This is a genomic window from Actinophytocola oryzae, assembly GCF_004364325.1.
Taxonomy (GTDB): Bacteria; Actinomycetota; Actinomycetes; order Mycobacteriales; family Pseudonocardiaceae; genus Actinophytocola; species Actinophytocola oryzae.
The window spans coordinates 1-57,671 of record NZ_SOCP01000016.1; the positions used below are offsets into that span (position 1 = coordinate 1).

The 57,671-nt window shown below is 71.6% G+C and carries 45 protein-coding genes and 1 riboswitch (1 of these 46 running past the window's edge); of the genes, 23 read left to right on the forward strand and 22 right to left on the reverse strand.

The window, feature by feature from the left end; genetic code table 11:
* The 6 genes from CLV71_RS33885 to CLV71_RS33910 all read right to left on the reverse strand — a co-directional run.
* On the reverse strand, positions 1-10,960 hold a 10,960-nt coding region (locus tag CLV71_RS33885), incomplete at its 3' end, for a non-ribosomal peptide synthetase (protein WP_133906983.1).
* A gap of 37 nt (positions 10,961-10,997) precedes the next feature.
* Positions 10,998-12,524, reverse strand: coding sequence for an AMP-binding protein (locus CLV71_RS33890; protein WP_133906984.1), 1,527 nt, complete (start codon positions 12,522-12,524; stop codon positions 10,998-11,000).
* Between the two features lie 36 nt (positions 12,525-12,560).
* Entirely contained in the window at positions 12,561-14,153 is a 1,593-nt protein-coding gene (locus CLV71_RS33895; protein WP_133906985.1) for a tryptophan halogenase family protein, read from the reverse strand.
* Between the two features lie 475 nt (positions 14,154-14,628).
* A complete protein-coding gene (locus CLV71_RS33900) occupies positions 14,629-15,288 on the reverse strand; it encodes a hypothetical protein (RefSeq protein ID WP_133906986.1) in 660 nt (219 codons plus the stop codon).
* Positions 15,288-16,172, reverse strand: coding sequence for an ABC transporter ATP-binding protein (locus CLV71_RS33905; protein ID WP_133906987.1), 885 nt, complete (start codon positions 16,170-16,172; stop codon positions 15,288-15,290). The genes CLV71_RS33900 and CLV71_RS33905 overlap by 1 nt, the downstream gene beginning before the upstream one ends.
* 149 nt (positions 16,173-16,321) lie before the next feature.
* Positions 16,322-16,555, reverse strand: a complete 234-nt coding sequence (locus CLV71_RS33910) for an MbtH family protein (RefSeq protein WP_133906988.1) — start codon at positions 16,553-16,555, stop codon at positions 16,322-16,324.
* A gap of 161 nt (positions 16,556-16,716) precedes the next feature.
* Between CLV71_RS33910 and CLV71_RS33915 the strand changes: the two genes are divergently transcribed.
* Positions 16,717-18,069 (forward strand): cysteate synthase, encoded by a 1,353-nt coding sequence (locus tag CLV71_RS33915; protein ID WP_133906989.1) that lies wholly within the window; start codon positions 16,717-16,719, stop codon positions 18,067-18,069.
* Positions 18,070-18,090: 21 nt separating this feature from the next.
* Here CLV71_RS33915 and CLV71_RS33920 read toward each other — a convergent pair whose 3' ends face one another.
* The 6 genes from CLV71_RS33920 to CLV71_RS33945 are packed head-to-tail and all read right to left on the reverse strand — an operon-like array spanning position 18,091 to position 23,916.
* Positions 18,091-18,735: a hypothetical protein gene (locus CLV71_RS33920; RefSeq protein WP_133906990.1), complete on the reverse strand. Its 645-nt coding sequence runs from the start codon at positions 18,733-18,735 to the stop codon at positions 18,091-18,093.
* An 8-nt stretch (positions 18,736-18,743) separates the two neighbouring features.
* Positions 18,744-19,520, reverse strand: coding sequence for a hypothetical protein (locus CLV71_RS33925; RefSeq protein ID WP_133906991.1), 777 nt, complete (start codon positions 19,518-19,520; stop codon positions 18,744-18,746).
* Positions 19,517-20,377, reverse strand: coding sequence for an ABC transporter ATP-binding protein (locus CLV71_RS33930; RefSeq protein WP_133906992.1), 861 nt, complete (start codon positions 20,375-20,377; stop codon positions 19,517-19,519). The genes CLV71_RS33925 and CLV71_RS33930 overlap by 4 nt, the downstream gene beginning before the upstream one ends.
* Entirely contained in the window at positions 20,374-21,192 is an 819-nt protein-coding gene (locus tag CLV71_RS33935; protein ID WP_133906993.1) for a cupin domain-containing protein, read from the reverse strand. The genes CLV71_RS33930 and CLV71_RS33935 overlap by 4 nt, the downstream gene beginning before the upstream one ends.
* A 13-nt stretch (positions 21,193-21,205) precedes the next feature.
* The gene (locus CLV71_RS33940) at positions 21,206-21,745 is read right to left on the reverse strand and encodes an RNA polymerase sigma factor (protein ID WP_133906994.1); all 540 of its coding nucleotides are present in this window, start codon (positions 21,743-21,745) and stop codon (positions 21,206-21,208) included.
* Between the two features lie 50 nt (positions 21,746-21,795).
* A complete protein-coding gene (locus CLV71_RS33945) occupies positions 21,796-23,916 on the reverse strand; it encodes an MMPL family transporter (protein ID WP_133906995.1) in 2,121 nt (706 codons plus the stop codon).
* Between the two features lie 203 nt (positions 23,917-24,119).
* On the opposite strand from CLV71_RS33945, the gene CLV71_RS33950 reads away from it, so the two are divergent.
* From CLV71_RS33950 to CLV71_RS33975, 6 genes are all read left to right on the forward strand, one after another.
* Positions 24,120-25,211, forward strand: a complete 1,092-nt coding sequence (locus CLV71_RS33950; RefSeq protein ID WP_133906996.1) for a PKD domain-containing protein — start codon at positions 24,120-24,122, stop codon at positions 25,209-25,211.
* Between the two features lie 2 nt (positions 25,212-25,213).
* Complete coding sequence (locus CLV71_RS33955; RefSeq protein WP_133906997.1) at positions 25,214-26,665, forward strand: PKD domain-containing protein; 1,452 nt, start codon at positions 25,214-25,216, stop codon at positions 26,663-26,665.
* A gap of 139 nt (positions 26,666-26,804) precedes the next feature.
* Positions 26,805-27,266 carry a hypothetical protein gene (locus CLV71_RS33960; protein WP_133906998.1) on the forward strand — a complete coding sequence of 154 codons (462 nt, stop codon included), beginning with the start codon at positions 26,805-26,807 and terminating at the stop codon, positions 27,264-27,266.
* Positions 27,267-27,331: 65 nt separating this feature from the next.
* Positions 27,332-27,676, forward strand: coding sequence for a hypothetical protein (locus tag CLV71_RS33965; RefSeq protein WP_133906999.1), 345 nt, complete (start codon positions 27,332-27,334; stop codon positions 27,674-27,676).
* A gap of 492 nt (positions 27,677-28,168) precedes the next feature.
* A complete protein-coding gene (locus tag CLV71_RS33970) occupies positions 28,169-31,285 on the forward strand; it encodes an NACHT domain-containing protein (RefSeq protein ID WP_133907000.1) in 3,117 nt (1,038 codons plus the stop codon).
* Positions 31,286-31,517: 232 nt separating this feature from the next.
* The gene (locus CLV71_RS33975; protein WP_133907001.1) at positions 31,518-34,313 is read left to right on the forward strand and encodes an alpha/beta hydrolase; all 2,796 of its coding nucleotides are present in this window, start codon (positions 31,518-31,520) and stop codon (positions 34,311-34,313) included.
* 49 nt (positions 34,314-34,362) lie between these two features.
* Here CLV71_RS33975 and CLV71_RS33980 read toward each other — a convergent pair whose 3' ends face one another.
* Complete coding sequence (locus CLV71_RS33980) at positions 34,363-36,957, reverse strand: BTAD domain-containing putative transcriptional regulator (RefSeq protein WP_166664376.1); 2,595 nt, start codon at positions 36,955-36,957, stop codon at positions 34,363-34,365.
* Positions 36,958-37,114: 157 nt separating this feature from the next.
* Between CLV71_RS33980 and CLV71_RS33985 the strand changes: the two genes are divergently transcribed.
* Genes CLV71_RS33985 through CLV71_RS33995 form a run of 3 tightly spaced genes read left to right on the forward strand, consistent with a single transcriptional unit; the run spans position 37,115 to position 38,657 of the window.
* A complete protein-coding gene (locus tag CLV71_RS33985) occupies positions 37,115-37,444 on the forward strand; it encodes a hypothetical protein (RefSeq protein WP_133907003.1) in 330 nt (109 codons plus the stop codon).
* Positions 37,441-38,313, forward strand: coding sequence for a hypothetical protein (locus CLV71_RS33990; protein ID WP_133907004.1), 873 nt, complete (start codon positions 37,441-37,443; stop codon positions 38,311-38,313). Before CLV71_RS33985 ends, CLV71_RS33990 begins: the two co-directional genes overlap by 4 nt.
* A complete protein-coding gene (locus tag CLV71_RS33995; protein ID WP_133907005.1) occupies positions 38,310-38,657 on the forward strand; it encodes a hypothetical protein in 348 nt (115 codons plus the stop codon). Before CLV71_RS33990 ends, CLV71_RS33995 begins: the two co-directional genes overlap by 4 nt.
* A gap of 31 nt (positions 38,658-38,688) precedes the next feature.
* Here CLV71_RS33995 and CLV71_RS48825 read toward each other — a convergent pair whose 3' ends face one another.
* Positions 38,689-39,588, reverse strand: coding sequence for a DinB family protein (locus CLV71_RS48825; RefSeq protein ID WP_208297885.1), 900 nt, complete (start codon positions 39,586-39,588; stop codon positions 38,689-38,691).
* 22 nt (positions 39,589-39,610) lie between these two features.
* Complete coding sequence (locus CLV71_RS34005; RefSeq protein WP_133907007.1) at positions 39,611-40,402, reverse strand: Fpg/Nei family DNA glycosylase; 792 nt, start codon at positions 40,400-40,402, stop codon at positions 39,611-39,613.
* 74 nt (positions 40,403-40,476) lie between these two features.
* Between CLV71_RS34005 and ligD the strand changes: the two genes are divergently transcribed.
* Complete coding sequence (gene ligD, locus CLV71_RS34010) at positions 40,477-41,391, forward strand: non-homologous end-joining DNA ligase (RefSeq protein WP_166664377.1); 915 nt, start codon at positions 40,477-40,479, stop codon at positions 41,389-41,391.
* Between the two features lie 215 nt (positions 41,392-41,606).
* Here ligD and CLV71_RS34015 read toward each other — a convergent pair whose 3' ends face one another.
* Complete coding sequence (locus tag CLV71_RS34015; protein ID WP_133907008.1) at positions 41,607-42,383, reverse strand: GAF and ANTAR domain-containing protein; 777 nt, start codon at positions 42,381-42,383, stop codon at positions 41,607-41,609.
* 160 nt (positions 42,384-42,543) lie between these two features.
* Here CLV71_RS34015 and CLV71_RS34020 point away from each other — a divergent pair, with 160 nt between their 5' ends.
* From CLV71_RS34020 to CLV71_RS34070, 11 genes are all read left to right on the forward strand, one after another.
* The gene (locus tag CLV71_RS34020) at positions 42,544-43,356 is read left to right on the forward strand and encodes a GAF and ANTAR domain-containing protein (protein WP_243866954.1); all 813 of its coding nucleotides are present in this window, start codon (positions 42,544-42,546) and stop codon (positions 43,354-43,356) included.
* Positions 43,357-43,443: 87 nt separating this feature from the next.
* Positions 43,444-44,145, forward strand: coding sequence for a GAF and ANTAR domain-containing protein (locus CLV71_RS34025; RefSeq protein WP_243866956.1), 702 nt, complete (start codon positions 43,444-43,446; stop codon positions 44,143-44,145).
* Positions 44,146-44,455: 310 nt separating this feature from the next.
* Positions 44,456-44,884: an Hsp20/alpha crystallin family protein gene (locus tag CLV71_RS34030; protein ID WP_133907010.1), complete on the forward strand. Its 429-nt coding sequence runs from the start codon at positions 44,456-44,458 to the stop codon at positions 44,882-44,884.
* Between the two features lie 110 nt (positions 44,885-44,994).
* Positions 44,995-45,351, forward strand: a complete 357-nt coding sequence (locus CLV71_RS34035) for an STAS domain-containing protein (protein WP_133907011.1) — start codon at positions 44,995-44,997, stop codon at positions 45,349-45,351.
* Positions 45,348-45,602 (forward strand): hypothetical protein, encoded by a 255-nt coding sequence (locus tag CLV71_RS49645; RefSeq protein WP_243866958.1) that lies wholly within the window; start codon positions 45,348-45,350, stop codon positions 45,600-45,602. Before CLV71_RS34035 ends, CLV71_RS49645 begins: the two co-directional genes overlap by 4 nt.
* Before the next feature lie 79 nt (positions 45,603-45,681).
* Positions 45,682-45,799, forward strand: a riboswitch (cobalamin riboswitch).
* Between the two features lie 34 nt (positions 45,800-45,833).
* The gene (locus CLV71_RS34045; RefSeq protein ID WP_133907012.1) at positions 45,834-46,043 is read left to right on the forward strand and encodes a CbtB domain-containing protein; all 210 of its coding nucleotides are present in this window, start codon (positions 45,834-45,836) and stop codon (positions 46,041-46,043) included.
* Positions 46,044-46,065: 22 nt separating this feature from the next.
* The gene (locus CLV71_RS34050; RefSeq protein WP_133907013.1) at positions 46,066-46,917 is read left to right on the forward strand and encodes a CbtA family protein; all 852 of its coding nucleotides are present in this window, start codon (positions 46,066-46,068) and stop codon (positions 46,915-46,917) included.
* Positions 46,914-47,633, forward strand: a complete 720-nt coding sequence (locus CLV71_RS34055) for a (2Fe-2S)-binding protein (protein WP_243866960.1) — start codon at positions 46,914-46,916, stop codon at positions 47,631-47,633. The genes CLV71_RS34050 and CLV71_RS34055 overlap by 4 nt, the downstream gene beginning before the upstream one ends.
* Positions 47,630-48,379 carry a cobalt-precorrin-6A reductase gene (locus CLV71_RS34060; RefSeq protein WP_133907014.1) on the forward strand — a complete coding sequence of 250 codons (750 nt, stop codon included), beginning with the start codon at positions 47,630-47,632 and terminating at the stop codon, positions 48,377-48,379. Before CLV71_RS34055 ends, CLV71_RS34060 begins: the two co-directional genes overlap by 4 nt.
* 26 nt (positions 48,380-48,405) lie before the next feature.
* Positions 48,406-51,987, forward strand: a complete 3,582-nt coding sequence (gene cobN / locus CLV71_RS34065) for a cobaltochelatase subunit CobN (RefSeq protein WP_133907128.1) — start codon at positions 48,406-48,408, stop codon at positions 51,985-51,987.
* Between the two features lie 141 nt (positions 51,988-52,128).
* Positions 52,129-53,553: a xylulokinase gene (locus CLV71_RS34070; protein ID WP_133907015.1), complete on the forward strand. Its 1,425-nt coding sequence runs from the start codon at positions 52,129-52,131 to the stop codon at positions 53,551-53,553.
* A gap of 15 nt (positions 53,554-53,568) precedes the next feature.
* On the opposite strand, the gene CLV71_RS34075 is transcribed toward CLV71_RS34070, so the two are convergent.
* Genes CLV71_RS34075 through CLV71_RS34085 form a run of 3 tightly spaced genes read right to left on the reverse strand, consistent with a single transcriptional unit; the run spans position 53,569 to position 55,689 of the window.
* On the reverse strand, positions 53,569-53,997 hold the full coding sequence (locus CLV71_RS34075; RefSeq protein WP_133907016.1) for a hypothetical protein: 429 nt from the start codon (positions 53,995-53,997) through the stop codon (positions 53,569-53,571).
* Position 53,998: 1 nt separating this feature from the next.
* Positions 53,999-54,823, reverse strand: coding sequence for a heavy metal-binding domain-containing protein (locus CLV71_RS34080; protein WP_243866962.1), 825 nt, complete (start codon positions 54,821-54,823; stop codon positions 53,999-54,001).
* Entirely contained in the window at positions 54,820-55,689 is an 870-nt protein-coding gene (locus CLV71_RS34085; protein WP_133907017.1) for a heavy metal-binding domain-containing protein, read from the reverse strand. Before CLV71_RS34085 ends, CLV71_RS34080 begins: the two co-directional genes overlap by 4 nt.
* A 231-nt stretch (positions 55,690-55,920) precedes the next feature.
* Here CLV71_RS34085 and CLV71_RS34090 point away from each other — a divergent pair, with 231 nt between their 5' ends.
* The gene (locus CLV71_RS34090) at positions 55,921-56,289 is read left to right on the forward strand and encodes a metallopeptidase family protein (RefSeq protein WP_166664378.1); all 369 of its coding nucleotides are present in this window, start codon (positions 55,921-55,923) and stop codon (positions 56,287-56,289) included.
* Here CLV71_RS34090 and CLV71_RS34095 read toward each other — a convergent pair.
* From CLV71_RS34095 to CLV71_RS34105, 3 genes are all read right to left on the reverse strand, one after another.
* Positions 56,286-56,531 (reverse strand): hypothetical protein, encoded by a 246-nt coding sequence (locus tag CLV71_RS34095; protein ID WP_133907019.1) that lies wholly within the window; start codon positions 56,529-56,531, stop codon positions 56,286-56,288. The genes CLV71_RS34090 and CLV71_RS34095 overlap by 4 nt on opposite strands.
* 94 nt (positions 56,532-56,625) lie before the next feature.
* Positions 56,626-57,243, reverse strand: coding sequence for a response regulator transcription factor (locus CLV71_RS34100; RefSeq protein WP_243866964.1), 618 nt, complete (start codon positions 57,241-57,243; stop codon positions 56,626-56,628).
* Positions 57,236-57,671 carry the end of a sensor histidine kinase gene (locus CLV71_RS34105; RefSeq protein WP_166664379.1) on the reverse strand. It continues 656 nt past the right edge of the window, so the window shows 436 of its 1,092 coding nt (coding positions 657-1,092); its start codon lies off the right edge, out of view — the gene reads right to left on this strand; the stop codon is at positions 57,236-57,238. The genes CLV71_RS34100 and CLV71_RS34105 overlap by 8 nt, the downstream gene beginning before the upstream one ends.

Below are 57,671 nucleotides of genomic sequence, written 5' to 3' on the forward strand. Positions count from 1 at the left end.
CCCCGGCCGTGTCGTTCCACGACGCCAACAACCCACACTCGGACTCGCTCAACAGGTCCACACGACACACTGGGACGTCAGAATCGGCCGTGACGACCCGCAGCAGCTGTGACCAGCGGCGCACGAGCGACTCGATGGTGCCCTGGTCGTACAGGTCGGTGGTGAAGGTGACCCGGCCGGTGATCCCGGCGGGACGGCCGTCGGGGGCACGCCGTTCCCTGAGGTTGAAGGTCAGGTCGAAACGGGCGTTGGGGCGGGACAGGCGCTCCCGGGTGACGGTCAGCCCGGGCAGCTCGATCGCGGTGTCCACGTTGTTCTGCAACACCAACATGACCTGGAACAACGGGTGATGCGCCAACGACCGGTGCGGGTTCAGCACGTCCACCAACCGCTCGAACGGCACATCCTGATTGGCATACGCCGACAACGCCGTCTCCCGCACCCGACCCAGCAGCTCCGCGAACGACGGATCACCACCGGTATCCATCCGCAACACCAACGTGTTCACGAAGAACCCCACCAGGTCATCCAACGCCTCGTCGGTACGACCAGCCACCGGCGTGCCCACCGGGATGTCCGAGCCCGCACCCAACCTGCTCAACACCCCGGCCAAACCCGCCAGCAACACCATGAACACACTCGTCCCACTGCGGCGGGCGAGGTCGACGACGGCCTCGTGTGCGGCGGCGTCGAGCCGCACGTCCACGCTGCCACCCCGATGCGAGGCCACCACCGGGCGCGGCCGGTCGCCGGGCAGGCCGGCCTGTTCCGGCAGTCCTGCCAACGCCGTCGTCCAGTAGTCGAGCTGACCGGCGACCTGGCTGTCCGAATCGGACAGATCGCCGAGCAGCTCCCGCTGCCACACCGCGTAGTCCGCGTACCGCACCGGCAACGGCGACCAGTCCGGTGCCACACCGGCCACCCGCGCCGTGTAGGCCAGCGACAGGTCCCGCGACAACGGCGCCATCGACCAGCCGTCGGTCGCGGCGTGGTGTACCACGAGCACGAGAACCCAGTCGCCCGTATCGGTCACGCGGAACAGTGACGCCCGTAGCGGCAGGTCCGCCGCGAGGTCGAACCGGTGGCCCACGACCTCGGTGACCGCGGCCTCGAGCCTTCCGGAGTCCAGATCCGCGATCGGTAGGAACACCCGCACGCCATCCCGGATCGTCTGCGCGGGGTCGCCGTCGACGTCGGTGAACGTGGTGCGCAGTGGTTCGTGCCGTGCCACGACGTCGTCCAGCGCCGACCGCAGCGACCCGACGTCGAGATCACCGGACATCCGCAGCACGAGCGGAATGTTGTAGACCGGGTTCGGGCCCTCCAGCTGCTGAAGGAACCACAGCCGCTGCTGCGCGAACGACAGCGGAATCCGCTCGGGTGAGTCCACCGGCCGCAAAGCCGGGCGCACCAGGCCAGTGGCGTCGCGTACCCGTCGCGCCAGGCCCGCGACCGTGGGCGCCTCGAACACCGCCCGCACCGACAGCTCCACACCCATGACCACACGCACCCGCGACACCAACCGCGTCGCCAACAGCGAATGCCCACCCAGATCGAAGAACCCGTCCGCCACACCGACCTCGGGCAACCCCAGCACCTCGGCGAACAACCCGCACAACAGCTCCTCCCGCGGATCCCGCGGGCCGCCGCCACTGCCGGCCTGTGCCGTGTAGTCCGGTGTGGGCAGTGCCCGGCGGTCGACCTTGCCGTTGGCCGACAACGGAATTCGGTCCAGCGGCACGAACGCGGCGGGCACCAGGTAGTCCGGCAGGCGCTCACGCAGATACTCGCGCAGTTCGCCGGTCAGTCCGGTGGAGTCGCCGTGTGCGACCACATAGGCGACCAGCCGCGGCTCGCCGGGACGGTCCTCCCTGGCCACCACGACCGACTGCGCCGTCCTCGAATGCCCGGCGAGCACGGCCTCGACCTCGGCCGGTTCGACGCGAAACCCGCGGATCTTCACCTGGTCGTCGGTGCGCCCGAGGTACTCGAGGTTCCCGTCGTACCGCCACCGCACGACATCCCCGGTGCGGTACATCCGTTCACCGGCACCGAACGGGCAGGCCACGAACCGGTCCGCGGTCAGGCCGGGGCGGCGCAGGTAACCACGCGCCAGAGGTGTTCCGGCCAGGTACAGCTCCCCGGCCACACCGGGAGGAACCGGCCGCAGACGCCCGTCGAGCACGTAGACCCGCGTGTTGGTGATCGGTGCGCCGATCGGCGGTGCCTGTCCGTCCCCGTGCCCGCAGTCCCAGGCGGTGACGTCGATCGACGCCTCGGTCGGACCGTACAGGTTGTGCAGTCCGGCGGGCACCTTCGCGACGAACTCGTCCCGCAGGTCGCCGGACAGCGCCTCCCCGCTGCAGAACACCTGGCGCAGCGTCGGCACGGCCCCGGCGTCGAGGTTGCGGAGGAACTCCCGCAGCATCGAGGGGACGAAGTGGAGGATGGTGATCCGTTCCCGGCGGATGACGTCGACCAGGTACCCAGGCTCGCGGTGGCCGCCGGGCCGCGCCATGACGAGGGTGGCGCCGGAGGTCAGGGTGGCCAGGAACTCCCACACCGAGACGTCGAACCCGTACGGCGTCTTCTGGAGCACGCGGTCCGTGCCGGAGAAGCCGTACCGCCCGGTCATCCACGTGACCCGGTTGGCCAGGCCGGCATGGGTGACCACGGCACCCTTCGGCACGCCCGTCGTGCCCGACGTGTAGATCACGTACGCCGGGCCTGCCACGGTCAGCGGGCCGACGCGCTCCGCGTCCGTGACGTCGGTGCCGGACAGGCCGGCGGGTGCCGCGTGCACGTCCTCGGCCGTGACCACGCACACCGGCCGGGCGTCGGACTCCATGAACCGGACCCGTTCGGCCGGGTACTCCGGGTCGACCGGCACGTACGCGGCTCCCGACTTCAGCACGGCCAGGATCGCCACGACCATCTCGACGGACCGGGACAGCCGCAACGCGACCAGCCGCTCCGGCCCTGCCCCCCGGCCGATCAGGTGTCTCGCCAGCCGGTTGGCCCTCGCGTTCAGCTCGGCGTAGGTGACCGGTTCGCCGTCGGACACCACCGCCACCGCGTCGGGTGTCCGCGCCGCCTGCCGCTCGAACAACGCCGGCACCGGCACCACCGGCGGCTCACCCGCCGTGTCGTTCCAGTCGGCCAGCACCCGGCGGCGCTCGGCGTCGGACATCACGTCCACGCCGCCCGGACGGCGGCCCGTGTCGCCGGTCACCGCGTCCAGCAGCCGCAGCCACCGCGCCACCAGCGTCTCGACCGTGCCGCGGTCGTACAGGTCCGTGCTGTACTCGACCCGCCCGGACATCCCTGCCGGACCGCCGTCGGTGCCGCGGTGCTCCCGCAGGCTGAACGTCAGGTCGAACCGCGAGCCCCGGGCACGGACCCGCTCGCGAACGGCCCGCACACCGGGCAGATCCAGCGTCACGTCCTCGTTGTTCTGCAACACCAGCATGATCTGGAACAGCGGGTGGTGCGCCAGTGACCGCTGTGGGCTCACCACGTCCACGAGGCGTTCGAACGGCACGTCCTGGTTGGCGTAGGCCGACAGCGCCGTCTCCCGCACCCTCGCCACCAGCTCCGCGAAGGTCGGGTCGCCGCTGGTGTCGTTGCGCAGCACCAGCGTGTTGACGAAGAACCCCACCAGGGCGTCGAGTGACTCGTCGGTCCGGCCTGCGACCGGCACGCCGACCGGGATGTCCGTGCCGGCACCCAGCCGTGTCAGCAGTCCCGCGAGTGCTGCCTGCAACACCATGAACACGCTGGCGCCGCAGTCACGGGCCACGTCCGCCACCTGTGCGTGCATGGCCGGGGTGAGGTCGAAACCGAGGCTCGCGCCCTCGTAGGTCGCGACCGAGGGCCTCGGCCGGTCGCCCGGCAGGCTGACCTGTTCGGGTAGCCCGGCCAACGCGCTCGTCCAGTAGTCGAGCTGTCCGGCGATCCGACTGTCCGGATCGGACAGGTCGCCGAGCAGCTCCCGCTGCCACACCGCGTAGTCCGCGTACTGCACCGGCAACGGCGGCCAGTCCGGCTCGGCGCCCGCGACCCTGGCCGCGTACGCCCGCGACAGGTCCCGCGACAACGGCGCCATCGACCAGCCGTCGGTCGCGACGTGGTGCACGACGAGCACGAAAACCCATCCGTCGCCGGTGCGGGACAGCGACGCCCGCACGGGCAGTTCGGTGGCGAGGTCGAAGCTGTGGTGCACGGCCTCGGCGACGAGGTCGGGCCCCCGGTCGTCCACGACCGGAACCGGCACAGTGACCTTCGCCAGGATCTGCTGCACCGGCGTGCCATCGACCTCGGCGAGGACCGTACGCAACGGCTCGTGCCGATCGACGACGTCGTTCAGTGCCGCCGCGAAGGCGTCGGTGTCCAGGTCGCCGGTCATGCGGATCACCAGCGGGACGTTGTACAGCGGGTTCGGGCCCCGCAGGCGGTACAGGAACCACAGGCGCTGCTGCGCGAACGACAACGGCACCTGCCCGGGACGCGTGACCGGGGCCAGTGCCGGCCTGCGTACCCCCGCCGCTCGCCCTACCCGTCCGGCGAGACCGGCCACGGTCGGCGCCTCGAACACCGCCCGCACCGAAAGCTCCACGCCGAACACCGCACGCACCCGCGACACCAACCGCGTCGCCAGCAACGAATGCCCACCCAGGTCGAAGAAGCTGTCCGCCACCCCGACCTCGGGCAGCCCCAGCACCTCGGCGAACAAGCCGCACAGCAGCTCCTCCTGCGGGTTGCGCGGCAGCATCCGGCCTGCCTCGGCGAACTCCGGTGCAGGCAGTGCGGCGCGGTCCACCTTCCCGCTCGACGTCAGGGGCAGGGCGGGAAGTGTCACGACAGCGGCAGGCACCAGGTAGTCGGGCAGCCGTTCCCGCAGGTACTCGCGCAGGTCGCCGAGAGGAGCGGCCGGAACGACGTAGGCGACCAGCTGGTGCTCGCCGGACCGGTCCTGCCTGGCGACCGCGGCGACGTGTGCCACCGCCTCGTGCCTGGCGAGCACCACTTCCACCTCGGCGGGTTCCACCCGGACCCCGCGGATCTTCACCTGGTCGTCGGCCCGGCCCAGGTACTCGAGGTTCCCGTCGGCACGCCACCGCGCCACGTCACCGGTGCGGTACATCCGCTCACCCGAACCGAACGGGCACGCCACGAACCGGTTGGCCGTCAGCCTGACACGGCCGAGGTAGCCCCTGGCGACACCGGTACCGGCGACGTACAGCTCGCCGGAGACACCGGGTGGCACGAGCCGCAGGCGGTCGTCGAGGACGAACACCCGCACGTTGTCCTGTGGCCTCCCGATCGGCACCGGCCGGCCGTCGCTGACCTCGCCGTCCGGGATCACGTAGTCCGTGCACCCGACCGTGGTCTCGGTGGGGCCGTAGTGGTTCACGACCGAGACACCGGGATGTGCCGCGCGCCAGCGGTCCAGGTCGGCGCCGCGTGCGGCCGAGCCGCCGACCATCAACTGTGACGTCGGCGCGACCTGGGCCGAGTGCTCGGTCATCGCGAACGCCAGGTGGGTCGGGGTCAGCTTCAGGAACGTGTAGGGGAGGCCGTGTCCGGCGGTCCGTTCGTCGAGGTCGCCGACATGCAGCAGCCCGCCGACGAGCAGCGGGCCGTACAGCGGCGGCACGGCGCCGTCGAACGTCACCGACGCGTGCAGCAGCGTCGCGCCGCCAAGGGCCGGGTACGCCGACCTGGCACGGACCAGGTAGTTGGTCAGCGACCGGTGCTCCACCACGACGCCCTTGGGGTGGCCGGTGGTGCCGGAGGTGTAGATGACGTAGGCGGGGTTGTGGGGTCGCAGCGGGCGGACCCGCTCGGCGTCGGTGATGTCGGCCGAGGAGTGACCCGTGGTGACCATGTCGTCCGGCGTGACCACGCACACCGGTCGTGCGTCCTCGATCAGGAACCGGATCCGTTCGGCGGGGTGGTCCGGATCGATCGGCACGTAAGCAGCGCCCGCCTTGGCCACGGCCAGCAGCGCGACGATCAGCTCGGTCGACCTCGGCAGCGCGACCGCGACGTGGTCCTCGGGCCCGACGCCACGGGCGATGAGCTGCCGGGCGAACCGGTTCGCGCGGGCGTTGAGTTCGGTGTAGCTGACCGACTCGTTCCCGGACCGGACGGCGACGGCGTCCGGGGTCCGCTCGACCTGCTGTTCGAACAGTGCGGGCAGCGGCGAGGACGGTACCGCCGCCGCCGTGTCGTTCCACTGGGTCAGCAGCAGGTGGCGCTCGGCGTCGGTCAGCAGCGGGACGGCACCGAGCCGCTGGTCCGGCGCCGCGGTGACGCTGTCGAGAAGGCGCAGCCAGCGCCGCACCAGCGACTCGATCGTGCCCCGGTCGTAGAGGTCGGTGCTGTACTCGACCCGCCCGGTCATGCCCGCGGTGTCCGGCCGCTCGCGCACGCTGACCGTGAGATCGAACCGCGCGCTTCGTCCCAGCGCGCGTTCCCGAGTGGCACGAACACCGGGCAGTTCCAGGCTCGCCTCGACGTTGTTCTGCAACACCAGCATGACCTGGAACAACGGGTGGTGCGCCAACGACCGGTGCGGGTTCAGCACGTCCACCAACCGCTCGAACGGCACATCCTGATTGGCATACGCCGACAACGCCGTCTCCCGCACCCGACCCAGCAGCTCCGCGAACGACGGATCACCACCGGTATCCGTCCGCAACACCAACGTGTTCACGAAGAACCCGACCAGGTCATCCAACGCCTCGTCGGTACGACCAGCCACGGGCGAACCGATCGGCACGTCCGTGCCCGCCCCCGACCGCGTCAGCAACCCGGCCAAACCCGCCAGCAACACCATGAACACACTCGCGCCCGCGTCACGCGCCACCGCCACGATCCGCGCGTGCACCACCGGATCGACCTCGAACCCGACCACGGCGCCGCGATGCGACGCCACGGCCGGACGAGGACGGTCACCCAGCAGGCTCACCTGCTCCGGCAACCCGGCGAGCCGGTGCGACCAGAACTCCACCTGCCGCGCCACCGCACTACCGGGATCGTCGAGACTCCCCAGCAGCTCCCGCTGCCACACCGCGTAGTCCGCGTACTGCACCGGCAACGGCGACCAACCCGGCGCCGCCCCAACGGCCCTGGCCGCATAGGCACGCGACAGGTCCCGCAACAACGGCGCCAACGACCAGCCATCGCCCGCGATGTGGTGCAACACCAGCACCAGCACGCATTCGTCTGCCGTGGCCCGCACCAGCGACGCCCGCAGCGGCGGCCCGGCCGCCAGGTCGAACGGATGCCACACCACGTCGGCGACGGCGTCGGACACCCCGTCGGCGGCCACCTCCGCGATGGACATCTCGACGCCGCCACCGGCCGGCCGGATCCGCTGCATGGGGACGCCGTCGACCTCGGTGTACACGGTGCGCAGCGCTTCGTGGCGGTCCACCACGTCCGCCAGGGCCGCTTTCAGCGCGTCCGGGTCAAGCTCCCCGGCTAGGCGCAGCACCAGCGGCACGTTGTAGACGGGACTGGCACCCTCCAGCTGGTCGATGAACCACAGCCGCTGCTGCGCGAAGGACACCGGCAGGTACTCGGCACGCCGTACCGGCCGCAGGACGGGCCTGCGGGCGTCGGACACGGCAGGCAACCGCCGGGCGAGCCCCGCCACCGTCGGCGACTCGAACACCGCACGCACCGGCAGCTCCACGCCCAGCGCCGTGCGCAACCGGGACACGAGCCGGGTCGCCAGCAGCGAGTGCCCGCCCAGGTCGAAGAACCCGTCGTCGACACCGACCCCTGGCAACCCCAGCACCTCGGCGAACAGCCCGCACAGCAGCTCCTCCCGCTGGTCACGCGGAGCGCCGCCGCTGCCCGCGAGTGCCGCGAAGTCGGGTGCGGGCAACGCACGCACGTCGATCTTGCCGACGGCCGTCAGCGGCATGGCCGCGAGCAGGACGATCGCCGACGGGACGAGGTAGTCCGGCAGCCGCTCCGCCAGGTGGTCGCGCAGCGGCGCCGGGTCCACCAGCTCCGGGTCCTCCGGCACGACGTAGGCGACGAGCCGCTGCTCACCCGGACGGTCCGCCCGTGCGGTGACCACGGCCTGCGCCACGAGGTGGTGCGCCGCGAGGACGGACTCGACCTCGCCCGGCTCGACGCGGAACCCGCGGATCTTGACCTGGTCGTCGGCCCGGCCCCGGTACTCGATCACCCCGTCCCGCCACCGCACCACGTCCCCGGTGCGGTACATCCGCTCCCCCGGACCGAACGGGCACGCCACGAACCGGTTCGCCGTCAGCCCGGCACGGCCGAGGTAACCCCTGGCCACGCCGGTCCCGGCAACGTACAGCTCGCCGATCGCGCCGGGCGGCACCGGCCGCAGCCGGTCATCGAGCACGTAGGCCCGCATGTGGGTGATCGGGGCGCCGACCGGCACCGGGTCGGGCACCTCGTCCGGCGCCGCCATCGGATGGCTGGTGACGAACGTCGTGGTCTCGGTCGGACCGTACCCGTCGACCACGACGAGCCCCGGGCACGCCCGCAGGACCCGCCGGACCGCGCCCGCGGGCACGACGCCGCCACCCGCCCACACCTCCCGCAGCCCCGCGAAGCACTCCGGGTCCTCGTCCGCCAGCACCCGGAACAGGCCCGACGTCGCCCACATCGCCGTCACGCCGTGGTCGGCGACGGCACGCCGCACGGTCCGCGCGTCGACGTCGCCCGACGCGATGACCACCGTGCCGCCGGACAGCAGTGGCACCCACAGCTCGTAGGTCGACGCGTCGAACACGTACGGGGAGTGCAGCAGCACGCGCTCGTGCGCGCCGCCCGCGAAACAGGACGCCGACACCAGGCCGGCCACGTCCGCGTGCGTGACGACGACCCCTTTCGGCGCACCGGTCGTGCCCGAGGTGTACATGACGTAGGCCGTGTTTCCCGCGGTCGGCCGGGTGCGCCGTTCCCCGGGGGCCGCGCCGGGCAGGGCCGTGAGCTGGTCGAGCGCGTCGAGCACCAGTACCGGCCGCGCGTCGTCGATCATGAACCGGACGCGCTCGGCGGGATACGCGGGATCGATCGGCAGGTAGCCCGCGCCTGCCCTGAGCACGGCGATGATCGCCACGACCATGTCCACCGAACGCGGCAACACCAGCGCCACCAGCCGCTCCGGTCCGGCGCCCCGGTCGGCCAACCGCCGGGCCAGCCGGCCGGCACGCGCGTTCAGCTCGGCGTAGGTGACCGATCCGCCGTCCCACTCGACGGCGACGGCGTCCGGCGTGGCGGCGGCCCGCTGCTCGAACAGCACCGGGAGCGGCAGTGTCGAGGGCGTGCCGGAGGTGACGTTCCACCCGGTCAGCACCTGGTGGCGTTCGGTGTCGGTGAGGATGTCCACATCGGCGACCCGGCGCCCGAGGTCGGCCGTCACCGCGTCCAGCAGCCGGACCCAGCGGTCGGCCAGTGCCACGACGGTCGCGTGGTCGTAGAGGTCCACGGCGTACTCCACGCGGCCGGTGCCGTCGTCGCGCACGGTGAAGGTGAGGTCGAACCGGGCGTTGCGCCCGGACACGCGGTCCCGCACGGCGGTGACGCCCGGCAGGTCGACCGTTGTCCCGGCGTTGTTCTGGAGCACCAGGGCGATCTGGAACAGCGGGTGGTGGGCCAGCGACCGGGCCGGGTTGAGCGCGTCCACGATCCGCTCGAACGGCATGTCCTGGTGCGCGTAGGCGGCCAGTGCCGTCTCCCGCACCTGGGCCAGCAGGTCCGCGAACGTGGGGTCGCCCGAGGTGTCGGTCCGCAGGACCAGTGTGTTGACGAAGAACCCGACGAGGTCGTCCAGCGCCTCGTCGGCCCGGCCGGCCACCGGCGTGCCGATCGGGATGTCCGTCCCGGCGCCCAGCCGGGTCAGCAGTGCCGCCAGCGCGGCGTGCAGCACCATGAACACACTCGCCCTGGCCTCGCGGGCGACCCGGTCCACACGGGCGTAGAGCTCCGGGTCGATCTCGAATGCCACGGTGGCACCGCGATGCGACGCGACGGCGGGCCGCGGCCGGTCGCCCGGCAGGCCGACCTGGTCGGGCAGGCCTGCCAGCCGGGCGGACCAGTAGCCGACCTGCCGGGCCGCGATGCTGTCCGGGTCGTCGAGGTCGCCGAGCAGTTCCCGTTGCCACGCCGCGTAGTCCGCGTACCGCACCGGCAGCGGCTGCCATGCCGGTGCGTTGCCCGCCAGCCGGGCGGTGTACGCCTCCGACAGGTCACGCGACAGCGGCGCCATCGACCAGCCGTCGCCGGCGATGTGGTGCATCAGCACGGCCAGCACCCACGACCCGTCGTCGACGACCCGGCACAGCCAGGCTCGCAGCGGCGGCTCGGTGGCGAGGTCGAAGCAGTGCTCGACGACGCCGGAGAGCAGCCCCGGCAGCCGGTCCGACGCGGTGTCCACAAGGGACATCCGCACCGGGGTGTGGGCGGGCAGGATGCGTTGCACCGGAACGCCGTCCGACTCGCCGAACACGGTCCGCAGTGCCTCGTGGCGCGCCATCACGTCGGACAGTGCCGCGCGCATGGCCGCCGGGTCGACCTCGCCCGCCAGCCGGAACACGATGGGAAGGTTGTAGACCGCGCTCGGTCCGTCCAGCTGGTGGAGGAACCACAGCCGCTGCTGGGCGAACGACACCGGCGCCGAGTCGCCGTGCGGTGTCGGGCGCAGCGGCGGTCGTACCGTGCCGGTGACCTCCTCGACCTCCCGGGCGAGGCCCGCCGCTGTCGGCGCCTCGAACACCGAGAGCACCGGCACCTCGATCCCCAGCACCGCACGCATCCGCGACACCAGCCGCGTCGCCAGCAGCGAATGTCCGCCGAGTGCGAAGAAGTCGTCGGCAGGGGTCACGTGCGGCAGCCCGAGCACCTCGGCGAACAGCTCGCACAGCAGTTGTTCGTGTCGGCCACGATCAGCGGCACCGAGCACCATCTGTTGGCAACCCTCCAGGAATCGGCCGGCGTGTGCCTCAGCCGGCTGCGAGTTGGTCGGCGCAGAGCGCGGCGACGTCGGCGCGGCGCAGCTTGCCCTGCGGGCTGCGGGGCAGCGCGTCGACGACCAGGACCCGCTTCGGCACCTTGCTGGGGGTGAGCCGGTCGCGTGCGTAGCCGCGGACCTCGTCCGGTGTGGTGGCGTGGCCGTCCCGCAGCACGACGGCCGTGTGGACGTCCTCGCCGAGCAGCGCGTCGGGTGCGGCGAACGTCGCGCAGTCCACGACGTCCGGATGGCCGAGCAGCACGGAGTCCACCTCGGCCGGCGAGATCTTCTCACCGCCCCGGTTGATGATGTCCTTGATCCGCCCGGTGATCCACACGTAGCCGTCGGCGTCGACACGGCCGAGGTCGCCGGTGCGCAGCCATCCGTCGACGAAGGTGGCGTCCGGGTCCGGGTCGGCCCAGTAGCCGGTCATCACGTTCGGTCCCGCGATCAGCAGCTCGCCTTCGACGTCCGGCTCCCGCACGGGCCGTCCGGACCGCTCGACCGCGACCTGCGATCCGGTGGCCACCCCGACGCTGCCCGGACGGCGCCGCCCGGGCGGCAGCGGGCTGGACGCGATCTGGTGTGCCTCGGTCATGCCGTAGGAGGTCACCACCGGCACGTCGAACGACCGCTCCACCCGTGCCAGCAGGTCCTCGGCCGCCGGGCCGGAGCCCGCCCTGATGAACCGGAGCGCCGGGCCCGGCACCAGGTCGTCCGGCGCGCTCGCGAGCAGCGCGGCCAGCATGGCGCTGCTACCGGAGTACCAGGTGACCCGGGGACCGGCGAGATGCGCCAGGACCAGGTCCGGGTCGAAGTGCGGCAGCACCAGGCACGACGATCCCGAGACCAGGGCCGCGACCACCGCACCCACCAGGCCCTGCACGTGGAACAACGGCATGGCCGACAGCCGGCAGTCGGCAGGGCCGAGCCCGTAGGCCGTCGCGGTGGCCCTGGCCGCCGCGACGATGTTGTCCCGGGACAACTGCACGATCTTCGGACGGTCCGTGGAACCGGACGTGGCCAGCATCAGTCCGCGGTCGACGGCAGGCACGGGAGACGTCCTGCCACCCTCGCCCAGCGCGGCGCCGGTCAGCTCACCCCGTGCGGGCACGAGGTCGAACACCGGCAGCGACAGCTCGGCGCACACCGCGCGGAGCCGACCGCTGAGGCGACGCTGCAGCACCACCGCCCTCGGGGTCAGCAGCCGGAACAACCGCCGGTACTCGGCGGGTGCGAGCGTGGGGTTCAACGGCAGGCAGACCGCGACGTCGGTGACCGCCAGCATCGCGACCGCCGACACCGGTGCGTCCGGCAACGCGACGCAGACCACCTCCGACGGGCGGACCCCCAGGCGCACCAGGGAGTCCCGCAGTGCGCCGATCAACTCGCCGACCTGGCCGTAGGTCACCGTCTCGCCCCGGTGGTCCATCAGTGCGGGACGGTCCCGCGCATCGCCTGCCGCTGTGCCTGCCGGCTCGGTCCAGTTCGTGGTGGTTCCGGACAGGTCCACCGTCATCGCGACACCCCCGTGGTCGTCCGACGTGTGCCCGCGTCACTTGCCGTGTAACTGGCGCAGGTAGTCGTAGCAGGTCGGCACCGTGTCCAGGATCCGACGTTGCTCCTGTTTGACTCGCGCGAACAGCGGCTCGGCCTGGTCGGCCAGTTCCGGTCGTGCGGCCAGCATCGGCAGCGAGTGGTCCGGCAGGAAGTCCAGACCGGCCAGGATGCAGTAGTAGTTGCTGTTGCTCCAGAAGTTGCGGAACTCCGCCTCGAAGTTGTCGTAGTAGGTCTCCTCGCCGACCACCGGCATGCTGACCGGCAGTCCCGCCCGGTACATGGCGACCTTCTCGGCGATGGCGTCGGCGAGCGGGAGTTCCTTGCAGGCACGCCAGAACGGTGTGTCGTCCCGTGGCGCGAACGTGAAGTGGGCCTGCACGAAGTCCCGCGAGTCGTCGAACATCACCTCGATCTCGCGGTTGAACCGGTCACGCATGACCGGCTCGAAGTTCTTGTCCGGGAAGTGTTTCACCAGCTGGTAGAGCGCGGCGTAGGCGAAGTAGATGCCCGTCGACTCCAGCGGTTCCAGGAAGCAGGACGCCAGGCCGACACTGACGACGTTGCGCACCCATGCCCGGCGGTTGCGGCCGACCCGGAACCGGATCTGGTTGAGCGTCTGCTCTTCCGGGTCGAGGCCCCACATCCGGCAGAACTCCAGGGTCGCCTCGTCCTGGTTGGCGAACCGGCTGGAGTAGACGTAGCCGCTGCCGAAACGGCCGAGCATCGGGATCTTCCAGGTCCAGCCCGACGACATCGCGATCGACGACGTGTACGGCTCGACGCCGTGCGCCTCGTCGTCGTGGGGGACGGCGGTCGCCACGGCACGGTCGTTGAGCAGGTGGTCGCTCATGTCCAGGAACGGCTCGCGCATCGCCTGGTTGATCAGCAACCCGCGGAATCCGGAGCAGTCGACGAACAGGTCGCCCTCGATCAGGCGGCCACCCTGGGTCCGCAGGCCCGTCACGTGGCCGCGCTGGTCGAGGACCGCCTCGGTCATCATGTCCTCGATGTGCACCGCGCCCTGTTTGTCCACGGCGAACTGGCGCAGGTAGTCGGCGACCAGCTGAGCGTCGAAGTGCCACGCGTAGTTGGTCCACCGGGTGCCGTCGGCGTTGCGGGGCGCCAGGTTCGCGTCCAGCGCGGGCGCCTGCGGGTAGCACGCCCGGTCGAACCGCTCAGCTGTCTCGCCTGCGAGTGCGCGGTGCGTCCAGTAGTGCGACAGCGGCAGGTTCTGGTAGGTGGGCAGCAGGCCGAACAGGTGGTAGAACTCGTCCGGCGCACCACTTCGCTGTCGTGACGTCGCCTCGCCCGCGCCGGGCGTGCGCCAGTTCACGTACTTGATGCCCATCTTGAAGCTGGCGTTGCACGCCCGCATCCAGTCGTCCTCCGGCACGCCGAGGAAGTCGAACAACACCCTGTGCAGGTTCGGGATGGTCGCCTCACCCACCCCGATCCTCGGCACGGCAGGCGACTCCAGCACCGTGACCGACACCTGCTGACCGAGCGCCCGGCCGAGGTAGGCGGCACTCATCCAGCCCGCGGTCCCGCCACCGAGCACGACGATCTTCCGGATTCTGCGGTCGCCCACAGTTCATACCCCCTAATGCCATTACGACGGACACACGAATACGTCGCCAATCCGTCATCGCAAGATATTCCGGCGTCTGAATTCCGACATTTCGACGTTATTCGCGAACGCCGGGGCCGGCAGTCGGCACGACGAACGTCCCTCTTAGCGCGTCGGCAGGCCGAATCGGCGCACGAGGCACGCGGCCGACCGCACGTGAGCAGCAAGTTCCGACTAGCAGTCGCCCGTTCTACACGGGCATTCAAGCTCCACCCCGATCCCCCAGAGATCGTTTTTGTGTGTCATCCCCAGAAAGCTGCGACCCGCATCCAGTCGTGGCTCCAAAGCAACTCTAACAAATCAGGCCCGCCGCGTCACGGATGTTGACGTCGGAGTTCTGCGCCAGATTCCTCCGATATTGTCGTTTTTGGGCTGTCCGAGGCCGCGGAACGCGCACGTCCGGCATCGTGACGACGGTGCGGAGACGTGTTCCGGGTCAGTCCCGGCGGGCGGCGACCAGCTGGGTCGCGGCGACGCTGAGGGCCATCAGCACGACGGCCACGGCCGCGTACCCGGTCGCGGAGGCCACGGTGTCACCGGTGACCGATCCGTTGCGGGTCAACAGTGTCATCGCCGGGTTGACGGGTGGGATCCACCGCACCAGTACGAACAACAGCAACAGCAACAGTGTCGTCAGCAGGCCGTAGCCGGGACGGCGGATCATCAGCCGGGAGGTAACCAGGCCGATCGCGACACCGACGCAGGCGCCGGTGAGCAGGGCTTCCGCCCCGGCGAACAACTCCAACCCGGTCACGTCGCGGAACCCGAAAACCAGCGGCACAGCGAGCAGGAGCGCACTCAGCACGGCACAGCACGCGAGCACGACCCACGCCGTGGCGATCAGCAGCGAGCGCGACCGGCCCGCGTTCACCGCCGTGATGGTGCGCTGCACCGGATCCTCCACACCGATCAGCGACACCGTCAGCCATGCCGCGAGCACCAGGGTGGCCACGGTCATCACACCGAAGATCGGCGCCACGGGCTGCGCATTGTCCCCATGCACCAGCAACATCGCCACCACGCAGTACAACAACGTCGGCGGCAGGTAGCGCTGGGAGTGCAGCAGGATGGCCAGCGTGTAGCGGAACAACGCCATCACCGGACTTCTCCGGCATCGCCGTCGGACGCGGCCGTGATCCGTTCCGCCACGGCCTCGTCCACCCGCGCGACCGACCAACCATGTCGCAGGGCGGCCAGCAGCAGGCCGTCGGCGTCCGGTTTGCCCACCCGCACCAGGACGCGATCGCCTTCCCAGCGCGTGGAAATCGCCGACGCCAGCACGGCCTCGACATCATCGCGCGGCCAGCCGTCGACGCCGGACGGCGCCTCCAGCACCAGCCGCACCACCAGCGTCGCCTGCACCGCCTCGACATCGCCGGGGCGGACTCTGCCGTGGTCGATCCGGTAGACACGTGTCGCGTTCGTCCGGACTGTCGCCTCGCGATGGTCGGTGAACACGACGGTGCCGCCGTTCGCGGCACACTCCGCCATCACCTCGGCGAGCACACCGTGTGCCGAGCGGTCCAGGCCCGACCAGGGCTCGTCCAGCACCAGTAGTTCCGGTGGCACGACCAACGCCTGCGCCAGCCCCACCTTCTGCAGGTTTCCCTTGGACAGCCGGCGAAGCGCGGTGTCGAACCCGCCCGCGAGCGCGAACCGGTCCAGCAGTCGCTCGGCCGCGCGGCCGGCCTCCCGGCCGGAAAGCCCGCGGATCCGCCCCATGTGGGTCAGGTACGAACGCGCGGTCAGCCGCTCGTCGGACGGAAACCGTTCCGGCACATAGCCGACGCGTGCCGGCCGACCCGTGACCGTGCCCGACGTCGGGCGGGTGACGCCGACGAGAATGCGCAGCAGCGTCGACTTGCCGGACCCGTTGCCGCCCGCGATCGCGGTGATGTCACCGGACTCGAGGTCCATGACCACATCGGAAAGCACCGTGCGGTCCCGGCCATAACGCTTGCTGACATCGCTCACTCGCACCGCAGAAGTCCTCGCGACTCGAAGTTCGCCAACTCATCGCATTCAACCGAACGCGGAGCATAACAAACTCGAGCGGTGCTGACCCACGGCACACAGGCCTGCCGAGCCCACCCTGTCAGGCGAGCAGGCTCCACCGGTCGATCACTGTTTCAGCTGCCGGAACGGCGGACCGCGTCGGCCTCCATCGCCTCGACGAGACTTCTTGGCCGCATGTCGGTCCAATGGGTCTCGACGTAGGCCAAACAGGTTTCGCGGTCACTCTCGGGCAGTTCGACTGTCCAACCCGGCGGCACGTCGGCGAAGCTGGGCCAGAGCGAGTACTGCCGCTCGTCGTTGGCCAGCACGAGAAAACGACCGTTTTCGTCATCGAACGGATTGCTCATGGGTTCCCCTCCCAGGACGCCCGAACGCGATCCAGTCTGGCGTCGCGGGCCACCCACGACAACCACCCAAGGCAACTGTGACGACTATCACAACAAGTCCGGCGCATTCGTAAAAACGGACTTTCGATTGTTCCGGGCCACCGCACGATTCGACCGAATGTATGCTTGTCGTGAACTCGCATCCACTGGCCCCTTCATTCGCCACCCCCACCGCACGAAGGGTCCGTGCCTTGTTGAGCGTTGCCGAAACCAGTTCACATTACGTACTGCTGTGCCCCGTCTGCGGTTGGCGGGGTCCCGACGACGGTCTCCGGCTCGAATGCCCGCAACCGCACGCGCCGGGACTGCTCCAGGTCGTGTACGCCACGAACGCCTTTCCCCGGCCACGCGGCGACGACGGTCTCTTCCGGTATCGCGACTGGCTCCCGGTCCGCAGAACGCTGACCGGCGCCGTCCGGCCGGAGGTGTACCACGGTGCGGCGCTCGGCAGACGGCTCGGCCTGCCGAACCTGTGGATCGCGTTCAACGGCTACTGGCCGGAACGCGGGTGCGCGATGACAACGTCGACGTTCAAGGAACTCGAGGCGTACACGGCACTGGGCAGGCTGCCGCACGACGCGCCGACGCTGGTGGTGTCGTCGGCCGGGAACACGGCCGCCGCGTTCGCCGCGCTGGCATCCCGGTACGAGATGCCGTGCGTGATCGTCGTGCCCGCGGCGGCCACGGACCGGCTGATGTTCCAGCGGCCACTCGCCCCGTGCGTCCGGCTCGTCATGCTGGAACACGGCGACTACACCGATGCCATCGCCTTCGGCCAGTCCCTCGCGACGGCACTCGACGGGCAGGTGGAGGGCGGCGCGAAGAACGTGGCACGGCGCGCGGGCCTCGCGACGGTGTTGCTGGCCGCCGCGGAGGCGATGCCGGTCCTGCCGGACTACTACGTCCAGGCGGTCGGCAGTGGCGCGGGCGCGATCGCGGTGCACGAGGCGGCCCGCAGGCTGGTCGCCGCGGGCACGGCCGATCGGGTGCCGAAGTTGCTGCTGTGCCAGAACGAGTCGTTCGCGCCGCTCCACGACGCCTGGCGGCGCGAACGCGACGGCCGCGAGTGGCCACGCCCGACGGGGACCGCCGTCTTCGCGGACGAGCTGGTGAACCGCCTGCCACCGTACGGAGTCCTGGGCGGCGTGCGTGACTGCCTGCTGGAAAGTGACGGCGACATGCTCGTCGCGGACCGGCCCGCCGCACTCGCGGCCCGGCGGTTGTTCCAGGACGTCGAGGGAATCGACATCGAACCGGCCGCGGCGGTCGCACTCGCGTGCCTGTGCGAAGCCGCCGCGACCGGCATGGTCGACCGTGACGCGACACTGTTGTTGAACGTCACCGGCGGCGGTCGCCGCAGACTGGCCGAGACGACACCGCTCAGGCCGCCGGATCAGGTATTTTCTGTGTCACAGAACGACTTGCGCGACGGCACATTCCCTCGGGAACTGCTCCGGGCCCGCGCACTCAGCTGACACCGCTCCCCCGCGCACCGGCTAGTCCTTCGCCCGGCCTACGCGGACCGGCAAGCGCCGGCGTGCGGCCGGGTCGCGCGTTCCGGCGACGAGCACACAGATCGCGGTGACCAGGATGGCCGACCACCTCAGGTGGGCCGGGGTCCATTCCGCCCCGAAGCCGACCATCATCGGCGCCTGTGGGATCGACGCCGTCGGCAGTAGCGCGGCCAGGAGCGCGGGGGTGGTGATGATCCCGGGATGGTCGAAGCCGTGGCGACGGCCCCACACGGCCACGGCCCAGAGCACGGCGAGTGCCGCGGCGAACTCGACCGTGAGGCCCACGCCGAGGGCCCGGCGATCACCAGCCGGTGCCGTGGGGAGGTAGCGGGCCAGCACAATCGTCCACAGTGGACCTACCACGGCGCAGGCACAGCCGATCCGCAGCCAGAGCCTGCGGGCCAGGCTGTACGGGCTGGCCTGCAGGGTGACCGCCGCGCCGTCATCGAGCACGTACCCGCCACCCAGTGCCAGCAGCAGGCCCAGCACACGCGGGTCCCCGACGACGTCCTGCGTGTCGCCGCCGCGTACCGCCAGGAACGCCGCGCCGGCGACAGCGCCGATCGCGAACGGCGCCAGGCGCAGACTGCGCACCAGGTGGCCGCTGCGAACCAGTTCCCATGCCACGGACGGTGTCATGACAGTTGGAGCCAGCCGAGGACGAGCGTGGCGGCCAGGACCGGCCCGCCGACGAGAGCCAGCCGGGACCGCTGTGCGCGGTAGACGGCCGCGACGGCGGCGCAGGCACAGAGCCCCGCCAGGTAGGCGGCATGCAGCCACGGTTCGCCCTGCACCGGCGACCGGACCCCCAGGATTCTCTCCGTCGACCACCACATCCACCAGACGCCTGCGTCGAACCGCCCGAAGGCCACCAGACCGCCCAGGGTCGCGAGGACGAAGACGATCAGTACGCCGCCCGCGAAGGGCAGCCAGCGCGCGGCGAGCACGCCGAGCAGTCCGGCGCCCGCCAGGATGAACGGGAGCTGGGCCAGCTCGCCCGCGGTCAGCACGTCCTGCCGCGGGATGTCGTTGACGCTGTCGACGAGAGCCATGGCCACCGCCGCGACCGCGCCGACGCCGGCCGGTGGGAGCGCGATCCCCAGGCTCATCGCCCAGGTTCGAATGGTGTCCGCGGTCGGCGTGACGTCCAGCGCCTCCTCGGCGTGGCCGCGGCGGGCGCCGCTCGCGACCAGGTTCGCCGCGAAGAGGACGAACATGGGCGCGAAGAACGCGACGGCGACGAAGATGGTGCCGTACCAGTAACCCGCGGTCCGGCCGTCGCTGGCACTGTCCAAAGCGGAGGTCACCGCGATGACGGCGGGCAGCGGCCACAGCACGGGATGCCGGACGAGGTGGCGCGCTTCCCGGCCGATCAGCGGCGTCATGGCGGCCGCGGAGTCCACAGTGGTCATGAGTGGGTGACCTCCGGTTCGAACTCGCCCACCAGCAGCAGGTACGCGTCCTCCAGTGTCGGTGGGATCAGCTCGGCGCCCCGGGGTGGGTCGCCGACATTGCGGTAGGCGCCGTCACCGGTGCGCCACGCCGCGAGCGCGGCAGGCGAGCGCCGTGTGTCCGTCCACACGCGACCTTCGGCCCGCGCCGTCAGCTCCGCCGGAGTACCGGCGAACCGGGCCCGGCCCTGGTGGATCACGGCGATCCTGGTGCACAGCGCGGTGATGTCCTCGGTCTGGTGGCTGGACATGACCACCGTGCGCCCCTCGCCCGCCTGGGAGATCATCTCCCGGAACCGCAGCCGCTGCTCCGGGTCGAGGCCGACCGTCGGCTCGTCGAGGACGAGCAGGTCGGGATCGCCCAGCATGGCCTGCGCCAGGCCGACACGCCTGCGCATGCCGCCGGACAGGGCCCGGATCCGCTTCGCGCTGACGGACTCCAGCCCGGTCAGCGCGATGACCCGGCGGACCTCGTCGTGCCGGGGCCGCCGGTCGGTCATCTCCTTCAGGATCGCCACGTAGTCGACGAACTCGAAGACGGTGAAGCCCCGGTGGAAGCCCGCGTCCTGGGGCAGGTAGCCGAGGCGTTCGCGGATCCTGGTGCGGTCGTCGGGGCGCGACGGATCGCGGCCCAGCAGGGTCACCGTGCCCCGGTCCGGCGCCAGTACGGTGGCGATCGTGCGGAGCAGGGTCGTCTTGCCCGCCCCGTTCGGACCGAGCAGTCCGGTCACCCCGGGGTCGGCTTCGAGGTCGACGCTGTCCAGTGCCGTCGTGCGGCCGAAGGACTTGGTCGCGCCGCGCACACTCACCGTGGTCATGCGTTTCTCCCCAGCCTGATCGTGAAGGTGTCGCGGGTGACGGCGAGCCAGGTGGCGGCGCCGACGGCCACGGCGAGCCAGAAGACCTGGGCGCCGCCGCCGAAGGCGAGGTCGAGGTGACCCGCGATGGTGGTCGGTGCGGTCAGCAGCGTCCAGGCCGTGGCCACGACGCCGACCGCGACGACAGGCGTCACGCGGGCGGACAGGGCCAGCGCGGCGCAGGTGAGCCCGGCGGTGGGCAGTAGCCAGGCGGCAGGCCAGTTCGGGCCGGGTAACGCGAACCCGGCGGCGGCCACGATCGGCACCGTCACGGTCAGGACGGCGACCGTTCGGACCAGCAGCAGTCGCAGCCCCGGGTACGGGGCGGCGAGGCCGATCTCCCTGGTCGGGTCGAGGCCGCCTGCGAAGGCCACCGCGACACCGGCCAGCGGCCCGAGCGGGGCGACCACGAGAAACCGCTCCGGGAGACGCTCGTCGACCTGGGCCGCCCACGCAGCGAGCGCGAGCACCCCCGCGACGGCCAGCAGCCACGGCCCTCGCAGGGTCGGCGTCGCGGCGACGAGGCGTGCCGTGGCCTCGCCGACGCCGAGCCGGGTCAGCATCCGTTCGAGCCCGCGCAGGCGGGGTGCGTCGACCCGGTCGACCACCTCGTGCCAGATCGCCTCGGCCCGCCCGACGTCCACGTGGGACGAGATCGCGCCCCGGCAGGCCGCGCACCTCATCAGGTGCGCCTCGACGGACGCGGCCAGATCCGGCGGGGCGTCCCCCCGCGAGTACCGGCGGATCGCCTCCGGATCCAGGTGCCAGACGGTCATGCCGACCTCCCCGTCATGCCAGCCGCTCCCGCAACAGGGCGCGGGCGCGCATCATCCGTGTCTTGACCGTGCCGGGCGGGATGCCCAGCAGCCGGGCGGCCTCCCGGGTCGTCAGTCCGTCGAGGACAGTGGCCTGCACGACGGCACGCAGCTCCGGTGACAGGCTCGTGAGTGCCGCGCCGAGGTCGCCGTACTGGACGGCGAGCAGCACGTGCTCCTCGGCCGAGTTCTCGACGCCCGCGAACCTCGTCAGCTCGTCGACGGGCGGACGGCTGCGACGCAGCGCGTCGACCAGACGACGGATGCCGATCCCCCAGATCCACGCGGCGACCTCGCCCCGGCGATCCCACCGCCCGGCCGACCGCCAGACCGCCACGAACGTGTCCTGCACGACCTCGTCGACGATCTCCGGCGACGAGCACCGCCGCCCCAGGCGCACCAACAGCCACGGCAGGTGCCGCCGGTACAGCTCGGCGAACGCCGCCCGGTCACCGTCGGTGATCGCCGCGAGGAGCTGGGCGTCCTCTCGCGGGTCCGGCGGCCCTGTCAGCATGCGTAGCTACCATCCATGCCCTGTTCGTCGCACCGAGCGGGGCAAACGGTTCATGTGCGCTCGGCGGCCGTGGCCACGACGGGTTCGGACCTGGGCTCCGCTACGGGGGTGGCGTGGTCGAGCACGTGCGGGAGCAGCCGGTCCAGCGGGCGGGGTAGCCACCAGTTCCAGCGGCCGAGCAGGACCATGGTCGCGGGTACGAGCAGGCAGCGGACGATGGTCGCGTCGACGACGATCGCGCTGGCCAGGCCGAGGCCGAAGATCTTGATGGTCGGGTTGTCGACCAGTACGAAGCTCGCGAACACGCAGACCATGATCAACGCCGCGGAGGTGATCACGCCGCCCGTCTCGGCGAGGCCGCGGCGGACCGCGACCAGGTTGTCGCCGGTGCGGACCCAGTGCTCCCGGACCGAGGTCAGCAGGAACACCTCGTAGTCCATGGACAGCCCGAACAGGACGGCGAACAACACCATGGGCACGTAGCTGTCGATCGGCACCGGGCCGTCGAGCCCCAGCAGCGTCGCGCCCCAGCCCCACTGGAACACCGCCGTGACCACCCCGTAGGCGGCACACACCGACACGATGTTCATCAGCGCCGCCTTGACCGGCAGCAGCAGTGACCGGAACGCCAGCAGCAACAGCACGCACGCCACGCCGACGACGGCCAGGATGAGCCACGGCAGCCGCTCCGTGATGCGGTTCGCGAGGTCGATGCGGGTTGCCGTGCCACCGCCGACGTGGGCGTCGTCGAATCTCGGCAGCACGTGGTCCCGCAGCCGCGCGACCAGGGCGTCCGTGGCCGTGTCGGACGGTCCGGTGGTCGGCACGACCCGCAGCGCCACCGCGCCCGAGGGCAGCGGGCGGGGCGGCGACACCGTCTCGACCCCTGCCGTCTTCTCGATGGCCGCCGACGCGGGCCCGGCCTGGGCGGGATCGGTCAGCACCACGGTGAGCGGCCCGTTCTCGCCGGGCCCCCACGCCGCCGCGACCGCCTCGAAGTGCAGGCCCGTCTGGTGGTCCGGGCCCCGGTCGCCCGCGTCGGTCTGGCCGAGCCGCAGTGCGAGCGCGGGCGCGCCGAGTCCGAGTAACAGGACCGCGCTGGCGACCGCGACGGTCACGGGTCGGCGGGCGGTGAAGGATGCGAACCCGCCCCAGGCGCTCCGGTCGAGGTCCTCGTCGGTGGCGGCGGCCGGCCTGCCGCGGCCGAGGCGGGTGCCGGCGACGGCGAGCAGCGCGGGGGCGAGTGTGACGGCCGAGAGCACGGCACCCGCGACCAGCAGCGCGCTGCTCCAGCCGAGCCAGGACACGAAGCCGACGCCGGTGAGCATGAGCCCGCTGATCGCCACGATGACCGTGGCGCCCGCGAACACGACCGCGGTGCCCGCCGACCGCGCTGTGCGGACCACCGCGTCCGATGGGGACAGTCCGGCGGCGAGCAGCCTGCGCTGCCGGTTGACCAGGAAGAGCGTGTAGTCCACGCCGACCCCGAGTCCGATCATCGCGGCGAGTGTCGGTGCGACGTCCGGGATGGCGACCGCGCTCTTCAGCATGTCCAGCCCGGCGAGCCCGCCGACGACCACGATCAGCGCGGTGACCACCGGCAGCAACGCCGCGACGGCCGACCCGAACGCGAGCAGCAACACCACCAGCGCGGCCACGATGCCGATGATCTCGCTGGTCCGGGAGTCGAGCGCGGACAGCCGCTGGCCGAGCACGCCACCGAGCGCGACGGCCATGCTCGCGTCGCGCGCGGGCTCGGCGGCGTCGAGCACCTCCTGTCCCAGCGCCTTGTCGGCGGTGACCCCGGGGGCGAGCGTGACGGTGAACCGCACGGCGGTCCCGTCCGGACTCGGCTCGACCTTCGCGGGCACCGTGCCGATGCCTGGCACCGCCGACACCGCGTCGACGGTGTCGGCCACCGCGGCCCGGAGCGCGGGCGTGTCGACGCGCTCGCCGCGGCCCGCGGTGAGCACCAGTTCCGAGCGCTCCTGGCCGGACGCGTCCGCCGTTGACAGCTGCGCGTTGGCCGCCGCGCTGTCGCTGCCGGACACCGTGACGTCGTCGGCCGTGTCGCCCTCGACCACGCGTGCTCCCGCCAGCAGCCCCGCGGCCAGCAGGACCCACAGCACGACCACCAGTGTGCGGTGACGTCCGCACCACCTCGCGAGCATCGGCAACTCCTGTCGGGCGGTCGACCGCGTACCTGGTGACGGTCGCGGAGGTAGCGAGCACCGTAGCGGAGGCCGTGCCCGCGTCGGAGTTGCCGACCTGATTTCGTGGTGCCCGCTTCGCTCCTCGCCGATACTTCGCCTTTCGACACGGCTCGCGACGCGTGACGGGGCACCTGCCGCAGGCCAGACAGTGGGGAGAACCGATGCAGCCGTCCGAAAGACCTCGCGCGCGTGCCGCGACCGTCGTCACCGCGGCGATGGGGCTCACCGCCCTGTTTCCGGCAACGGCCGCCGCCGCACCGCCCGGCAACGACTCCTTCGCAGGCGCCGCACCGCTCACGTCGGTGCCCGCCGTCGGCGAGGTCGCACTGGCCGAGGCGACCGCGGAACCGGGTGAGCCCGACCCGTCCTGCGGCTCGTACAGCGCAGCGCCGTCGGCGTGGTTCGCCTTCACCGCGCCACGCACGGAGTCGATCACGTTGGCGCGCACCAGCTTCGAGTGGGACACCGTCCTCGCCGTGTACACCGGGGACTCGCTCGGCGGCCTGACCGAGGTCTTCTGCCGCACCTACGACCGCCGGATCCTCAACGTCACCGCCGGGCAGACCTACCGCATCCAGGTGAGCAACTGGCGCCCCGACACGCAAACCACCCGCATCGAGCTGGGACTGGCACCCACCCTCAAGACGGACCTCTACACGTCGGTGTTCGACCCGTCGACGCTCGACACGATCACCTTCTCCCAGTACGCCTACGACACCGTCGGCGAGGTGATCACCAGTGTGGAGTGGGACTTCGGCGACGGAACCACGGGAAGCGGCACTCCCGGTACGCACCGCTACCCGGCCGACGGGGACTACGTCGCCCGGGTGAACATCACCTCCGCCGACGGGCGCACCGCCACCGCGACGCGAGCCGTCACCGTGCGGACCCACGACGTGCGGATCGCCGGGTTCACCACCCCTGCCGCGGGCCGGGTGAACCAGACGAAGCCGATCGAGGTAAAGGTCGCCAACGAGCGGCTCCCGGAGAACGCCACCGTCGTCCTCTACCGGAGCACGCCTGGTGGTTTCGAGGAGATCGCCCGCGCCACGCAGTACGTGCCCGCGCGGCCGAACCGCACCGTGGCGTTCCCGTTCAACTACACCTTCACCCCGGAGGACGCCACGTTCGGCAAGGTGACGTTCCGGGCCGAGGTCACGCTTCCCCAGGGCGCGCGCGATGTCCGGCTCGTCGACAACGAGGTCATCGCGTCGGCGACGACCGTTCGACCCGGCACCGACGAGGTGAGCTGACCATGCGACCGAACCTGATCCGCCCCACCCGCGCCGCAGTGGTGGCGATCGTCGCCGCGGTGGTCGCGGTGCTGCTGCCCGGGGTGGCGCACGCCGAGCCGCCGTCCAACGACGACATCGACAACGCAACCGAACTGACCCTGCCGTTCACCGAGAACGTCGACCTGCCACAGGCGAGCGCCGCACCCGACGACCCGGACCGTTGCATCGCGCCGGGCGACCGAACGGTCTGGTACTCCTACACCGCGACCGAGGACGTCACGCTGCGGTTCGACACGGACAACACCATGACCAGCGCGATCTTCACCGGCTCCAGGGGCGCGCTGCGGTTCGTCCCGGGGACGTGTGCCACCGACTGGTACCCGAGAAGCTTCCCGGCACATGCCGGTACCACCTACTACGTGGTGCTCGCGGGAGCCGACTGGTACTCCCGGGTCCAGTTCTCCGCGGCGGTCGTGCCACCGCCGGTCAACGACCACTTCGACGCCGCGCAGCCCATCGGCACGCTGCCGTTCACCAGTCGTCTCACGCTGGCCGCGGCGACGTCCGAGGCAGGCGAGCCGTCGGCGAGCTGTGACCTCAACCCGGGTTCGCCGTCGGTCTGGTACAGCTTCACGCCCGAGGAGAGCGGGGCGTTCGTGGTGGACGCGGACTCGTTCGGCGGCAACTACACCCCGCGCGTCGGGGCATACACGGGCACGTCGCTCGCCGACCTGACCGAGGTGGCGTGCATCGCCGGCCAGAACGTGGTCCGCTTCGACGCGAACCGCACGGTGTACCTCCAGTTCACCGCGGCGGGCACGGGTGCGAGGGACCTGAGTTTCGGCGTGTGGCCGGCACGTCCACTGGAGCCGAATCTGCAGGTGTCCCCCGCGGCGCCGTCCGTGTTCGACGACGTCCGGTTCGACGGGTACTCCTGGGATCCCGAGGGCGACGGGACCAGCATCGAGGAGCTGGATCTCGGTGACGGCACGGTGGCCCATCCCCAATCGTCCTATGTGTACCACCGGTACACCGCCGACGGCGACTACACGGTCCGGTTGGACATCCGGGGGTCGGGCGGGCGTACGGCCACGATCAGCAAGGTCGTGTCGGTCCGCACGCACGACGTCGCGGTCACGGGCTTCGCCGCGCCGGCCACGGGCCGGGTCGGGATGACCAGGCAGGTGTCGGTCGACGTGGCGAACACCCGCTACGCCGAGAACGTGACGGTCACCCTCTACCGGGGCGACTCGACGGGTTACCAAGCGGTCAGGGCGCTCACCGGACCGGTGCCCGCCCAAGCGGGTCGCACGACACGGTTCACGTTCGACTACACGTTCACCGACGCCGACCTCGCGGAAGGCACCGTGGTGTTCAAGGCGGTCGCCGAGGCAGGCGGTGTCCGCGACGCGCTGCCGTCCGACAACACGGTGATCGCGCCGGCGACCAGGGTGCGCCCCGCGACGAGCTGACCGCAGGTGTGCGGGGGCCGGGCCGGCTCCCGCACACTCTCCGACAATCTGCCTTTCGGCAGATGGTCCACGGGTCGGCGGTGCGGAACAGTCACGGTCGAGGCGATCAGGTCGACCGGGCTGCAGAGGAGCACGACCAGTGGAAACAGGTTCCCGCAGGCGAACGGTCCGCCTCGTCGCAGCCGTGCTCTGCTCGCTCGCCGGTGCGACGGCGCTGGTGTCGAGCGCGTTCGGCGAGTGGGCCGACCGCCGGGACGGCATCGACATCCCGCTCGACGCCCTGTGGCAGCGGCTCGGTTCCGATGCGACCGAGCCGTTGGCGTCGTTGTTCGTGCCGTTGGCGGTCGCGGCCGTGCTGGCGCTCGTCGGCGTGGGCACCGGAGTTCGTGTCGTGGTGGCACTCGCCATGCTGGTCGGACTGGCCACGGCAGGCCTGTTCCTCCTCGAGCAGAGCCGCGGGGCGACCGCGTTCGACCAGTTCCACCAGGGGTTGACGAACGCGGCAGGCGGCACCCTGTTGCTGTTCGTCTCGGTGCTGCTCCTGCCAGGCCGCGCGTACAGGTCGGTTCCGAGTGGATCAGCCGGCCCCGGTCAGCGGTGACCATCCGCCGCCCGAGGGTCGCGCTGCTCGTCGTGGGGTGGGTTGACCAGCGGAGGAAACATGTCATGGTGGAGGCGACCGGGACGGGCAACTTCCTTGATCCCGATGGATATCTTGATCTGTTGCCCCACTCTGGTCGGCGTCTTCTGCCTGGCTTCCGCCACAACTGCTGGAAGCACGAAGAAGACCTGAGCCTTCGCTATGTCGGCGTCGGCAGTCTCAGCCTGGACGCGGACAACCAGTCCGACTGGGCCAGCTTCGGTGCGGTCACGTTGGATGAGATTCTGCCCCACGAGCACGGATGCAGCCGCGAAATCGGCTTCCTCGACGGATCGCTCATCGTCGTCAGTCGTGAGTTGATTTCGATCTGGACCGAAGCAGACTGCCCGGACAGGCTGCCGAGTAGCTGACCTCATCGCTTTGTTCGCCGACGATTGGGCTGTTTGCGCCCTGTTCCCTTCCTGACCTACTGCCGAGGTACATCAGGAACGTGATGCTCGGATGGATGGCGTGAGTCTCCACCAACCGCATCCTGGCCAGAGCGGCGATTTGCACTCGCCAGTTGATCCGGCCTCTCTCACAGAGCTTCACCGGGGTGCCTGTTGGTGATCGCCGGGATCTCAGGCAGTACGTCGCGCTGGTAGTTGGCTGTCCCGACGGGTACCCGCCTGGAAACGTGCGAGGTCGGGTAGGCGGGCCATGGTCCTCCTTGTCCAGATTGGCGGCACTTGATCGTAGAGCAGGCTCATTCAGCTGATGACGGTCGCGATCGTTCAATGAGGCGGCGTAGGGCGTGACTCGCCCGGAAGCAGGCTGAGTATCGTGGTGCCGCGCAACCTGGGGTTGAGTGATCAATCGGAGTGTGACTGTTGCGAAATATTCCGGTGCGGCGGGTGCTGGCCGTGGTGGTGGCATTTGTCGGCCTGTTGTTCGTCGTGGTGGCGATCATGATGGTCGGCCATGGCGCCGAGCACAATGACGTCCTGGCCAGTGTCGTTTCCGCCTTTGTCGGTCTGGGTGCGTTGATCGTCGCCCTCGTGGCTCTCCTTCCGCCGAAACGGTCGACGCGGAGTGCGGAGGAGTTGGCCGCCGACCTCACGAACACCGTGCTCGCCGAATGGTGGGAGGAGGCGGGGTCGCGCAAACTGCGTGATCCCAGGGTGTTGCCGTTGACGTGGTCGACCGGGCGCATGGACGGCCGGTTCGACGAGGCTTCCCGGCGGTTGGCCGAAACCTATCGGGAGATCCGCAGCGGACGCCTCGTGATGCTGGGTGAGCCGGGGTCCGGCAAGACGGTCCTGGCGATGATGCTGGCCATCGGGTTGGCGAGCGATCGCACCGAGGGCGGACAGGTGCCGGTACTGCTGTCCGCCTCGTCGTGGGACCCGGTCCGCGAACCGCTGGACGACTGGCTCGTGCACACGCTGGCCGGGGCGTACTACAACGGCCGGACCGACACGCCGAGGATGCTGCTGAACCGAGGGCTCGTGCTGCCGATCCTCGACGGGCTGGACGAGATCCCCGAGGTGGCCCGCCTGCACGCGATACACCGGATCAACGCCGCGGTCGGTGCGGAACGACCGATCGTGGTGACCTGCCGGGCAGTCGAGTACGACGACCTCATCGAGGCGGGTTCGCCCGCGTTGCGCCACGCTCCCGTGCAACGCATCGCGCCGATCGGGGTCGGGGACGTCGTCGTCCATCTCGCCGCCGTGCCCGACTGGCCTCCCGCCACGTCCTGGACGACGGTGTTCGACAGCCTTCGCGGCGCACCCGACGGTCCCGTCGCGGCCGCACTGTCCACCCCGCTGATGATCTCCCTCGCGGTGGCCGGCTACCGACACGGTGGCGACCCTGCCGAACTGGTCGACCCACAGCGGTTCCCGAGCCGGCACAGCGTCGAGAACCACCTGCTGGACCGCACGATCGACACCGCGTTCGCGCCGGACCTCCAGCGCGGCGGAACGAGCCGGTGGAGTAGCGACGAGGGCCGGCAGTGGTTGACCTTCCTCGCCCGCCACCTGCACGACCACCGGGAACGGGACCTGGCCTGGTGGCTACTCGCCGACCGGCTCCTCTCGGCCTGGGTCGCCCCGATCCTGGGCATCGCCGCAGGCGCGGTGGTGGGTCTGGCCATCGGGGTCGTCTCGGCGGTGACGGGCATGACGGAGCCCGGCCAGAGCTCGTCGATCGGAATCACGGCAGGCGTCCTCCTGGCCGTTCTGACGACGATGCTCTGGTACTGCTCGTCCGGCCGGACGCCCGGCAGGGTCGGCTTCGTGCGGGACGGCTCCCTTGACCGACTGCGCCGCGGCTTCCGCACCGGCGCGGCCCTCGTCTCGCTCGTCGGCGTACCCGTACTGATCATCGTCGTCACCGTCTTCCTCATCGAGGACGTCGCCTTCTCCACCGTCCAGGCCTTCGGAACGGGCGTGGGCATCGGCGTCACCGTGCTCTGCGTGGTGGGTTGCGCGGTCGCCGCCCACCACTGGCTGGACGCGATCCCCGACCACGCGGACAAGGCCACCCCGCTGGACTTCGTGCGGCGGGACCGCACCGCCTCGATCGTCGGCGCCGCGGTGGCCGGCCTCGTCGCGGCGGCTCTCGTCTGGCCGTTCCTGGTCACGATGCTGTTCCTGGGCAACGTGCTCAGCCAGGGCGTCGCCGGGTCGTACGGACTCGTGGGAGTCGCCGAGTTCCCGAGCCCCGCCGAAGAGCTGGACATCGACGGCGTGTGGCCGATGATCGGGACCGTGGCCGTCGTGCCGTTCCTCAGCGTGGCGTCGCTGACGTTGTCGACCAGGGCGTGGCCGCGGTTCGTCGTCGCCAGGGTCGTCCTCGCGGCCACCGGGCGGCTGCCGTGGCGCCTCCTGGCGTTCCTCGCCGACTCCAGGAAGCTGGGCCTGCTGCGCCAGTCCGGCGGCACCTACCAGTTCCGGCATGTCCGGCTGCAGCAACGACTCGCCCTGCCATCGGAGGACGAGTCCGACCCACACTCCGGTCCGACACGTCACCCGACCCGCCGGCGCCGGGTGGTCGCCGCCGCCGCGGTGATGGCGCTCGCCGCCACCGGAGTCGTCACCCTGGTCACGTACAACCATCTGCGGTGTGCGCCGGCGTTCTCGACCGGCAGCGAGGTCGACCAGCGCCGGGTCAGCGGTGGCGTCGACGAGTGCGTCGGGGTCGTCCCGGAGACCGTGCTGAACGGGATGGCCGCCACGTACCCGGAGATCGGCCTGCTGCTGAAGGAGAATCGCGCGGCGCGGACCTCTGCCGAGCACCAGACGGTCGCGGTGTTCCTTCGGCTCGGGACGGCACCGAGTGAGCGGACGCGGTCGATCATCGTCGGGACCGCCCTCGCGCAACACGAGAGCGCGCTGCGGGGACACCCGACCGTGGCCATGGTCGTCGAGACCGCCGACGCCCATCGGTCCGTCGCCCTCGGCCTCCAGGCCGACTTCAGCTCACGCACCCGCACACCGGTCAGGGCGCGAGTGATGTACCCGGAGCCCGACACCGACGTGAGCCTGATGGTTCACAACGACCTTCCGTTCGACGCCTACGTGTACGGAAGGTCCCCACAGACGCCGGTAGTGTTGGAACACATGCTCTCGGTGGCCACCTCGTCCGGTACACCCTGGTCCGAAATCCGCGACGATGCTCCGACCTACGACGACTGTTCATACAGCGGCCTGGATGTGGGACCGAACTTCTCCGAGATGCCGCCGGACAGGTCGGAATGGGTCGTGTACCACTCCAACTGCTTGCCCGATCTCACCGGGTTCGTCACGGAAAGGGCACTGGCTGACTATCTGAAGAAGCAACCCGGCATTCCTTATCAGACCTTCTACTACCCCGGCGCGGACACGTCGCCGGCTCGGGCGTACGCCGACGTGGTCAGGGGCTCGGACCTCCGGGTCGCCACGGATCGCGTTGCCGAGAACGCCTATCAACTGATGGTCCACGCGACCGGGACCCCCACCTACAAGATCGAGAAGTGGACGGCGTCGGACCGGTGACGGCCGGTGATCATCGACGACGGTCCGGTGCGGACCCGACCGGACCAGTCCCGTCTTCCCACCGGACCAGCAGACGGTCGTCATTCGGGCTCTCGTAGCGGTATGAAACAACCCAGCAACAGGATCTGCTGGATTTTTTCACAAGCCGGCCATACGCTGCCGATCGCTCGGCAGCCGCCGAGGCTCCACTGTGGCTTGGGCGCGAGGCCCGTTTCGAGTGAGGCAGCCAGACTTGACCAGATCAAGACGCATCGCCGCGGTCGTGGCCGTGGTGCTCGGCCTGTCCGTCCCCGGAGGTACCGCCGCCGCGGCGCCCGACACCACGGTGGCCGCGGGCACACAGTGGACCGTCACCCGTGTCGCGGGCGGGTTCCGGGTGACCCTCCGCCTGGACCGGGACCTTCCCGTCACCTCGGGCGCCCCGACGCTGTCGGTCGACGGTCGATTATTGGGTCCTGCCACCGAGTCCGCCGACGGCCGGTCGCTCTCGCTCGTCACCAACGACCCGTCGGTGGCGGGCGCGGGGACCGTCACGACCGACGCCTTCGGCCCGGAACCAGAGCCCGCCGCCCGGCGCGCGACCACGCCACGGACCGACCTCCCCCGGCTCACGCCCGAGACGTTGCGCACCGACCCGTCGACCCCCGGCCCGTACCGGGTCGCGGAGGCCGTGTACGACTTCGGCGACCAGGCGGTCCCGATGCTCAACATCGGCGGCCTCCGAGGCGAGATGACCGGCAAGCTCTACCTGCCCGCCGGCCGTGGCCGCGTTCCGGTCGTGGTCTTCATGCACGGCCGCCACACCTCCTGCTACGGGTCCGGCGCCGCCAACCCCGCGCGCTGGCCGTGCCGCGCCACCCCGGACAGCCCCGAGCAACGCTTCACGATCCCCAGCTACCTCGGCTACGAGGCGCCCGCCCGCGCGCTCGCGAGCAACGGCTACGCCGTGATCTCCGTGTCCGCCAACGCGATCAACGCCAACGACAACCAGCTCGCCGCCGACTACGGCGCGCAGGCACGCGGTCAGCTGATCCTGGACACCCTGGAGATGCTGAGGAAGGCCGACGCAGGCACACCCGTCGTCTTCCACGACGCGTTCACCGACCGCGACGTCGACCTCCGCGCCGCGCTCACCGGTGACCTCACGCCCGCCGCGCTGAGGGGCCGGCTCGACCTCCGCGACATCGGCATCATGGGCCACTCACGCGGCGGCGAGGGTGTGGTGGCCGCCTCGACGCTCAACGACGCGCTCCCCGTCGGCAGGCAGTTCGGGATCAGGGCCGTGCTCCCGCTCGCGCCGGTCGACTACGACCGCATCTCCCTGCCGAACGTGGCGACGGCGACGGTGCTGCCCTACTGCGACGGTGACGTGGAGAACCTGATGGGCCAGCACATCGTCGACGACTCACGGCACGGCTTCGCCGACGACGTGCTCCGCTCGGCCGTCCTCGTGATGGGCGGCAACCACAACTTCTTCAACTCCGTCTGGACGCCGGGCGGCTGGCCCGCGGGCACCGGCGACGACTGGCTCGCCGCCTCGGGTGCCGACGACCCCGTCTGCGCTCCCGCCTCCCCCACCACGACGCGGCTGACCCCCGCCCAGCAGATGCAGGTCGGCACCACCTACCTGGCGGGCTTCTTCCGGCTGACGCTCGGCGGTGAGAAGGCGTTCCTGCCGCTGTTCGACGGTTCGAACGTGATGGTGCCGTCGACGTCGTTCGCGCACATCACCTCGACGGCGACCCAGCCCGCGCGGTCGCGGGTGGACATCACGACGTTCGAACGTCCCGACGGCGCCGTCCGCGCCGCCGGTGACGCCACCGCCGAGGTGTGTGCGAGCATGGGCGGCGACGGCGGGGTCACGGTGCCCCAGCCGATGCCGTTCTGCACGACCACGCTCAACCAGGCGGCCGTGCCGCACTGGTCGCCCGCCACGTGGGCGTTCGACAGCCCGTCCTCGCCGATGCTGCACCTGCGGTGGACCTCGCCGAGCGGACGCGTGACCGTCGCCGTGCCGCCGGCCGCCCGCGACGTCCGTCGCTTTCAGCAACTGTCCGTGAAGATGGCCGCCGACGAGACCGTGTCCACCGCGACCGACCTCACCGTCACCGTCGTCGACCGCAGGGGACGCACGTGGTCCTCGCCGGTCACGGCACTCAACCCCGCGGCGGTGACCCGCATGCCCGGCGTCAGCTCCCCGTGGCTGCGCAAGGTGATCCTGCAGCAGGTGACGATCCCGGTGCGGGCACTGTCCGGACTGGACACCGGCGACCTCCGCGAGGTGCGGTTCACCGCGGGCGCCCCGACCGGCGGTGTCTACCTGTCCGACCTGTCGGTGGAGAACCGCGCGGTCGGCGCACGCGTGCCCGCGCGGCAGGCGACCGTCGACGTGGTGCCCGCCAACGTCGAGGAGGGTTCGGCAGCCGGGACCACCGAGGTCGCGGCCGTGCTCTCGGAGCGGGTCGGGCACCCGGTCGTCGCGTACGTCAGCGTGTTCGGGGCCGCCACCGGCAGGGCGGGCGTCACCATGCGCAAGGTGACCTTCGCCCCCGGCCAGACGTGCGTGGCCGTGCCGGTCCCGACCTACGGCGACACACTGCCGAGCGCCACCCCGACCACGTCGTTCAAGGTCTCCGCGACCAACGTGTCCGGCGCGGTGATGGGCGACAACGGTTTCGGCACCCTCACCGTCCGCGAGGACGACGGCGTCACCACCGGCACGCCGGCACCCGAGGTCGGCGTGCCGGGGGACGTGTGCGCCGAGTACGCGAGGGCCCCGGGCCGGCTGGAGGTCGTCGGCACCACCGCAGGCCGCCCGACCACCCTGTCCGCAGGCGGCTACCGCCCCGGCGAGAGCGTCGACTTCCGCCTGGCGTCGACCTCCCTCGGCCGCACGGCCGCCGACGCACGGGGACGGGTCACCCTCACGACCACCGTCCCCGCCGACACCCCGCGCGGCAGGGCACAGGTCTCCGCCACCGGCGCGGGTTCCCGCCACACGACCACGGCGACGGTCGTGTTCCGCTGATTCAGCGGGAACCGGCGCGGGAACGACCTTCCCGCGCCGGTTCCGGCGGTCACGGTGCGGGGTGGAGCAGTTCGGCCAGGATCTGGTCCGCTTCGGCGTAGCCCAGGCGTCGGTAGCGGGTCATGGCCGCTGTCAGGGCCTTCTCGGCGCCCTGTGCGTCGCCAAGGCGGCGACGGACCCTGCCCAGCAGCCGCAACGACTCCGCCTCGTCCAGTTCCGCGCCCTTGTCGTGGAAGAAGGCGATCGCCCGGGTCAGGTGGTCGGCACTGGTCGGGAGCTCACCCAGGGCCTCGTAGGCCAGGCCCAGTACCCGCGACGACGCGCCGTGCGGGACCTGGTCGTACGCACGCGCCGCCTCGGTCACCGCCCGGTCGGGGCGCCCCGCCAACAGGTAGGCCTCGGCCAGGTTGTTCAACGTGATCGCGCGCTTGTCGGGGGTCGCGGCCCGGCCGGCCAGCATCGCCTGGCGTGCCGCACGCAGGGCCGCGCGGTACCGGCCCACACGTTGGTAGGGAAGGATGAGGTTGTCCAGCGCCGCCCGCTCCCCGGCCCGGTCGCCGAGGCGCCGTGCGATGGTGACGCGCTCCTCGAAGCACTCGATGGCCTCGCCGTACCGGCCAAGCCGAGCCCTCACCACTCCCAGGCCGTTGACCATGTAGCCGATCGCGTGGGGGTCGTTCAGCCTGCGGGCCGCCGCCAGGCCCGCCGTGTGGGTCGCCAGCAGGTCGGTGAGGTTGCCTGCCGCACCCAGGAACGGCTGCAGCAGCCGGGTCAGCTGCCATGCCTGGCGGTCGTGACCGTGAGCCGCCGCGTAGCGCACCCCGGCGACCGCGTTGCCCCACTCGCGCTCGAACCACTCCGTGGCGGCCTGGCTGTCCCCCAGTTCCACGGTCGGCTCGATGTCGATGCCCGCCAGGTTGCTGTGCGGGTAGAACAGCTGGAACGCCGCGAGTGCGGCACCCGTGTACCAGTCCAGTGCCGCGGTGGCGCCCTCGTCGCCGAGCAGCTCCGCCGCGTACTCCCGCAGCAGGTCGTGGAACTGGTAGCGGTGGGGCTCGAGCTGTTCCAGCAGGTGCGCGCGGACCAGCTCGCCGAGCAGGAACCTCGCGCGCTCCGCCGACTCGCCGAGCAGCCCGCAGGCCACCCCCACGCCGAAGTCGGGGCCCGGGTGCCCGCCGAGCAGCCGGAACAGCAGGGCCGCCGACTCGCACAGTGCCTCGTAGGACGGTGCGAACACCGCGCGCAGGTCCGTCTCGTCGTCGTCGGACAGGTCGAAGCCCGACAGGCCCGCGGGCAGGAACTCGGACAGGAACCTCGACAGCGGCATCGACCCGAAGCGGCTGGCACGCTCCCCCAGCACGCGGATGGCCAGGGGCAGGTGGGCGCAGCGGGCCAGGAACTCGTCCGCACCCGCCGGGTCGGCCCCCACCCGCTCCTCGCCGACCGCCTCGGCCAGCAGCGCACGGGCGTCGTCCCGCGCCATGCGGGTCAGGGTCAGCCTGCGGGCGCCCTCGCGGGCCACCAGGCCGCGTAGTTCGGTGCGGCTCGTCACCAGCACGAGGCTGCCCGGGCCCGGCAGCAGCGGACGGACCTGGGTGGTGCTGCGTGCGTTGTCCAGCACGACGATCATCCGACGACCGGTGGTGCGGGAACGCCACAGCGACTCCCGCGCGCCCACGTCCGCCGGGAGCTGGTCGGGCCGCAAGCCGACCGACTGCAACAGCAGGTCCAGCGACGAGTGCCGCTCCCTCGGCTCGCCCGGCCCGTAGCCACGCAGGTTCAGGTAGACCTGCCCGTCGGGGAACGCGTCCGCGACCCGGTGCGCGAGGTGCACCACCAGCGACGTCTTGCCCACGCCTGCCGTGCCCTCGACCACGACCAGCCCGGGGTCGGTGGGCAGCGCGGCCAGCTCGGCGACCCGGCCGGTGAAGCCGACGACGTCGTTGGGCAGCTGGTGCGGGACGACCCGGCCGTCGGTCGCCGGGGCGGCCGTCGGCGAGACGAGGACGTCACCGGCCAGCACCCGCTCCTGCAGCGCACGCAGTGCGGGGCCCGGGTCCAGACCGGTCTCCTCGGCGAGCACGGCGGCGGCCCTGCGGTACGCGGCCAGCGCGTCGGCCTGCCTGCCGGACCGGTGCAGCGCGAGCACGAGCTGCTCCCAGAACCGCTCGCGCAGCGGGTGCGCGGCGGTGAGCCTGCGCAGCTCGCCGACCGGCGTCTCGCCCTTCGCGAGCAGGGTGTCGACCAGCCGCTCCCACGCGTCGAGGTGCTGCTCGACGAGCCGGGGCACCTCGTCGCGCTCCAGCGCGTCGGACGTGACGCCCGCCAGTGCCGGGCCACGCCACAGCTCGACCGCCTCGGTCAGCGACCGCGCGTCGCCGCGGGCCACGAGCGACTCGAACCGCAGCAGGTCCAGGCTCGACTCGTCGGCGTCCACCCGGTACCCGCCGGCCACCGTGCGGACGACGCGGTCGTCGCCGAACGCCCGCCGCAGCCGCATGACATACGTCTGGATCGCGTTCTTCGCCCGTTTCGGCGCGGTGTCGTCGCTGTCCCACAGCCACTGTTCGATCCGGCCGATCGACACCGTGGTGTTGGCGTGCACGAGCAGTCCGCCGAGCAGTGTCAGCGGTTGACCCGTCACCGAAACGGGCGTTCCATCCACAGTGGCCTCAACCGGACCGAGTATCCGGAAGTCCAGTGCCATCCGTCCAGTGTCACCCATGTGACAGCGGCCTGTGAGTGGTTTCGGCTTTGCTCCTCCGGGTCAGGGGAACCGAGCCGGGGGGAGACACCAGGGGATGGCGGACATAGACGTCGTCGCGGACGAGCTGCGGAACTACGCGCTCTACCTGCGGCACGAGCCGTCGAGCCAGGACATCGGGACGACGGTCAGGAACCAGGCGACGCGGCAGGGGTGCGACGAGGCCGGGTTCACGGGCCTGCTCGAGCCGCTCACGATCGCCATGCGCTTCCTGCGTGAGCAGGTCGGCAGGGTCTGCGACATCGCGCAGCAGCGGCTCAACGTGATGGGTGACGCCCTGATCGCGACCGCCGACGACTACCAGCACGTCGACCACGAGAACCAGACCAGGATCCAGGACTCGCCGAGGGAGACGTCGGCGTCATGACCGAGTACCACAACCCGGTCCCGGTCACGGCGGCGCCGATCAACCCGCAGCCCGGCGACATCAACGCGATCCTCAAGGACGACAAGCGCTTCGCGGGGCAGGCCGTCGACTGGGTGGTGTCCCAGTTCGGCGACCTGCTCGGGTTCGGGGACCAGGGGCTCTACGACTACCTCGTGCGGCCGCTCGCCGGGGACTACAGCCGCATCAAGGCCAACGGCCAGGCGTGGGCCGACTGCGGCACGATGCTCCGGACGGTGCAGACGAACCTGGTCAGGACGTCGGTGCAGCTGGTCACGAGCGACTGGAAGGGCAAGGCGGCGACCGCCTTCGCGAGCCACGTCGACGTCGTGTTCGGGGCGGGCATGTACGCGGCCGAGAAGGGCTGCGACTACGTCGGGAAGGGCTTCGACAAGCTGTCCGAGCTGTCGGTCAGGATCGCCCAGAAGTGCGTCACGCTGCTGAACATCGTCATCGACAAGATCATCAAGCTGTTCGGGAAGATGATCCCCGGGTTCGGCACGGTGTGGTCGATCGTCGAGTGGGTCGCGAGCGGCTTCGACAAGGCGCCCTACATCTCCGACGTCGAGGAGATCGTCGAGCTGGTGAACCAGGTGCGGACCCTGCACCAGACCCTCACCAAGCTCGTCACGGACGTGACCGACTACTTCGAGGGCGTCCAGGCGATGGTGCAGGCGGTGGCGGGCATCCCCGAGGTGGACTCGACGAGCAAGGCGGCGGAGATCGCCAAGCAGTTCGGCGAGGGCAGGGACAAGGCGAAGAAGGCCAGGGCGGACGCCGACAAGCAGGCCGCGTCCGCGCAGCGGCAGCTCGACCAGATCGCCCAACCCGTCGACGTGGCAACGAGGTGACACGAGTGGACCTGGACGCGTTGGACGACGTGGTCGACGCCGACCTCGCGGCGGCGGACCGGACGGTGGCGGAGGTCCGGCGGCGGACCGAGGGGCGGCTGCGCGCCGAGGCCGAGCGGTGGCGGGAGTTCGCCACCGGCCCGGACGCGGCGCCGGAGTGGCGGCGGGTCGTGGAGCGGGTCGGTACCGGGGAGCTCTGCTGGTACGACCTGGCCGCGGGCGAGCTCTGGGCGGACGAGGACGTCGCGGCCGCACGGGCCGCGAGCATGGCGACGCGACAGGCCGCGGCGCTGCCCGACGACCTCGACGAGGAGCCGGCGGACTCGCCGCTGCGTCGCGACTGAGCGTCGAGGGGTCGCTCAGTACGGCGCCCGGTCAGTCCTGTTCGAGGAAGCGGGCGACGTCGTCCCGGCCGAAGTAGCGAGCCCAGCCCGCCGGGTCCAGGTGGAACTGGGTGTCGAGCGCGTCGCGGTCCGCGCCGTGCTCGACGAGCAGCCGCACTACCGGCAGCGCACCGGCCCCGGCGGCGTAGTGCAGCGCGCTGGTACCGGCGGAGACGTCGACCTCGAAGCCGAGGTCGACGAGGAGCCGGACCGAGGGCCAGTGCTGCCTGCCCGCCATCTGCGCGACCAGTCCGGCATGCCGGTCGCGCAGCGCGGGGTCCGCCGCCAGCATCGACCGGGCGGCCGAGGCGTCCGCGTCCAGGCAGGCCCGCACGAACGGCTCGACCGGCCGGGTCGCCTGGTAGAGGTCCCGCATGGTCGCGACCTCGGCGCCGTGGTGGACCAGCTCGTCCAGCTCGTGGAGCACGAAGGCCGCCCGCGTGTCGTCGGCGTACACGCCGGCGACCGACCCCATCGCCGCGGTCAGCCCGGCCGGGTCGGTGGCCGCGACGTGGGTCCGGAACAGCGTGAACGCCTGCTCGAGCCGGTCGGTCGCCTCGGCGGCCGTGCCGGGCTCACCGTCGCGGTCGAGACGTCCCGTCGGCTCGACACCGAGCCAGGTCGCGTTCCGCTCGCCCGCGAGCACGTCGATGATGTGGCACAGCCGCCACGCGATGGTCGTCAACGGCGCCGGTGCGGGCGGCACGGGTGAGCCGTCGGCGCGGAACGTGCCGTCCTCGGTCGCCCGCACCGACCAGCAGCCGTCGACGGGCTCCCAGAAGTACTCCTCGTCGGTGAGCCCGCCGACGCGTTCACGCAGCCGGCGGAACGCGAAGTCCACCGCGTCGAGCAAGTCCTGCCTGACGCGTTCCAGCTCGGTCGGTCCGTGCACCTGCCCGACGATAGCCCCGAGCTCACCCGCGGGCCGCGGGTTGGCAGTGTGGACACCACACGGTGCCGCGCCCACCGACCCGGCCGTGGTGCAGCGGGGTTGCGCAGCGTGGGCAGGTGCCGTCCGGGTCGTCGCGGTGTCCGGTCAGCCAGTTCCTCCTCGGCGGGACCCGGCCGTCCTTGACCGCCTGCCTGAGCACGGCGCCCATCGCGGTGTGCAGGCCTCCCAGCTCGCGCCGGCCGAGCCGGGCGCACGAGCACCGGGGATGGACGCGGGCCCGCCACAGGATCTCGTCGGCCAGCAGGTTGCCGAGCCCGGCGACCAGCTCCTGGTCGACCAGCGCCGTCTTCACGGTCCGGCGCAGCCCGCCGACGGTCTCGACGAACTCCTCGCGGGACACGTCGAGGGCGTCCGGCCCCAGACCGGACAGGAGACGGTCGAGCGCGGCCTCGTCCGCGACGAGCCGGACGCCCTGCAGCTTGCGCATGTCGCGGTAGCGCAGTTCGCCCTCGTCGAAGGTGAGGACGACCCGGTCGTGCCGGTGCCGGTCCTCGCCGTCGGTCGCCCAGCGCAGTGAGCCGGTCATCCCGAAGTGCAGGACGAGCACGGGTCCGTCCACGGTGGGCGCGACGAGCCACTTGCCGTGCCTGCGCGGCTGCTCGAACCGCCTGCCACGCAACACCGTGCGCAACCGCCTGGTGCCGACGTCCCGCAACACGCCGGGGTCGGCGACCTCGACCCGCCGGATCGGACGGTCGACGGCATGACGTGCCAGCACGCGGCGGAACGTCTCGACATCGGGTAGCTCCGGCATGGTCCCGGCGTACCCGCCGGAGTGCGGGGTGAACCAGCCGGTTTCCGGGGTCGCCTGCCGGGTACGCGCTCGCCATGGCACACGACGGCAGGCAGGCGGCCACGACCGAACACGACATCGAACTGTCCAACCCGGACAAGGTGCTCTATCCCGGCGAAGGGCTGACCAAGGGCGACGTGGCCGAGTACTACCGGGCGGTCGCCGACGCGATGCTGCCCCACCTCGCCGGCCGGCCCCTCGTGCTGCACCGGTTCCCGGACGGGGTCAACACGAAGGGCTTCGTACAGCAGGACATCGGCGACCACGCCCCCGACTGGGTGCGCACGGCCGACCTGCCCCGGCGCGGCAGGGAGGGGACGGTGCGGCACGTGGTCTGCGAGGACGCCGACACCCTGGTGTACCTGGCGAACCAGGCCGCGCTGGAGCTGCACGCCTGGCCGTCCAGAGTGGACCGTCCGGAGCACCCGGACCGGCTGGTCGTCGACCTCGACCCGCCCGAGGGCACCGACGTGGCGACCCTGCGCACCATCGCCCGCCAGGTGCGCGACCTCTACCGCGAGGTCGGACTGGAGCCGTTCGTGCAGGCGACCGGCAGCCGCGGCTTCCACGTCGTCGCGCCACTGGACCACGGCGCCGACTACGAGTTCGTGCGTGAGCTGGCGGCCGACCTCGCCGACCAGCTCGCCGCGGCGCATCCCGACGCGCTCACCACCGCGCACCGCAAGCAGAAGCGCGGCGACCGGGTGTACCTGGACGTCGACCGCAACGCCTACGGGCAGACGTTCGTGGTGCCGTACTCGCTGCGCGCGCGGCCGGGAGCGCCTGCCGCGGCCCCGCTCGACTGGGCGGAGCTGGGCCGTGCGACGCCTGCCGGGCACACCATCCACACCATGGCGAAACGCCTGTCGCGCAAGCAGGATCCGTGGTCGTCGATGGGTGCGGGCGCGTCACCGCGCGACGTCAGGGCCGCGCTCGACGCCCTGCGGTGACGGTCCGGTCGATCCTGGTCAGGCCGCCACGTCGAGCACGGTCGCGACCCGGCCCTCCTCGCGGCGGTCGGAGGCTCGTACGCCTCGACGGCGGCGGTGGGCTCCTCGAGATTGAGGTCGACCGTCTCGGCCCTGGCCGGGGCGACCGTGAACCGCCCGCCCGCGCCGAGCACCGCCAGCGAGTCACCGGTACCGACCTCCGCCGCGGTGTTCGACTAGGTGGGGTTCAGCGCCGTGGGGTTGGCGGCCAGGGTCTCCGCGAGCTCACGCAGTTTGACGTTGTTGTCCTGGGAGGTCCGGCGCAGGACGTCGAACGCCTCGGCGGCGGACAGGTTGCGCCTGGCCATGAGGATGCCCTTGGCCTGTCCGATCACGTCCCGGCTCGCCACGGCGTGGCGCAGGTGCTGGAGCTCCAGTTCGCTCCTGGTGACGGCCTCGGTCATCGCCACGGCGAGGGACGCGTGCGTGGCGAACAGCAGCAGCACGTCGCGGTCGCGGTTCGTGAAGGCCGTGAGCCGGCGGGAGTACACGTTGAGCGCACCCGAGAGCCGAGGAGGCACCGCGTCGGGCAGCAGGGCGGTCGACAGCAGCGAGCGGAAGCCCCTCTCGGCCGCCGCCGGGCCGAACCTGCGCCAGCGCGGGTCCGCGGCCAGGTCGGTGCTGACGGCCATCGCCGGGCCGTCCGGTCGCGCCGCCTCCACGCAGGCGCCCTCGCCGAACTCGTACTGCAGCTGGTCCAGCTCGGTGGCGATGGCGTCGGTCTCCACCGGGGTGTGGAAGGTACCGTCGGGACTACGCAGGGTGACGCTCACGACGTCGGCGGGTGCCACCGTGTCCCGCGCCGCGCGGATCACCCGCTCCAACGCGTCGAAGACCGAGCGCACGCCGAGCAGCGCCTGTGTCAGCGACGCGAACCCGGCGGCCAACCCCGCAGCGGGCTCGTCGTCGAGTCCCACATCCACCGCGCCGCCGCGGCCGACGATGTCGTCCACTCCTCGCCCCCCATCCCCTACCCGTCCCGATGACCACCCCAGGTTAGCTCCGGCGGCCGTCGGCGGACGGGAGCCGTGCCCCGGTGGACTCCCCCCGGTCGGGGTAACTTGTGGACGAGTGGCCGTCGACCCCTTCCCGAACCGGAAACGGAGTCTTCACGTGCAGGACGACTGGAGCCGCGACAGGGCCGCGTTCGTCGCCGAACCGGCCGACGGCCCCCACCCGGCGGACGGTGACGAGATCCGCAGCCCTCTCGCCGCGCAGTTCGCGACGCTGACGAGGGCACTGCTGCGCACCGGGAGCGTGGCCGACGTCCTGGACGTCGTGGTGCAGGCGACGCACGCGGTCATCCCGACCGCGGACCTGGTCAGCCTCACGGTGCGGACGCCGGACGGGAAACTGCACACCCCGCTGGAGACCGATCCGCTGGGCACGGAGCTCGACGAGCTGCAGTACGAGTTCGACGAGGGGCCGTGCCTGGAGGCCGCCCGCGAGGAGGGCATCGCCTACACCCACAGCGGTGACCTCGCCGCGTCGCCCGACTGGCCGAGGTTCGGCCCGGCGGCTGCCGACCGCGGCTACGTCTCCGTGCTCTCCACGGCTCTCGTGTCCTCGGACCAGCCACCCCGGCTGCGCGGCGCCATGAACATCTACTCCCGCGAACCCGGCGCGCTCGGTGACGAGATGACCCGCGACCACGCGCTCCTGCTCGCCACCCACGCCTCGCTGGCGCTGGCGCACACCGAGGCGGTCCGGCTGGCCGAGCTGCGCGAGACGCAACTGCGCAGGGCACTCGAGTCCCGCGACGTCATCGGGCAGGCCAAGGGCATCCTCATGAACCGGCGCGGCATCGACGCCGACGAGGCGTTCGACCTGCTGCGCCGCACCTCCCAGGACCTCAACGTCAGGCTCGCCCAGCTCGCGGACACGCTCGCGTCCCGCCACACCGAGCTCGGCCTGCCCGACCGGTAGCACCCACGCGGTCGGCATCCGTTCCCGCGTTGGGCGATGATGGACAACCGACGGAGCACGGGATCGAACGCGGAGGTACGTGAGGCGGTGGATGGTGAACGCCATCAGCGGCTGTTGCGGCTCCTCGCCGAACGGGCGCACGGCGAACGCCCCGCCTGGGCACGGCTGGTCTGCGAGGTCGCGGTCACGCACCTCGGCGTCGACGGCGCGGCGATCTCGCTGCGGACCTCGGGCCGCGCCCAGGAGCTGGTCGCGGACACCGGCACGTGGGCGCGAGGGCTGGAGGAGTTGCAGTACACCCTGGGCGAGGGACCCGCGGTGGAGGCGTTCGGGACGGCGGGCCCGGTCCTGGTCTCCGACCTGTCCGACGCCGGAGCGCGCTGGCCCGGGTTCGTGGACTCGGCGGGCGCGCACGGCCTGTGCGCGGTGTTCGCCCTGCCGATCCAGGGTGGCGCGGTCCGGCTGGGAACGCTGTGCCTGTACCGCCGTCGCCCGCGCGGCCTGTCCCCCGAGGAGCTGGGCGACGCGGCCGTCCTGAGCGACCTCGCCACCTCGGCGCTGCTGACCGACGTGAAGGCGAACACGGCGTCGTGGACACAGGCCGAGTTACCGGGGCACTACGACGACGTCAACATCGCCACCGGCATGCTCGCCGCCGAGCTGCGCATCAGCATCGCCGACGCGTTCCTGCGGTTGCGTGCGCACGCGTTCGGGACGGGCAGCCCGCTGCTCGAGGTCGCACGCGCGGTGCTCACCCGGCAACTCGGTGCCCACGCGTTCCAGGAGTGAGACCGTCGCCGCCATCACTCCGAGCTGCTGCAGCCGCGGATGACGAAGGCCCGTGTCTGCACTGCGTCGACGGCAGCGGCGGTGGAGCCCAGGATCTCCTTGGCCTGCTCGGCACCCCCGCGGCTCTCAGCCTGGGCGCGGCTGAGAAGTCGGCGATGTCGCTACCCGCTGTCACGCTCGTCCTGGCGGGGATGGTGCGCGACCGGCCGGTCGTCATCACCACGACGACGTGGGGGTTGTCATCGGATGGATGACATGTTAGAACTGTCGTGCGTGTTGACACCGATCCCGACACAGGAGGTGGAACCCCATGTTGATGCGCACCGACTCGTTCCGTGAGCTGGACCGGTTCGCCCAGCGGATGCTCGGCGCCGCGACCCCCGGAACGTGGTCACGACCTGCGACGATGCCCATGGACGCCTACCGCGCGGGCAACGAGTTCGTCGTCTGTTTCGACCTGCCCGGCGTCTCCCCCGACGCCATCGAGATCGACGTCGAACGCAACGTCCTGACGGTCAGGGCCGAACGTCGCCCACTCCCCGGGGACGTGCAGATGCAGGTCTCCGAGCGCCCCCTCGGCGTCTTCTCCCGGCAGTTGTTCCTCGGTGACACCCTCGACACCGACAACATCACCGCCGACCACGACTCCGGGGTGCTGACGCTGCGCATCCCGGTCGCCGAGAAGGCCAAGCCCCGGCGCATCACGGTCGGCAACGCCCCCGAGGCGATCAACGCCTGACCAGCGCGGCCGTGTGGGACCGGCGCCGGTCCCACACGGCCGCGCTCAGGTGGGAGCTACCCGTGATGACTACTGTTTCGACCAACTCTGTGTATGTGTGGAGGTGACCCATGAGCTCCGGCGAACTGCTGACCGTGCGCAAGGACCTGCGAGACGAGGCACTGGTCGTCCACGTCGCGGGCGAGGTCGATCTCGCGACCACACTGTCACTCGGGGAGGAGCTGGCAGGCGTCGAGCACACCGTGTCGCCACCGGCGCGGATCGTGGTCGACACGACGGACGTCACGTTCCTGGCGTCGGCCGGCCTCTCCCTGCTCATGGACCTGCACCAGCGGTGCGCGGGCGCCGGGGTGGAGCTGCGGGTCGTCGCAGGCAACAGGGTGGTCCGGCGCACCCTCGACCTCTCGGGGCTGACCCCGATCCTGAACGTCGTCGACGACATGGACGCCGCGCTCGCCCCCGCGTGAACAGCGCGACGGCGGCCGGTGACAAGGTTGGCGGCAGCCACCAGGGGTCCGCCCTCCACGACGTCGACACACCCGTCCGCACCCGGGTCGCGGTCCTGCCACGGCCTCGGGTGGCCGCGATCGAGTGGCTGGACCTGATCTGGCCTGCCGGACACCGGGTGCGGACGGTGGCCGAGCTCCTCGACGACGACCCGGTCCTGCGCGACGTAGGCCCTCCCGCGAGCCCCGCCGAGGCACGCCGGATCAGGTAGCCGAGCCGCGGTATGGGATTCGCCCCGAGGGCGTCGGCCGCGACCCGGGCACGATTGACGTGCGCGTACCCGGCACGTAGCGTTCTGAGCGCATGACGGTTTCCCGAAGCCGGTGAGAATCCGGCGCGGTCGCGCCACTGTGTACCCGCCGTCCAGGTGGGTGAGTCAGGTCGAGGTGCCGTCGTCGTTTCGCCCGTACCAGGGACGCGAAATCCCGAAGGGAGTCACTCCGTGGCCAGTATCCCCGCCGACTCGTCCACTCCGGTCGTCCTGCCAGTCTCCAAGGCCGCCCTGTTGCTCGGCCTGACCGTGCTGGTGGCGTTGCTGATCTACTACTTCGTCGGCATCGACCAGGGAGCCACGTCGCTGTTCGGCGACGACTCGCACGTGCACGAGTTCGTGCACGACGCCAGGCACTTCCTCGGCTTCCCCTGCCACTGAGCCACGGAACGGACAACCGAAGATGGAGACGAAGCTCATCCTGCGCGGCGCACTCACCGGCGCGCTGGGCGGTCTGCTCGCGTTCGTGTTCGCGCGGATCTTCGCCGAACCGCGGATCCAGGCCGCCATCGACTACGAGTCCGGGCGCGACGCCGCACAGGCCGCACTGGACGAGGCGGCAGGTAGGCCCGCCGCCGCCGAGGGCATGGAGATCTTCAGCCGCGGCATCCAGGCCAACCTCGGGATCGGCGTGGGCATGGTGGCGTTCGGCCTCGCCATGGGCGCGTTGTTCGCCGTCGTCTACACGGTCTCGCTCGGCCGGGTGGGCCGCGTTCGGGCGCGGGTGCTCGCGCTGCTGATCGCGGGTGCCGGGCTGCTGACCATGTACCTCGTACCGTTCGCGAAGTACCCCGCCAACCCGCCCGCGGTCGGGCACGAGGAGACCATCGGCGCCCGCAGCGGGCTCTACCTGGTCATGGTCGCCGGCTCGATCCTGTTCCTGCTCGGCGCGCTGTGGCTGGGCAGGAAACTGGCGCCACGCCTGGGTGTCTGGAACGCCACCCTGGTCGCCGCGGCCGGGTTCGCCGTCCTGACGGCGATCCTGATGGCGGTACTGCCGCCACTCGGCCACCTTTCGGCCAACGTCAACGAGTACGGGGTCCAGGCGACCGAGACACCGCTGCCGTTGAAGGACCCGGACGGCACGATCGTGTTCCCCGGCTTCCCGGCCGACACCCTCTTCGAGTTCCGCTTCTACTCGGTGATCGCCCAGGTGATCCTCTGGGGCACGATCGGGCTCGTCTTCGGACCGCTCGCCGAGCGCGTTCTCGGTGGTGCCAGGGAAGGAACCGCCCGCGTCACGGCGGACGCGTGACGGCCGGCACCCTGCTGTCCGGGCTGGGACCGTTCTTCGACGTCGGCTTCCACGGTGACGACCTGCCCGTCGCGCCGTGGCGGCCGCTGGCCGAGGTCCTCGACGACGGTCCGGTCCTGCGCGACCGGGTCGCCTACGTCCGGCGCTTCCTCGCCCAGGGCGGCGGGCAACCCGACGAGGCGGTGGAGCCGCGGGTCGCCGCGTCGGTGACGCATCTCGGGATGGTCGCCCGGCTGTGTTCACCCGTACTCGCCGTGGCCGCGGGCTCCGGCGAGGTGCTCGACCTCGACGGCAGCTGGTGGCAGCCGGTCGTCGGCGGCGCCGTGCCGTTGTCCGTGCCCGAGCGGCACACGCGGGTTCCCGACGACCTCGCGGCGGCCGTGTGCACGAGCCTGGTCGATGGACCGCTGCGGCGGCTCGACACCGCGATCGCCCGGTTCTCGGTGTCGAGCCACGTGCGCTGGGGCAACGTGGCGTCCGCGCTCAACGGCGCCACGACGATGCTCACCACCGCGCGGCCGGAGTGGACGACGAGGGTCCGCGCGCTGACCGCGGCCCTGTACGCCGTGCCGCCGCTGCGCGGGACGGCCGCCACCGTGAACGGCCGGTTCCGGCGAAACAGCTGCTGCCTGATCTACCGCGCCGCACCCGGGCACGCCGGCCCGAAGTGCGGCGACTGCGTGCTGACCGCCGGGCAAGAGAGCGGACCGCGGTGACGGTGCTCGTCCTCGGCGGGACGGCGGAGGCACGTGAGCTGGCCGCCCTGCTCCACGACAACGGGGTGGACTTCGTGTCCTCTCTGGCCGGTCGGGTGGCCCGGCCACGCCTGCCGGTCGGCCCGGTGCGGCTCGGCGGGTTCGGTGGCGTCGCCGGGCTGGTCGACTACCTGGCCGAGCACGCGGTCAGCTCGGTGGTCGACGCGACCCACCCCTTCGCCGAGGGCATGACCGCGAACGCCGTCGCCGCCTGCGCCGCGTCCCGGACCCCGTTGCTGCGGCTGGAACGGCCGGGCTGGTCGAACGCCCCCGGCGCCGAGCGCTGGCACTGGGTCGACGACCACGCCGAGGCGGCCGACCGCGTGGCGTGCCTGGGTGAGCGGCCGTTCCTGACCGTCGGACGCCAGGAGCTGGGGACGTTCACGGGTCCGCTGTCCACGCACGCGGCGCTGGTGCGGGTGGTGGACGTGCCCGGCATCGACCTGCCCGCCCGGTGGACGCTGGTGACCGGCCGCGGCCCCTACCACCCGGAAGGCGAACGAGCGCTGATGACCGGCCACCGCGTGGACTCCGTGGTGACCAAGGACTCCGGCGGCACCTACACCTGGCCGAAACTGCGGGTGGCGGACGAGCTTGGCCTCCCGGTGGTCGTGATCCGCAGACGGCCGTCGCCAGGCGAGGTCCCGACGGTCGGCGACCCCGCCGAGGCGGCGGCCTGGGTGCACGCAAGAGGCTGTGGCGCGTGACGCCCGAACCCCGCGAGGAGAACCGCATGCCCACCGTCGCGTTGCTGTCCACATCGGACACCGACCTGTTGTCCGCACGCGCGTCCGACGCCGGCTACCGCTGGGCGAACCCGGCGCGGCTCGACCTCGCCGACCTGCCGTCGGCCGTCGCGGGCGCCAGCATCGTCGTGGTGCGGCTGCTCGGCACGCCGGAGTCGTGGCGGGAGGGGTTCGCCGCGCTGCGGGCGACCGGTCTGCCGCTGGTGGTGCTCGGTGGTGAGCAGGCGCCGGACGCGGAGCTGATGCGGCTGTCCACGGTGCCCGCCGGGATCGCGGCGGACGCGCACCGGTACCTCGCCGAAGGTGGCCCGGCGAACCTGGCGCAGCTGCACGCGTTCCTGTCCGACACGGTCCTGCTGACCGGCGAGGGCTTCGAACCGCCGGTGACCGTGCCCGCCTGGGGCCTCGCCGAGCGCGGAGTCCCCGGCGAGAACCGGCCCAGGATCGGCATCCTCTACTACCGGGCGCACGAGACCAGCGGCAACACCGACTTCGCACACGCTCTCGCGGACGCCGTCGACTCGACCGGACAGGCCGTGGGCATACCGGTCTTCTCCACCTCGCTGCGCTCGGCGCCGGACGAGCTGTTCACCGCGCTCGGCACGCTCGACGCCCTGGTGGTCACCGTCCTCGCGGCGGGCGGCGTCACCCCGGCCGAGGCAGGCGCGGGCGGCGACGACGAGTCGTGGGACGTGGCCCGCATCCGCGCCCTGGACATCCCCGTCCTGCAGGGCCTGTGCCTGACCTCCAGCCGGACGGAGTGGCTGGCCTCCGGCGAGGGGGTGACCCCGCTGGACTCCGCGACCCAGATCGCGATCCCCGAGTTCGACGGCCGCATCATCACCGCGCCGTTCTCGTTCAAGGAGATCGACGCCGACGGCCTCCCCCGCTACGTCGCCGACCCCGAACGCTGCGCCCGCGTCGCGGGCATCGCCGTCGCCCACGCCCGGCTGCGGCACACCCCCCCGGCACAGCGGCGGATCGCGCTGATGCTCTCGGCGTACCCGACCAAGCACAGCCGAGTCGGCAACGCGGTCGGCCTGGACACCCCGGTGTCCGCGGTCCGGCTGCTGCGCCGCATGCGCGACGCGGGCTACCACGTCGGCGACCCGCCGGGCCTGGACCTCGAGGACGACACCGAGGCGGGCAACGCCCTCATCCACGCGCTGATCGCGGCGGGCGGGCAGGACGAGGAGTGGCTCACCGAAGCCCAGCTCGACGAGGCACACGTGCGGATCCCGGCGCGGGACTACGAACACTGGTTCGCCGCCCTCGACCCCGCCCTGCGGGCGTCGGTCACCGAGGCGTGGGGCGAGCCGCCCGGCGCCCTGTTCGTCAACGAGGCGGGCGAGATCGTGCTCGCGACGATCCAGTCGGGCAACGTCCTGCTGCTCATCCAGCCGCCACGCGGGTTCGGGGAGAACCCGGTCGCGATCTACCACGACCCCGACCTCGCGCCGTCCCACCACTACCTGGCCGCGTACCGCTGGCTGGAGCACGGTTTCGGGGCGCACGCCGTGGTGCACCTCGGCAAGCACGGGTCGATGGAGTGGCTGCCCGGGAAGAACGCCGCGTTGTCGGCGGCCTGCGGGAGCGACGCGGCCATCGGCAACATGCCGCTGGTGTACCCGTTCCTGGTCAACGACCCCGGCGAGGGCGCGCAGGCGAAACGCCGCGCGCACGCCACGATCGTCGACCACCTGGTGCCGCCGATGGCCCGCGCGGAGAGCTACGGCGACATCGCCCGGCTCGAACAGCTCCTCGACGAGCACGCCAACATCGCGGCGATGGACCCGGCGAAGCTGCCCGCGATCCGCGCCGAGATCTGGACCCTCATGCAGGCCGCGCACATGCACCGCGACCTCGGCCTCGACGAACGCCCCGACGACGAGGAGTTCGACGACTTCGTCCTCCACGTGGACGGCTGGCTGTGCGAGATCAAGGACGCCCAGATCCGCGACGGCCTGCACGTCCTCGGCCAGGCACCAACCGGGCAGCAGCGGGTGGACCTGGTCCTCGCGATCCTGCGTGCCCAACAGGTCTGGGGCGGGGAGACCGCCGCCGTGCCCGGCCTGCGCACGGCGCTGGGACTGCGGGAGGACGACGGGCAGTCCGGCGCCGTCGACGCGGTCGAGGCACAGGCGCGCGCGCTCGTCGAGGCCATGGAGAAGCGGGACTGGGACCCGGCCGCGGCGCGCGGCCTGCACGAGGACCCGGTGGTCGTGCGGGTGCTGGAGTTCGCCGCCGCCGAGGTCGTGCCCCGGCTGACCCGCACCAGCGACGAGCTGGACGCGGTCCTGCACGCGCTCGACGGCGGCTACGTCCCGGCCGGACCGTCCGGCTCGCCGCTGCGTGGCCTCGTGAACGTCCTGCCGACCGGCCGCAACTTCTACACCGTCGACCCGAGGGCGGTGCCCTCACGGCTCGCCTACGAGACCGGTGTCGCGATGGCCGACTCGCTGCTGGCCCGCCACCTCGACGAGACCGGCGAGTACCCGGCGTCGGTCGGGCTGTCGGTGTGGGGCACCTCGGCCATGCGCACCTCCGGCGACGACATCGCGGAGGTGTTGGCGCTGCTGGGTGTCCGGCCGGTGTGGGACGAGGCGTCGCGGCGTGTGCGGGAGCTGGAGGTACTGCCGCTGACCGAACTGGGCCGCCCCCGCATCGACGTGACCGTCCGCATCTCGGGCTTCTTCCGCGACGCCTTCCCCCACGTGGTCGCGATGCTCGACGACGCCGTCGGACTGGTCGCCGCGCTCGACGAGCCGGCGGAACAGAACTACGTCCGCGCCCACGTGTCGAGGGACCTCGCGTCGCACGGCGACGAACGCCGGGCGACGACCCGGATCTTCGGCTCCGCCCCAGGCTCCTACGGCGCGGGCATCCTCCAGGTGGTCGAGTCCGGCACCTGGCGCGACGACAACGACCTGGCCGAGGTGTACACCGCCTGGGGCGGCTTCGCCTACGGCAGAGGGCTCGACGGCAGGCCCGCCGCCGACGACATGCGTGCCAACTACAGCCGCATCCAGGTCGCCGCGAAGAACATCGACACCCGTGAACACGACATCGCCGACTCCGACGACTACTTCCAGTACCACGGCGGCATGATCGCCACCGTCCGCGCCCTGACGGGGTCCGACCCGAAGGCCTATGTCGGCGACTCCACCACCCCGGACGCCGTCCGCACCCGCACCTTGCAGGAGGAGACCAACCGGGTCTTCCGGTCCCGGGTGGTGAACCCGCGCTGGATCGGCGCCATGCAGCGGCACGGCTACAAGGGCGCGTTCGAGCTGGCGGCCACTGTGGACTACCTCTTCGGCTTCGACGCCACCACCGGCGTCGTGCACGACTGGATGTACGAGCGGCTGGCCCGGGAGTACGTACTGGACAGGAAGAACCAGGAGTTCATGCGCGAGGCCAACCCGTGGGCACTGCGCGGCATCGTGGAACGACTGCACGAGGCCGCAGAACGAGGACTGTGGGCCGAGCCCGACCCCGACGTGCTCGCGGAGATGCGGAGCGTCTACCTGTCACTCGAAGCCGATCTCGAGGACGGCGCGACGACCTGACGTGACCTGCCGGGGTGGCACGCCGAGCCCGAGCACGGCCCGTGGGGCGGCTCGCAGGGCGGTGCCGAGGTCGAATGTAGTCCACCCAGCTACCGCGAACGGGCGACGACGCAGGCCACCAGGCAGGCGCAGGGGGACCAGTTGCTGTTCCTGCACCGCTACCCCACGACGTTCGCCGCGGGCGGGGTCGCCGAGCAGGACCCCGCCGACTGGTGGCGTGCCGTGTGCACGGCCACCCGACTGCTGCTGACCCGCACCGGCGTCGCGGCCGACGAGGTCGTGGCCGTCGGGTTCGGCGCGCAGATGATGGGCGCGGTCCTGCTGGACGCGGCCCACGAACCGGTGCGGCCTGCCATGATCTGGGCGGACCACCGCAGCACGGCGCAGGCCGACCGTCTCAACGAGACCGTCGGCGCCCGGCACGCCTACCGCACGCTGGGCCACCGCGTCCACCCGACGTACTCGCTCGCGAAGGTCGTGTGGGTCCGCGACCACGAGCCGGACGTGTTCGCGCGGGTGCGGCACCTGTGCCTGGCCAAGGACTACGTCGTGCTGCAGATGACCGGGCGGCTGCTGACCGACCACTCCGACGCGTCGTCGACCAACGCCTACGACCAGCACGCGGGCAAGTGGTCGACGGACCTGCTCGCGGCGGCCGGGCTCTCGGCCGACCTGTTCCCGCCGATCGTCCCGTCCGCGACGGTCGCGGGCGGTCTGCTGCCCGCCGTGGCCGCCGAGATGGGCCTGCGGACCGGCACCCCGATCGTGCTGGGTGGCGGCGACGGACCGCTCGCCGCGCTGGGTGCCGGCGTGCTCGACCCGTCCGACGGCGCGTACGTCTACCTCGGCTCGTCGTCGTGGGTGTCCGTGTCGGCGCCGAAGCCCCTGCACGACGCGCACATGCGGACCATGACGTTCGACCACGTGGTGCCCGGCCGCTACGTGCCGACGGCGACGATGCAGGCGGGTGGGGCGTCACTCGACTGGGTGGCGGAGGTGCTCAGCCCGTCGGTCACCGAGCCGCTGCCGGACCTGCTGGCCGCGGCGGCCGACGCCGACACGACCGGCCTGTACTTCCTGCCGCACCTGCTGGGTGAACGGTCACCGCACTGGAACGCGAGCGCACGCGGCGCGTTCCTCGGCCTCGCCCGCCACCACGGCCCCGCCGAGCTGACCCGCGCCGTCCTGGAGGGGGTGGCGTTCAACCTGGCGACCTGCGTGACGGCGTTCCGCGAGGCGGGCATCCCGGTGGACAGCGTCGACGCGATCGGCGGCGGCGCGGCGAGCGACCTGTGGCTGCGGATCCTCGCCGACGTCTGGGGCGCGACCGTCCGGCGCCGCACGATCGTCGAGGAGGCCAACAGCCTCGGCGCGGCCGTCACGACCGCGGTGGCCGTCGGCCTGGTTGACGACTTCGGCGTCGCACGTGGACTGTCCACCGTGACCGCCGAGTTCACCCCCGACCCGGGCCGCCACACCGACTACCGGCGCAGGCACGCCACGTTCGCCGACGCCTACCGCCGCCTGGAGCCGTGGTTCACGACACAGGGCGACCCGGGCGGCTGAAGGCACCACCCCGGGTCAGGCACCGCCGTGCATGAAGCGTTCGAACGCGCGCTGGGTGGCCGCCGTGCGGGTCGCGGCGGCCATGACGGTCTCGGCGAGCATCCACAGCCAGGTGTCGAGGTCGACCCTGGTGCGGCTGATCACCACCCCGCCGACGACGTGGCGCACCTCGGTGTCGACGCCGCTTCGGTCGCTCTCGCGCAGGCTGAGGTCCTGTTCGGCGCCGTGGACGACCACGGAGACCGGTCGCGGGTCCCTGCCCGCGAGGCGGCCCGCGAACCCGCGCCGGTACTCGACCTCGACCATGCCCGCGGGCAGTGCCTCGGCCAGGGCGCCGGTGAGCACCCTGGCGAAGGACCGCACGTCGGCCTCGTCGGTACGCAGCATCGCGGCGACCACCTGCACGTCGCCGAGTGGGCCGAGGCCGCTGGGTTCGTTCGCCATCTCAGTCGGTGAGGGGCAGCACGAGCTGTGGCACCGGGATGTGGTGGTCGGCGCGCAGTGCCCGCACGGCGGTGCCGATGGCGAAGAACTCGGTGGTGTGCCCGCCCCACCGGTGCCCGTGGGACCGCAGGTCGACCCCGACGATGCCCTCGGCGTGCAGCTGCTCCGCCTCGGCCTGCATACGGCTCATCGCCAGCTCGCGGGCGTCGTAGAGCGCCTCGGTGAACTGCGGCAGCTCCACGTTCTGCCCGATGTTGCCCATCGCCTGCCAGAACCGCTGGTGGGTGACGTGGTAGACGCAGGTGCCCATCACCATGCCCAGCGGCGCGTAGCCGGCCTGGATCAGCGTCCAGAAGTCCTGACCGGACAGGTCCGAGGTGAACGGCAGCCCCTTGTTGTTGCGCCACGGCGTGCCGGTGCTCTCCTCGGCGGTGACGGCGGTGCCGACGGCGATGAACTCGGCCAGGTCGCTGCCGAACTCCTTGAACTCGATCTCCAGCCGGACCCCGACGATCCCGTCCGCACCCAGCTGGTCGGCCTCGGCCTCCATCCTGGTCATCGCCAGCTCGCGGGCGTGGTACATCGCCTGGGACAGGGTGGTCAGCTCCTGGTTGCGGTTCCACCTGCCCATCTGGAAGCCCACGTGGTAGATGCTCGAGCCGAGCACCAGGCCCACCGGCCGGAAGCCCGCCTCCCGGACCAGCAGGAACTCGTTCACCGACAGGTCGGAGGTGAACAGGCTCGTCGCCTGGCCGGGACGCATCTCGGCGAGGCGACGCATGGCGTCCGCCGGCACCCCGGTCGGGTTGTTCTCGAGTGCGGTCATGACCTGCTCCTGGAGTCGTTCTGTCGCAACGGAAGGAACGTGAGCGACCGGGCGGCGGTCGGTGCCGGTGCGAAGCGTGCGACGGCGGTGCCGAAGACGAGGGACTCCGCGACGTGGTCGCGGTGGTTCTCCGACGGCTCGATCGACCACATCCGCAGGGGCATCGACGACACGATCGCCCCGTCGGCGCCGGTCTGGCGGACGTGCCGGGTGAACCGCGAGCGGGCCTCGGCGCGGGTGTGCACGAGGAGCTGGGTGTAGCCGCCGACCTCGGTGTTGCCCGCGCCCCAGGACGCCTGCGCCCGGGTCTGCCAGTCGTCGTGGCGGACCGCGACCGCGACCCCGAAGACGAGGGCGGCGGGCAGCCAGCCCGCGCCCATGAGCTTGGCGACGTCCTGGCCGGGCAGCGCGGTGGTGAACAGCCTGCCGGGCCTTGCCGCACTCCGCGCCCGCACCGCGGTGCCCAGCGCGGTGAACTCGACGACCCCGTTGCCGACGGGGGCGGTGGTGAGGTCGATGCCGACGACACCGTCGGCGCCGATCGCCCCGGCCTCCTGGCCCAGCCGGTCCATCGCGGTGGCGTAGCCCCGGCGCAGGGCCTCGGCGTAGGCGTCGAACCCGGTGCGGTTGACCGTGACGAACCCCGGGCCGCCGAACCCGGGGCCGTACATGCCGCAGCTGGCGCCGGTGACGCTCATCTGCTGCACCATGGAGCCCATCACCTCGCCGACGGGCTCCAGCCCGGCCACCCGAAGTCCCGCGGCGGCGGGCGTGGACAGCAGCGAGGTCCAGACGCCGTTCTCGGCTGCCCGGTGCACGCGTCGCGCGGCCACCGGCGGGAGCCCCCGCCCGTCCCAGTCGGTCATGGCAGATCCGCACTCATGAGTCGTCCTCTCCGCCCCCAGCCTGCGCCGCCGGGGTGAGAGGCACCTGAGTAAAGGCTGAGCATCGGCGATGAATGCAGGTCAGCGCCGTGCCATATGTCGCAGTTGTGCGATCCCGCAGACGATCCAGCTCCCAGCCCGTACGACGGTGCACGGACAACTCCTCCCCCGTCGGCGGAATGCGCCGGTTCGCCCGGGTGTTGGTCGTGGGTGATGGATCCCAGGTTGATGCCGCCGGAGGAGTTCGAGCCGCTGGTGGTCGACGCGTTGGACGCCCTGCCCGAGTGGGTCGTGCCGATCGTCTCCGAGATCGTGGTGCTCGTCGAGGACCAACAGCCCGCCGCCGAGGCGACTCCAGGGGTCATGCTGCTCGGCCTCTACCGGGGGTTTCCCCGCACGCGGTACTCCGGCAGGCCGTCGGGCTCGCTCCCGGACACGATCACCCTGTACCGGATCCCGATCCTGCTCACCTCCCCGAGCCCGGAGGACGTGCCCGGCCGCGTACTCAAAGTCCTCGGCCACGAGGTCGGCCACGCACTCGGCCTGTCCGAGGCCCGGCTGAGAGAACTCGGCTGGTTCTAGCTCGCGCCTCGCTCGTCGTCGAGTGCTCGGGCAGCGGCGGGATGCTCGACGAGGGCGAGGACCTTGCCGGCCATGAAGCGCGCCGTACGGACCGGTGCGCCGTTGCGGGTGACCTCGACGACCTCGACCACACCACGCCCGATGCTGATCTCCACCCGCCGCCCGGCGCGAGTCGCCCCCACGTCGTACGTGCGGACCGTGTCCCCGGCGTCGACGACGATCTCCACTCGGTCGCCCTTCATGGTTCGCCTCCCGTCGAACCCATTCTAACGAACTTGTGTTCGAATGGCGATCACGCGGACGTCTCGGTCATGGCGGGGGGAATCGCGAGAACTCCTACGTGAGCAGCGCCGCGGCTTCGGCGCGGTTGGCGACGTGCAGTTTCCCGAACAGGTTGTTCGCGTGGGTCTTCACGGTGGCCACGCTGATGTAGAGGCTGTCGGCGATCGCGCGATTGCTCTTGCCGCGCGCCATCAGGGCCAGCACCTTCGCCTCCTGGTCGGTCAGCTGGTACCGCTGCGTCAGCTCCTCGAGCCTGGTGCGCGCGGACAGTCCTTTCACGACGGTCCGGGCCACCTCGGGTCCGAAGGTGCTGTGCCCGGCCGCCGTCGCGGTGATCGCGGCGACGATCTGCTCCCGCCCCGCGCTCTTGGTGAGGTACCCGGCGGCACCCGCCTGCAGTGCCGCGACGATGGACGCGTCGTCGGAGTAGGTGGTGAGCACCAGCACCGCGGGACCGGAGATGGCGGCCGTCGCGGCGACGCCGTCCATGCCGGGCATCCGCAGGTCCATGAGCACGACGTCCGGGTCGAGTTCCTCGGCGAGCCGCACCGCCTGGACGCCGTCCTCGGCCACGCCCGCCACGGCGATGCCCGGCGCGTGCTCGATGATCGTGACCAGCCCGTCGCGCACGGCGGCCTGGTCGTCGGCGACCAGCACCCTGATGTCAGGCACGGGGTACCTCGCAGCGAACGACCCAGTTCGCGCCGACCGGGCCCGCGGTGAGGGTGCTCCCGACCAGCTCAGCCCGTTCCCGCATGCCCCGCAAGCCATGCCCACCCCGGGTCGGCGGCCCGGTCAGGGGGTTCTCGACGTGCAGGGCGACGGCAGTGCCGCCGCCGCACAGCTCGACCCGAACCGGTTGCCCCGGCGCGTGTTTGCGGGTGTTCGTCAACGCTTCCACGGCGATCGACGCCAGCACGTCGGCGACCGTCGCGGGGACGTCCGTGTCGCCGGTGACGGTCAGCCGCACCGGGGTGCCGGTCGCCATGCCGGCCTGGTCCACAAGGGAAGCCAGAGTCACGTCGAGCGGGTCGTCGAACGAACGCAGGGCGTCGACCGCCTTCTTGGCCTCGTCCAGGCCACCGGCGGCCATCGCCCGT

Excerpts from the sequence above, each read along its gene's own strand:
- CLV71_RS33890 (WP_133906984.1), bottom strand. The coding sequence starts at position 12,524 with ATGACGGTGGACCTGTCCGGAACCACCACGAACTGGACCGAGCCGGCA.
- CLV71_RS34050 (WP_133907013.1), top strand. The coding sequence starts at position 46,066 with ATGGAGACGAAGCTCATCCTGCGCGGCGCACTCACCGGCGCGCTGGGC.
- CLV71_RS33925 (WP_133906991.1), bottom strand. The coding sequence starts at position 19,520 with ATGACCACTGTGGACTCCGCGGCCGCCATGACGCCGCTGATCGGCCGG.
- CLV71_RS33900 (WP_133906986.1), bottom strand. The coding sequence starts at position 15,288 with ATGGCGTTGTTCCGCTACACGCTGGCCATCCTGCTGCACTCCCAGCGC.
- CLV71_RS33930 (WP_133906992.1), bottom strand. The coding sequence starts at position 20,377 with ATGACCACGGTGAGTGTGCGCGGCGCGACCAAGTCCTTCGGCCGCACG.
- ligD (WP_166664377.1), top strand. The coding sequence starts at position 40,477 with ATGGCACACGACGGCAGGCAGGCGGCCACGACCGAACACGACATCGAA.
- CLV71_RS34080 (WP_243866962.1), bottom strand. The coding sequence starts at position 54,823 with ATGACCGCACTCGAGAACAACCCGACCGGGGTGCCGGCGGACGCCATG.
- CLV71_RS33910 (WP_133906988.1), bottom strand. The coding sequence starts at position 16,555 with ATGAGCAATCCGTTCGATGACGAAAACGGTCGTTTTCTCGTGCTGGCC.
- CLV71_RS33985 (WP_133907003.1), top strand. The coding sequence starts at position 37,115 with ATGGCGGACATAGACGTCGTCGCGGACGAGCTGCGGAACTACGCGCTC.
- CLV71_RS34090 (WP_166664378.1), top strand. The coding sequence starts at position 55,921 with ATGGATCCCAGGTTGATGCCGCCGGAGGAGTTCGAGCCGCTGGTGGTC.
- CLV71_RS33915 (WP_133906989.1), top strand. The coding sequence starts at position 16,717 with ATGCTTGTCGTGAACTCGCATCCACTGGCCCCTTCATTCGCCACCCCC.
- CLV71_RS33935 (WP_133906993.1), bottom strand. The coding sequence starts at position 21,192 with ATGACCGTCTGGCACCTGGATCCGGAGGCGATCCGCCGGTACTCGCGG.
- CLV71_RS33950 (WP_133906996.1), top strand. The coding sequence starts at position 24,120 with ATGCAGCCGTCCGAAAGACCTCGCGCGCGTGCCGCGACCGTCGTCACC.
- CLV71_RS34005 (WP_133907007.1), bottom strand. The coding sequence starts at position 40,402 with ATGCCGGAGCTACCCGATGTCGAGACGTTCCGCCGCGTGCTGGCACGT.
- CLV71_RS33955 (WP_133906997.1), top strand. The coding sequence starts at position 25,214 with ATGCGACCGAACCTGATCCGCCCCACCCGCGCCGCAGTGGTGGCGATC.
- CLV71_RS34035 (WP_133907011.1), top strand. The coding sequence starts at position 44,995 with ATGAGCTCCGGCGAACTGCTGACCGTGCGCAAGGACCTGCGAGACGAG.
- CLV71_RS33940 (WP_133906994.1), bottom strand. The coding sequence starts at position 21,745 with ATGCTGACAGGGCCGCCGGACCCGCGAGAGGACGCCCAGCTCCTCGCG.
- CLV71_RS33945 (WP_133906995.1), bottom strand. The coding sequence starts at position 23,916 with ATGCTCGCGAGGTGGTGCGGACGTCACCGCACACTGGTGGTCGTGCTG.
- CLV71_RS34095 (WP_133907019.1), bottom strand. The coding sequence starts at position 56,531 with ATGAAGGGCGACCGAGTGGAGATCGTCGTCGACGCCGGGGACACGGTC.
- CLV71_RS34075 (WP_133907016.1), bottom strand. The coding sequence starts at position 53,997 with ATGGCGAACGAACCCAGCGGCCTCGGCCCACTCGGCGACGTGCAGGTG.
- CLV71_RS33990 (WP_133907004.1), top strand. The coding sequence starts at position 37,441 with ATGACCGAGTACCACAACCCGGTCCCGGTCACGGCGGCGCCGATCAAC.
- cobN (WP_133907128.1), top strand. The coding sequence starts at position 48,406 with ATGCCCACCGTCGCGTTGCTGTCCACATCGGACACCGACCTGTTGTCC.
- CLV71_RS33965 (WP_133906999.1), top strand. The coding sequence starts at position 27,332 with ATGGTGGAGGCGACCGGGACGGGCAACTTCCTTGATCCCGATGGATAT.
- CLV71_RS34085 (WP_133907017.1), bottom strand. The coding sequence starts at position 55,689 with ATGACCGACTGGGACGGGCGGGGGCTCCCGCCGGTGGCCGCGCGACGC.
- CLV71_RS34030 (WP_133907010.1), top strand. The coding sequence starts at position 44,456 with ATGTTGATGCGCACCGACTCGTTCCGTGAGCTGGACCGGTTCGCCCAG.